Below are 57,532 nucleotides of genomic sequence, written 5' to 3' on the forward strand. Positions count from 1 at the left end.
TGACCCGCAAGTTCCATGCGGAAACCGGCCTCAGCCCCCTGCAATGGCTGCTCCATCAGCGCGTCATCCGGGCTCAGGAGCTGCTGGAAACGACCGACTTGCCGATGGACCAGGTCGCTCGCCTCAGCGGACTCGCGACGACGGACTCGCTGCGCCAACATCTTTCGCGACGGACCGGACTGACGCCGAGTGCGTATCGCGCCGCGTTCACCCAGCGCCCGGACCGGACCTCCAGCGACAGCACTACGGGGTAGCGGTGGCGGGAATCCACCTGCCACGCCTCCGCCAACGACTCCCGCAAATGACCTTTCAGCTCACGCACCTCGATGCTGTCGCTGCCGCGCGGGCACAGCGCCTCGTCCACCATTAGCAGGAACCGTCGACGCGTCACGCCGAAGGTCACCAGCAACTCCCCCGCGGTCGCGCCACCGAACGGAGCCCACCGGATAGCGAAACCGATCAAAGACTTCGCCGCCGCGTCCAGACAACCCGAACCCGCGAGCCGATCACACCGATCCAACGCCTCCCGCATCCACGACCCGTCGTAGCGGTGGCCGGTATCCCGAGAACGAATCGAGATCACGTCGTTCGACGCACTGTGCGACGGCAGGTCATCGCTCGCCGAATTGTGCGCGTCAGGACAGACGATGAACACCGGGAACCGATCCACCCGGGACGCGGCTGGAACCGGACCCGGACCGGCTCATCCGTCGGCAGCGGAACATCGCCCTCGATCGTCGTGAACACCCACGGACCCTCGTCGAGCTCGACGACAGCGGTAGTCAACGGCTCCACCTCGGTGTGCGGACCGCTCGCGCTGCGGTGCACCAGCCGCCAGGACACGATGGACCCGAAGCCGGCCGAGGGCACCCACTCGAGCTCCGAGGACTGACACGTCGCACACGCGGCGGTCAGCGGGGCGAACAACTTGTCGCACCCTCCGCAACGCCGGATCATCAAGGTCCCGGCCCGTCCTGTGGAAGTGCCATTCGATTCGTGTGTGTGCTGATACATGGAAGACCTCGGCGTGATGGCTGTATCCCGTCCTTACCGAGCGTCGTCCTCCGAGGGAGCTTCCGCGACCGTAGAAATACGGGGAACATACCTATCTGCCCCACTTACCCCGCGATCGCACCGGGACCAACAGGGACGCGATACATATATCGAGCAACCGGGAACAAAACCGTTCACCTGAACACATATAGTCGTCATACTGAGGAAATACGACGAGTGGAGTGTCAGTGACGGAGCCGGGTTCTGCGCTGCTGGTGCGGGCGTTGGAGGCGAATGCGTCGCATACATCCGAGTCGGTGCGGGCGGTGACCGCCCAGCTGATCCGCGAGGGCGCACTCGCCGCGGGTGCGCGCTTGCCGACGGTCAGGGAGCTCGCGCAGCATTGCGGGCTGAGCACCCGCACGGTCGTCGCCGCCTGGGGTGAGTTGCGCAAGGAAGGTTTGATCGCCACCAACCGCCGTGGTGGCACCGTGGTGGCCGCACTCGACGAGATACCCACGGGCCGCGCGCTCGCGGACCGGGATCTGCTGACGGGCAGCCCCGACTACGATCTGCAACCGGATCTAGCGCCTGCGATGCTGGCCGGGTTGCATACCGATCGGCTCAACCGTCCCGGGCGCGACTACATCACCGATCGGCTGCGCGATGCGGTGGTCGACGGCTGGCCTTTCGCGGCCGAGGCGTTCGTCGCGGCGGGTGGCGGTTCCGAGGGGCTGTTTCTCGCCGTGGACGCCGCCGCGCCCGCGGGCTCGCTCGTCGCGGTGGAAGAGCCGGTGATGCCGGGCTTTCTCGACACCCTGGCGGATGTCGGATACGAGGTGGTCGGTATCGAATCCGACGAGCAAGGGGCGCTCGCGGATTCGCTGGCCTCGGCGCTGCGGCGGGAACCATCGGTGGTGGTCCTTCAACCGGAGGGCGGATACGCCGCATGCGGGGCGCTGTCGGCGGACCGGGCGGCGGAACTGGCCGAGGTGTTGTCGTCGGCGAAGTCGATGCCGTGGATCGTCGAGGACGACGCGGTGGGTCCGCTGGCCCACACCCAGGCGCCGTCGCTGGGGAGTTACTTTCCCGCGCGCAGCGTCCGTGTGCGCAGCTACTGCAAGGCCTACGGGATGGATATCCGGACCTGCGTCATCGGTGGGAGCGCGTCGCTGGTCGAGCGTGCCATTCGCGCCCGGGTGCACGGTATCGCCGCGAACAGCCGAATCCTGCAGAACGCGCTGGCGCACTTGATCGACGATCGCGAGACCGCCGCGTTGATCGACACCGCGCGCGGGCGTTACGCGGCCAGGCGGACGGGCTTGCTGTCGGCCCTGCGCGAGCAGGGAGTCACCGCACGGTCCGGGATCAACAGCCTGGTGGTCTGGGTGGAGGTCGCCGACGAGCAGGGTGCGCTGCTCAGGTTGGCGCGGCATGGGATCGTCGTCGGGTCGGGCGCGAAATCGCATGTCAGCTCGCCCCGTCCGGGAGCGGTGCGGGTGGCGGTGCCGCAGCTACCCGACGACACCGCCTCGATCGCCGAGCTCGCCCGCCTGCTCGCCGAAGCCGCCGGCGCCGCGCACCGGGAGTTCCTGGACTGACGGGGCGATCACCGGGTCGGCAGTGGGGTCAGGTGCGGGGCGATCTCGGCGCTGACGCGGTGCAGGCACTCGAGGTAGCGGGGATGGCCGACCGCGAGCGGGATGTAGAACAACACATCGGTGGCGGCGGCACGGTCCGGGTCGGCGCGCAGACGATCGACGATCTGCCCGGCTGTGCCGAAGTGAATCCGGTTGTCCGCCAGGAACTTCCGCCGCTCGGATGCGCCGGGTAGTTCCGGGTAGTAGGCGGGACTCGAGCGAATGTCGGTGTCGAGCAGGTCAAGCGCATCGCGTTCGCTGCGCGCGGGCAACACCGCCACACTCGACCCGATCCGCGGGGTCGTTCGGCATTCCGCCAAGTAGGCATCGACGAGTTCGCCGACGCTGCCACCGGCGCGTGCCTGCGAATTCCCGTGTGGCAGCAGGCCGTCGCCCGCGGCGCCCGCGCGGCGAGCGGTATCGATGTTCCCGGTGGACTGCCAGATCCGGGAGCGCAGCGTTCCCGGTGGGGGGTACAGGGCGATGTCATCGGTGACGCGGCCGTCGGCGAGTATGTGTTGCAGGGCGGCTACCCGGTCGGCGTAGAGCGATTCCCGGTCGGTGTCGGGAACGCCGAATCCGGCGTAACTGGCGGCGGAATGCCCGAACCCGAGCCCCTTGCCGACGCCGAGTTCGAGCCGCCCGCCGCTGAGCGCGTCGGCGACCGCGGCATCCTCGGCCAAGCGCACCGGATGCTCGAACGGCAGCGCCACCACGCCGGTGCCGAGCCGAATCCTGGTGGTGTGCTGTGCGGCCGCGGCCACGAACGGGAACACCGAGGGCAGGGCCGCGTGATGCGCCTCGAAGTGGCGGGTCGCGAACCAGATCGTGTGGTAGCCGAGTTGTTCGGCACGCACGCTGATCTCGATGGTGCGCCGGTAGACCTCGGCGGCCGGTGGGCCGCTGCGCAGCTGCACGAACAACGAGGGTGTGGTCACAGCCCGTAATGTCCTCTCAGCGTGGCGGTCTCGTACTCGCTGCGGACGATGCCGCGCCGCCGTAGCAGCGGGACGACGTGATCGACGAAATCGGCCAGCCCGCCGGGCAATTCATCGATCATCAGATTGAATCCGTCGCAGGCGCCGGACGCGAACCAGTCCGCGATGAACCCGGCCACCTGATCGGGGCCGCCGACGACCTTCGCGTGCACGCTGCCGGAGGCGAGCAGCCGTGCGGCACCGCGGGTGTCGGCGCCGCTGGATCGGACGTATTCGAGCAACACCGCGCGCTGCCCGCGCGAGCCCGCGTCGGCGTTCTCGTCGGGGATCTTGTCCCACGGGAACGGTGCGTCGAGTTCGAGGGCGTCGGGTTCGACGCCGAGCCGGTCGGCGAGATTGACCAGCTGGACATCGTCGGGAATGAGGTCGATGAGTTCACGTTCGCGGCGCCGGGCCGCGGCTTCGGTATCGGCGAGCACGATGATCAGCCCGGGAAGCAGTTTCACACTGTCGGGGTGACGGCCGGCGGCCTCGGCTCGAGACCGGAGATCAGCTCGGCGCCGGGCCGCCGCCGCGGGATCGACGTGCGCGGAGTACACCGCGTCGGCGGTCCTGGCTCCCAGTTCCACACCGTGTGTGGACGCGCCTGCTTGGATCAGCACCGGCCTGCCGTGGGTCAGCGGCGGCGCTTTCAACGGCCCGGCTACTCGGAAGAACTTGCCGTCGTGATCGATCGGCCGCACGACCGCCGGATCGAGGTAGCGGCCGGTCGCCTTGTCACCGGCGATGGCGTCGGCGGGCGCCGAATCCCACAGCGCGGTGACCACATCGATGAACTCGGCGGCGCGGGCATACCGCTCGGATTTCGGAAGGGCCGCGTCCATCGAGTAGTTGCGCGCCGCGGCATCGCCGCCGGTGACGACGTAGTTCCAGCCCACCCGTCCGCCCGATACCGCGGACAGTGCCGCGAACGAGCGGGCCAGATTGTAGGGGTCGTTGTAGGACGTGGTCGCGGTGACGATCAGGCCGATATGGCTGGTGTTCGCGGCGACGACGGCCTGGGCGATGAACGGGTCGAGCAGCCTGCTCGGCGCATTCCAATCCTTGGCCTGGAGATCCGGCGAATCGGCGAGGAAAACGGCGTCGAGCAGGCCGCGCTCCGCGGTGCGTGCCACGTCGAGATAGTGCTCGATGCCGACGAAATGTGCCGCGGGCTCCGCCGCTCGCCGCCAAGGGCTGCCGATCGTGCCGCCGGGTATCAGGTTGGCGTTGAGGATGACATGTCGTGGATGGTCGGCCATAGAGGTCTCCTGGTGATCAGGGTGGCGGGATGGGTCGCGGCGCGGCGGATTCGCCACGGACGAGTGGGCGGGCCGGGTCGCAGGCCCATTGCGACAAACCACCGGGATACAACGCGATCTCGATGCCGAGGGTGGCGAGGACGAATACCTGCAGGGCCGCGGCCATGGCGCTGCCGCAGTACGTCGCGGCGGTCGCTCCCGCGGTGAGGCCGAGGTCCCGGTAGCGGGTACGCAGGCTGTGTTCGTCGCGCAGCAGGCCGCGCTCGTCGAAGTCGTCGAACACCGGTGCGCTGATGGCATCGGGGATGTGACCGGCGAATTCGCCGTCTCCTCGAAAGTGTTCGCGCGGGCGGGCATCCAGGAGCACGCCGCGTTCGGGCAGGGCCGCGACGGCCGCGGTATCGATGACGGGAAGTCCGGCCGGTTGTGCCGTCGTGGTCCCCGGTGCGGCCGGTTCGGCGCCGGAAACGAGCGCGCCTCCGGCTTCGCGCCACGCCCGCAACCCGCCGTCCAGAATGCGGACATCGGGCAGTCCCGCCCACCTCAGCACCCACCAAGCTCGGGCGGCGGGCACCGCACGGGAGTCGTCGTAGACCACGACCGTGCTGTCGTAGTGGATGCCCCAGCGGCGTATTGCGGCGGTGAGGGTTTCGGTGTCCGGGAGTGGGCGGGAGCCGGAGCGCTCGGTGGCGGTGCCCGCCAGATCCGCGTCGACGTCGACGAACCGCGCACCGGGCAGATGCGCGCGCCGGAAACTCGTCCGATCCGGTCCGCCCGCGCCGACCCGGACGTCGAGCAGCACCAGCCGCTTCGGCGGATCGTCACGCAGCCGACCTGCGGATATGAGATGGGCGGCACGTTCGCCGGACATCAGGCCCCTTTCGGCGGTTCGGGTGAAGCGCGCTGCCGAGGATATGTATTCCGCGGTGCTGAACACATAATTCGATTCTCGGTGACTTTTTGTGTTCACGGCAGCGTGTTGGCGCTCTTATGTTTTCCCCGCCGGGTCATCGGACACGGCACATTCGAGCGGGAGGGCTGCTGTGGGAGTCGTGACGAGCCGCATCGTCGACGCCGGATGGTTACGGTCCCGTCTTTCGGATCCGGGCGTCGTCGTGGTCGAGGTGACCAACACACCGGGGTTCGAACCGGACCAGAGCACCATCGCGGGTGCGCGCACCGTGTACTGGAAGGATCTGCTCTGGCATCGCTCGCGTCGCGAGTTCGCGTCGGCGCGGGTACTCGCCGACCGGCTGCACGCGTTGGGCGCGGACACGACGTCGACGGTGGTCTTCGCGGGCGAGCCGACCCAGTTCGCCGCTTACGCGATCTGGGTGGCCGCGGCCGTCGGTGTCGGCGGCGACCTGCGGTACCTGGACGGCGGACTGCCGGCGTGGCGCGGCAGCGATCCGGAGCCCGACGCTGCTCCACCGGCGGCCGACGCCGGGTCGCATGTGCCCGTCGCCGCACCGCTGCCCCAGATTCCGCCCCGCCATGACGAGCTCGTCGTCGGCCGCGACGAGGTGCGCGCCGCGATCGAGTCGCCCATCGCGATCGTGGATCTTCGCTCGCCGGAGGAGTATTCGGGCCTGCGGGTCGCGCCGCTCACCGAGCCGATCGATCACGGTGCCGAACGGGCCGGGCACATTCCGGGCGCGCGGAGTCTTCCGGTGCAGGATCTGCTCGACGAGCACGGCCTGCTGCGGCCGGTAGCCGAGATTCGCGAGCGTGTCGCGGCACTCGGCATCGAGCGGGCCGAGGAGGTCATCGCCTACTGCAGGCTGTCGCATCGCGCCGCGCTCGGCTGGCTGGTGTTCACCGACCTGCTCGACGATCACCGGGTCCGCGTCTACGACGGTTCCTGGACCGAATGGGGCAGCCTGGTCGGCGCGCCCATCGAGGACTGAGCCGTGAATACCCACCGGCACATCGTGTTCCGTCGCATCGCGGGTGTGCTCCTGTCCGCGGTGGCGATGATGTGGGCCGCGATCACGCTGGCATTCCTCGCGGTGCATATCGCACCGGGAGATCCGGTCACCGCGATCATGGGCGAATCCAGCGACCCGAGCTTGCGTGCGCGAATCGAACAGGACTGGGGACTGGATCGCCCGCTGGTCGTGCAGTACGGACACCATCTCGCGCGGCTGCTGCACGGCGACCTGGGCTACTCGTATGTGCGCGGGGACCCGGTGACCGACATCTTGTTCGGCGAGCAATTGCGCACCAGTGCCCAGCTCGCCGGATTCGCTTTGCTCGTCTCGGTCGTGCTCGCACCGCTGCTGGCCGTCCTCACCGCGGGCCGACGCGATGTGTTGAGCCGGTCTGTCACCACCGCGGAGATCGTGGTGGCCTCGGCGCCGCCCTTCTGGACCGGTCTGATCTTGATCTGGGTCTTCGCCTTCACACTGAAGGTGCTGCCGGTGACCGCGGGAAACGAGTTCCAGCGCCTGATACTTCCCGCCGTCACCCTGGCCCTGCCGATCGCCGCGGTACTGGCGCAGGTCATGCGGGAGGGTATCGAGCGCGCGCTCGAGCAGCCGTTCGCGCTCACCGCCCGATCGCGGGGAATCGGCGCCACTCGCCTGCGCCTACGGCACGGACTGCGGCATTCGCTGATACCGGCCGCGACCCTGGCCGGGTGGGCCGTGAGCGGGCTGCTCACCGGCACCGTGGTGATCGAAGAGGTCTTCGGCCGGGCGGGGGTCGGGCGGGTGACCGTCGAGGCCGTCACCTATTCCGACGTCCCGGTGGTCCTGGGTGTCGCGCTGCTGACCGCCGCGGTCTACCTGACGGTCACGGTGATCGTCGATATCGCCTATCTCTGGATCGATCCGCGCCTGCAGGAGGCCGCCGCATGACGACGACAGCCGCGCCGCGGCAACGGTTTACGACGCCCCTGGCGACACGGCCCGCCGGCGTATGGGTCGCGGCAGCGGTGCTCGCCCTGGCCGTACTCGCCGCGGTCGGGCCCGCGCTGATCGCCTCCGGTGATCCTTTGCAGACCGATCTGGTCGCCGCACATCGGCCGCCGTCGGTGCAGCACCCGTTCGGTACCGATCAACTCGGCCGCGACGTGTTCACCCGCGTCGTGCACGGCGCTCGGCTGTCGCTGTTCATCGGGGTATCGGCGACGGCGCTCGCGGTGGTGATCGGTGTGACGCTCGGCCTGGTGGCCGGTGTCGGCGCCGGCGTCGTCGACGCGATCGCCTCGCGCACTTTCGATCTACTCGGCGCCTTCCCGGAGATTCTGCTCGCCTTGGTGCTCATCGCCTTCACCGGCACCGGCACGCCCAATCTCGTCCTCGCGATCGGAATCGCCGCCGCGCCCCGATTCGCGCGGGTGATGCGTGCGGAAACCCGAGCCGTGCGCGGCAGCGAGTACGTCGCGCAGGCGGGACTGCTCACCAGGTCGCGGCCGCGGATCGTGGTCCGCCACATCCTGCCGAATGCGCTGCGGTCGCTGCCGGTCGTGGTCACCCTGGGCCTCGGCACCAGCATTCTCGGTGCCGCGGCATTGAGTTTCCTGGGCTTCGGACCGAAACCACCGGAACCGGAGTGGGGATCGATGCTCGCCGAGGCGCACGGCGATCTGCGCATCGCGTGGTGGACGGTCGTATTCCCCGGCGCCGCCATCACCGTCGTCGTGCTGGCGACCACGGTGCTCGGCCGATATGCCGGCCACCGCTTCGAACGAAGGGCACAGCCATGACGGCCACGGCCGCGCCCGCGAAGGGCACCGACACCGTGCTGCGGGTGCGCAACCTGCGCGTCGGCTTCCCGGGGAGGGCGGGTGACATCGTCGACGGGGTCGGCTTCGATCTTCGGCGCGGCGAGATCCTGGCGATCGTCGGCGAATCGGGTTCGGGCAAATCGGTGACCACTCGTAGCCTCGTCGGTCTCGCCGGCGACGGCGCCCGGGTGCGCGCCGACCGATTCGAATTGTTCGGTACCTCGGCGCTGGCACTGACCGAACGGCAGTGGCGTGAGATCCGCGGCGCCCGAATCGGTCTGGTGCTCCAGGACGCGCTCGTCGCGCTCGACCCGCTGCGCACCATCGCCGACGAGATCGGTGAATCGCTGCGCGCGCTGCCGCGCGGTCGACGCGAGGCTCGGATCGACCGGTTGCTGACCTCGGTGGGTATCGCCGATCCCGAAGTGCGCAGGGGTCAGCGGGCGTTTCAGCTGTCCGGCGGTCAGCGTCAGCGAGCGCTGATCGCCTCCGCGCTGGCCGGTGACCCGGACATTCTCATCGCCGACGAGCCGACCACGGCACTCGACGTGACCGTTCAGGCGCAGGTGCTCGATCTGCTGGTTCGGCAGGTCGAGGGCGGTCGGTCGATGATTCTGGTCAGTCACGATCTGGCGGTGGTCGCCTCGGTGGCCGATCGCGTTCTGGTGATGCGATCGGGTCGCGTCGTCGAGGCGGGACCGGCCAGGCAGGTGATCGAGAATCCCGAGCACGAGTACACCAGGCAACTGATCGCCGCGGTTCCGCACGGCCGGGCCGGCGCGCCGCCCGCGCCGTCCGGTGACCCGGTTTTCGCCGCCACCGCGCTGGCCAAGTCGTATCGGGTGCGCGGCCGTACGGTCCCGGCGGTCACCGGTATCGGGTTCGACGTCCAGGCCGGTGAAGTGCTCGGCGTGGTCGGTGAATCCGGTTCAGGGAAGTCGACGGTGGCGAAGATGATCACCGGGCTGATCGCGCCCGACGGCGGCGAAATGCGTTTCGGCGGAGCGCCGTTGACGCGCGCGACGCGACGGCCCGGCCAGATCGGCTTGGTGGCGCAGGATTCGGTCGGCTCGTTCGACCCCCGCTACCGCGTCGGCGAGATCATCGGCGAGAGCGTCGCACTGCGAGTCGGCAGGCACGATCGCCGCGACGAGGTGCGGCGCTTGCTGGCGGCGGTGCACCTGCCCGCCGACAGCATCGACCGTCACCCTCGCGAACTGTCCGGTGGACAACGCCAACGCGTCAACATCGCCAGGGCGCTCGGTAGCGGGCCGCGGCTGGTGGTGTGCGACGAACCGGTCTCGGCGCTCGACATCTCGGTGCAGGCCCAGATTCTCGCGCTGATCGCCGAACTCGCGCAGACCCGCCGGGTCGGCATCGTCTTCATCTCGCACGACCTCACCGTCATCCGGCAGATCTGTCACCGCGTGCTCGTCCTGCACGACGGCGTGATCGTCGAATCCGGGCCGTCCGACCAGGTTTTCACCGCCCCGGCGTCGCCGTACACCCGTGCCCTGCTCGATTCCGTTCCGCGCCTGACGGCGCAGGCCCCCACAGAAAGCTATTCGCGTGCGTAACCGCATCATTCGACTGTTCACCGTGCTGGTCGCCGGCATGGCGCTGGCCGCGGGCTCCTGCGCGTCGGACCCGGAGCCCGGCAGCGGCAACGGCGGACCGACATCTCCCCCGCAACCCGGCGGGACCTTCACCATCGCCTTGCCGAGCTATCCGCAGCGCGGCCTCAATCCGCATTACGGAGCGGCCTTCGACGCCTCCCAGGTGTTGCGCAACAGCTACGACAGCCTGATCGCCGAGGACCGGAACGAGCGGTTCCACCCGTGGCTCGCCACAGAATGGACCGTCTCCCCGGACGGCACGGTGTACGAATTCACCCTGCGCGAGGACGTCACCTTCCACAACGGGGAGAAGTTCGACGCGCACGCCGTCAAGGCGAACATCGATCTCCTCCGCAATCCGGACTCCCCGTCCTGGACCGTGCTTGGCCTGCTGCAGTACTCGAGCGTCAGCTCGGTCGATGTGCTCGACCCCTACAAGGTGCGGATCACGCTGAGCACACCTCGCGCGGACTTCCTGTCCACGCTCGCCGGACTCAGCGGCGCGATCGCGGCTCCCAGCACCCTGACCGCGGACAAGCAGACCCTCACCAGCGGGACGGGGCTGGTCGGTACGGGCCCGTTCATCCTGGACAAGGCGGTCCAAGGCCAGGAGCTCGAATTCCGTAAGAACCCCGACTACCGGTGGGGCCCGGCCACCGCACGGCACCAAGGCGCCGCTTACGTCGACAAGGTCGTCGTCAAGTACATCCCCGAGGCATCCACCCGGGCCGGCCTGTTGCGCAGCGGAGAGGTCGACGCGATCGGAACCGTCAAGGCCACCGATATCCCGCTGTTCGACGGGATCGACGGTTTCCAGTACGAGCAGATCGGCTCGGCGGCCGCGCCGACGGTGATCATGCTCAACCTCACCAACGGCCCCACCACGGATGTGCGGGTGCGACGGGCCATCGCCAAGGGCGTCGACATCGCCGCGGTGGTGGACAGCCTGACCAAGGGTTCCCAGCGACGCGCCTGGAGCCTGATCTCGCCCGACAGCGCCTACTACGACCCGAAATACGAGAACAAGGGCACCGCCGATATCGCCGCGGCCAGAACTCTGCTCGACGAAGCGGGCTGGACCGGCAGGGACGCCGACGGGTACCGCACCGACAGCGCGGGCCGCCGGTTGACCATCCGCTTGCTCGCCACCGTGCCCACCTATCCCGAGGACGATTTCCTCGAGGCCTGGCAGGCCGAGCTCCGCCAGAACCTCGGTATCCAGGTCGAACTGCAGTTCGTCGAGAACGCTCAGGTCTACGACCTGCTCGCGCGCAATCAATACGAGGCGTTCCCCCGCCAGGTCGGCGGTCTGGATCTGTCGCTGCAATTCAACCGCGCCTACGGCTCGACCTCGCCGGACCTGAAGTACGGACAGATCGACGGGATCACCATCGGGTCCATCGTCGCCGGATCCAAGCTGGCCGATCCGGAGGTGGATCGATGGCTCGTCGAATCGACGAAGGCGACCGACCGGGACCAACGCAAGCAGTTGTTCGACAAGATCACCGGCTACCTGCTCGACAAGGCCGTCGCGATACCGCTGTACACCGACCGCAACAGTGTCGCGGCCAGTTCCGCGATCCACCACGTGACCTCGCTGTTCGACCCGCCTCGCAACAGCGTCAACGCCTGGGCATACGACATCGCCGTCCGCTGACCAGTCTGCCGCCATATCACCGCTCCAGGAAGGCTCGATCATGACTGCCGCAACCCAAACTCTGACCTTCGATCGCAATATTCCCCGCGGCATAGTGCACCGGGAATCGATCGCCGAGGTGTTCCTCACCGACGCGCACCCGAGACCGGACGGCGCTGTGTTCGCCGCTCAATTGCCTCGCAATCACTCGTATTTCAGTGATCACCGTGGCACCGCGACCACCTACGATCCGCTCCTGCTCATCGAAGTCTTCCGTCAGGTCGCGATCTATTACGCGCACACCTTCCTCGGTGTCGCCCGCTCGGAGAAGTTCATCTTCGGCTCGGCGGATTTCGCGATCATCGATCCCGACACGCTGCGGATCGGCAGCTGCCCGGGACACTGCGTCGTCGAGGCGCGGGTGGTCGGCGAGAAGCGGCGTGACGATCAGATCGTCGGACTCTCCCTCGAGATGGTCGCCGAGATCGAGGGGCACGTAGCGGCCAGGGAGGTGATGGTCTACCAGTGGATGCCCGCTCCGGTGTGGAACCGGATCCGGGTACGCGGGCGCGAATCGCTGGGTCTGCCCGCGCAGCACGCGATTCCGGAGCAGTTGCCGGTCGCGCGGATGCGGCCGGGATCGATCGGCAGGCACAATCCGCGCAACGCCATTCTCGCCAACCCGGTGCTGTCGGGGGACGAATTGACGGCGTTGACCATCATCGACACGAACCATCCCTCACTGTTCGATCACGCCCTCGACCATGTTCCGGGGATGTTGCAGTTCGAGGCGGCCCGGCAGGTCGCGATGGCAGCCGCGAACGCGATTCTCGGCTTGGACACCAGCCGCATGGTGATGCATCGGCTCGGCATCGAGTTCAGCAAATTCGGTGAGTTCGAGCGGGATACGATCGCCAGGGCCACCGTTGCCGCCGTTCCCGGCAATCTCGGCGGCGCACGGGCACAGATAAGTCTCGCGCAGGGCGAGGACGTGATCGCCGCGGGCGAGGTGGAGTTGCGGTTCCGCCCGGCCGACGTCTGGACGATGGTCCAGTGAGCGCGGCGGACACGACGGTTCCGTTCGTCTGGTTCGACTTCGGCGGGGTGCTCTCACCGCCGCTCGACGAGCTGTTCCTCCGATACGAGCAGGTCGCGGGCATTCCGGTGGATCTGTTCAAATACGCGATCGCCGAGGTGGGAGCCCAGTACGGGCTCGCGCCGCTGGCCCCGATCGAACTGGCGTTGCTCGATGAACGTGCCTGGGTTGGCAAGCTGCATGCCGTCCTGCGCGCCAAGGCGCCCGAGCTCGATCTGTCCCGCAGTGAGCCGGATTTCGGCAGGCAGTGGTTCGCCGGCCATCGGGTCAACAGTGCGGTGCGCGAGTTCGCGATCGAGCTCGCCGAGAGCGGTACTCGCGTCGGGGTGCTGAGCAACAATGTCGTCGAATGGGAGCCGTACTGGCGCGCCATGATCGATCTGGACGATGTGCTTAGCGCGTTGATCGATTCGTGCAAAGTCGGGTTCCGCAAGCCCGATCCGGAGATCTTCGCCATCGCGGCCGAGAGCGCGGGCGTCGAACCCCACCAGTGCATTCTGGTCGACGACCTCGCCGAAAACTGTGCGGCGGCAAGGGAATCTGGATGGACCGCGGTGCGATTCCGCGATGCCGGACAGGCGATCGGCGAGGTGCGTGAGGCGCTGGAGCGATGGCCGGGCTGAGCACCGGCTCACAGGGTGGCGGCAAGGTAACTGTCCGGCCGGACCAGCGCGGAGGTCCACGCCTGGTCCGGGGTCACCTTGCCGGTCACCACGACGGCGTCGGCCGGACCGTCCGGTACCGGCGTGTGGTCGTCGGGCCGGATCGCCACGAACCGGCCCTCGCGCAACAGTTCGGCGAGGGTGTGCTCCCGGCCGCCGGCCTCGGTCACCACCAGATCGTGCTGGAAGCCGAGTTGGAACTGGCCGCTGATGAGCTGGGCGAGGGCATCGTGGACCACAGGGACCGCGAGCATGGCCACCACCGCATCGCGCAACTCCGGCGTCCGCGGGTTCATCATCCGCGACTGCAGCACGGTATTGCCGACCACCGCCGACGCCACGGCGACGCGTTCGCGCGAATAGTCGTCCAGGATCTCGGACCGGTCGCGTCCGGTGATCACGCGGGCGAGCCGCCAGCCGAGTCCGAACGCGTCCTGCATACCGGTATTGAGGCCTTGGCCGCCGAGCGGATAGTGACTGTGGGCGGCATCGCCCGCCAACAACAGTCGTCCGTCCCGCAGGCTGGTGCGGAAACGGCCGTGATCGCTGAAGCGGGTGAGGTGGCTGACGCCGCTCAGCGCGGGGGTTGCGCCGAGCACGTATTCCAGGCGCTGCCGGTACTCGGCCGCCGAGGGTTCCGGCCGGTGGTCGAGGGGGCCGCTGAAATCCATCGCGACGATCCGCGCCGGGCCGTACGGGTTCGGATTGTGCATGGTCCATCCGGTGGGCGTCGGATTCCAGCCCGGCGGAATCTGCCCGGGCGTCTCCGAAAAGGCGAGCCCGGCAAGGGCATTCATGGTCGCGGGATAGACGTGCGCCGGGAAGTCACCGGTGCGGGCGACGAGGCTGCGGGCGCCGTCGGCGCCGACGACGTATTCGGCGTGGACGCGAAGCGAACGCTTCGCGGCGAGGTCGTCGACGTCGGCGACCACGGCGTTGTCACGCACGTCGAGCGCGAAAACGGTGTGGCCGCGCAGAATCCGCGCACCGAGGGCTCGTGCGCGTTCCTCGAATGCCGCCTCCAGCCGAGCCTGCGGAATGCCCGCGATCGGACCGGGCTCGACGCTCGGCGCGCTGATCGTCAGCACCGGCTGCGCGGCGAACTGGAACGGGGTCCGGCGTACCCCGTGCGGATCGCGTCGAATCGTCTCGGGGTCCGTCGACGGGAGGTATCCGCGGCGCGCCAGCAGAGACAGCGAGCGAGCGTGCACGGTGCCCGCGCGCGGGCGAATGTCGAGCTCGGTGCGGGTTTCGACCACGACGACCCGGATCTGCTGCAACGCCAGTTCGGCGGCCACCAGCATGCCGACCGGGCCGCCGCCGACCACCAGAACATCGGTGTCGAGAACGGAATCGGTGGTGCTCGAGTGGGGCCTGGACGCCGTGGTCATCACATTCTCCTGGGGCGAGGTGGTCGGAGGCCGGTCCGCGACAGCGGTTGTACGAGGTCGATCGTAGCTACTAACATCATAGTAGCTAGCAGTCGGGTAGTACCTGCCGCACCTTCCACAAGTCCTCTCACCCACCGTCACAGGGGTATTCATGTCGACCGTCACCGCCGAAACCGAAACTCAGAGCGCACCACCTAGTAGCGCGACGCTTCCCGTGGTTCTCGCCGCTCAGTTCGTCACACCCATGGCCATCGCGGGCACCGCGATCGCACTACCGCTGATCTCACGGGATCTCGGCTCGAATCCCACTGCACTGCAATGGGTTGTCAACGGCTTCAATATCGCCTTCGCGCTCACCACGCTGCTGTGGGGCGCGGCCAGTGACCGCATCGGGCACCGGCGCACCTTCGGGATCGGCGCCGCGCTCGTCGTCGCGGGCAGCGTCGGCAGTGTCGTGGCTCCGAACCTGCTCGTACTCGACTCGGCCAGGGTGATCGCCGGTGTGGGCGCGGCGGCGATCCTGACCGGCGCCACCGCGCTGTTGTCGACCGCGTACGAAGGGCCGCGACGCATCCGGGCATTCGCCGTCTTCGGCACGGTGAACGGTTTGGGTCTGGCGCTCGGCCCGACCATCTCCGGCGTCTTGATCTCACTGCTGGACTGGCGGGGTGTGTTCGTGGTGCACGCGGTGATCCTCGCGGCCGCGGGCATCGGTACGCGCCTGCTGCCCGCGGCGAAACCCGCTGTCACCGAACACGGCCCGATCCTCGACCTCGGCCTGCTGCGCAATCGGGAATTCCTGGCGATGTGCCTGGTTCCGGTCGCCGGCTCGATCGGCTTCGTCACCCTGCTGACCTATTTGCCCTCGGCGCTCAGCGGCATCACCGACCTGTCGGCGGGCACCTCCGGGTTGCTCATGCTCGCCATGACGATCCCCGTCTTCGTCGCACCGGTCGCCATCGGGCAGCTGGTCACCCGCTTCCCCTCGCTGACGATCGGCAAGGTCGTCTTTCTCAGCCTGGTCGCCTTGATCCTCGGCAACGCGGGCGTTCTCGCGCTCTCCCAAGACCGTTCGGTGGCCTGGATCATCCTGCCGATGGTGCTGCTCGGCCTCGGCTTCGGCCTGCCCATCGGGCTGGTCGACGGTCACGCGCTGTCGGTCGTGCCCGCCGACCGCGGCGGAACCGCGGCGGGGGTGCTGAACTTCTTCCGCATCGGCAGCGAAGCGATCTTCGTCGCCGGATACGCCGTCGTGCTGTCCGCGGTCGTCGGCACCCAGCTCAGCGGATCGGCCGCCGACGACACCGCCGCCGGCCAATACGGGCACCCCGACGTCTACCGCTCCGCCTTCACCACCACAGTCGGCGTGCTCATCGCCCTGCTCGTCGTGCTCACCATCCTCATCGTCGTGGTGCGCGGCACCGCACGAGTCACCGAGAACCGGGAAATCGGTTCCAGCCCAGAAGGAGTCAGCTCATGACCCACGCACTCGACGCCGTCCGGGTCGATGTCGACGGCATCGCGAATATCGCACCGCCCACCATGATCGAACCGCTGCCGCAGCGCTCCACCGGCGGTTTGCCGCAGGTGAAATTGCCCAGCGGACATACGGCCGTGCACGTGACCTCGTACCGGGACGTGCACGCGGTACTGACCGACCTCAGTTTCGCGCGCGCGGAAACCAACGTCGACGACGGACCCAGCTTCCTGCCGACGATCATGCCGACGGAGATGCTGCTCAATCTCGACCATCCAGGGCACGGGCGGCTCAAAGGCTTCGTGGCGTCCGCATACAGCGCCGCCACGATGACCCGCCGGGTCCCCGCGGTCCACCGGGTCCTCGACGACGCGCTCGCCGAGTTGCGTGCGCAGCGGGCGCGTGGGTCGGCGGATCTCGTTGGCGCGCTGCTGGATCCGGTGACCATCGGAGTCAATGTGGACTACCTCGGCATACCGACCGCGGATATCGCCTATTTCCGGCATCTTTCGCGGGAGATGCAGCTGGCCCACGACACCGACATCGACCAGCTGCTCGCCGACTTCTGGACGCTCTATCACTACCTCGAGGATCTGATCGCCCGGCGGCGCGAGCTGCGACCCGGCCTGATCATCGACCTGCTCGAGGCGCGTGATTCGGTCTCGCCGCCGGTTTCCGACGCGGAGTACGCGGCCATTCTGCTCGGCTCCTTGGTCGGCGGTGATCAGAACATCCTGTCGGTGATCACCAAGATCGCCTACGTCGCGCTCGCGAGACCGGAGCTGTGGCAGTACCTGGTGCACAACCCCGACGCCATCCCTACCGCGGTGGAGGAGTTCCTGCGGTTGCTGCCGCTCGGCCGGATCTCGACCTTCCCCCGGGTCACCACCCGCGAGGTCACGCTGTCACACGGCGTGCTGCACCCCGGCGACATCGTGTACGCCGACGCGCATTCGGCGAATCGGGATCCCGAGGTGTACCCGGATCCGGCGGTCATCGATCCCGCGCGCGACGGGAAGCGGCACCTGCAGTTCGGGTACGGCATGCATCACTGCATGGGTGCGGCCATGGCGCGGATGGAGATCACCGAAGTACTGCGCAGGTTGGTCACCGAGCTACCGACGCTCGAACTCGCGGTTCCGGAGCATGAAATCCCCTGGGAGACCGGCGTTCTCGTACACCGGCCGACCTCGCTCCCGGTCACCTGGTAGCCGGCCGGGCCGGATGACGACCGCGGTCGGCGTCGAGGATCGCCCCCAGCAGCCCGGGGAACGCCCTCTCCATATCCTCGCGCCGCAGCTTCGTCATCCGGCCGTTGCCGACATCCCGCTGCCAGATCAACCCCGCCTTGCGTAAGACCCGAAAATGATGCGTCCGGGTCGACGGCGCCCACGGCATCCCGAACACACTGCAGAATTGCTCGGTGCCGTCCGGCTCGGCGTACAACTGCGCGATCACATTGCGCCGATTGTCATCCGCGAGAGCGGCCAGCACCGCGGAAAGATCGAACTCCTGGAGATCGGGATGTCCATCGGCATCGGCCACGATCCCATTCCTTTCCGCCGCGGCAGTCTTTTTGACGACTGTCATACCTATGACAGTCATAGTACCTACCGGGTCGACCTACCAACCGGGTTGCGCGGACGAGACTTGCGCGCATCCAGTTCGCCGCTGCGGGAATTGTCTTGGAATGGGTTGAGCGGCCCCGCGGCGCCCCGTTGGAGCGGGTACCGTCACGAGTGTCCGGCCGTTCCCGTGTCGCTGTCGCGGGCTTCGACGGCCTTGACGGTCTTACTGAAGGCCTGCGTCAAAACGGGTCTGCCGACGGTCCCGACCAGGGCTCCGAGGTGGATTGTGGACATTGTCTGCTCCTTCGCTCGAGAGATGACCGGGAGGATTCAGGGGGCGCTGAACCGCCCCTACACCTACGGCCACGGCATCGGCGCCGTTCCAGCTTGCTGCGCCAGGGCAGCGACGAGCCCGGAATCCACCCCACCGGAGACGACAGCGGTCACCGGCCTAGACCGGACCGCCGCCGTCATCTCCCGGCGTAGTGCCTCGATCTGCCGCGTCCCGGCGGCGACCGCGGACTCCCCCTGCACCGGGTCCGGCGTCCAGCGCAGGATGACTGTTTCGGTCGCCGATATGCGCCTGTCGCCCGTACGAGTGTCGAAGACGGTGCGCGTACCGCTCCCGATCGTGCGAGTCATCGGTCGGATTTCACGAATTCGTGCCGGTATATCCGCGCGATCGTCCGCGGTTGCGATGATGCGCGCCGTCAATTCGGCCAGATCGGTTCCTATGAGACAGCGGGCGGCGTCGGGGGCGATCCAGTAGTACAGGATCGTCGAATTCAGCCGACTGGTTCGCACCGTGACGTGCTCGGTGTTCCATTCTATGGACGTGATTTCCGAGTCATAGTTCGCCGTAGACGTTTGCCGCTCGAACTCGTCGACTACAAGGTGACCATAATCTGCCTGCTCAGCAGTCGCGCCCAGTCGGACGCTCAGACCTCCGAGGGCGCGGCGTATTTCCAAAAGAACGGAAGGATAGTTTTCCATGAGTCGTATCCGGAGAACTCATGCCACCGACAGGCGAACAATTTTGCGTGTCTGGTTCGGGAATGCCGCTCGCCCGTGTAGTACCCGCCGATTGTCCAGCACCATCACCTCACCTGCGCGCCACTTGTGGGTGTACAGGACAGCTGGCTTATGGAGTTCCGCCTCGATGCGTCGGAGCAGTTCAGCGCTCTCATCCGCGCTGTATCCGACCACCACCGCCGCGTCGTGCGTCCGTGTCGGATCGTCGGGATCGGTGAACCCGATGACCAGTCGACGCCGACCCGTGTCTGGGTCGATCTGAATAGGCTTCACTCGCGGATGCTCCGCTCTCCCTGGATGGTCCTTGTAGTAGTCAGCAATTCGGTTGCGGTACTCGACCAGGATTTCGTGCATGGTGTCCAGCAGGTCGTCTGGCGCCTGCTGGAAGAACGCGTCGCACATCGCTATCAACGATTCGCCGCCTTCATCCGGGGCCGCGACACAGTACATCCCGATGTATTTGACGGGCGGCCCGGCGTTGAACGGTGAGTCGGCATGCAGGCGCATCCCACGTTCGGTGAATTGCACGTTGTCGCTATCCTGCCGAGGCTCCAGGGACAGCTTCGTCCCGAAGTTGTACTCGACCGGATTGCCCAATTCCAACATTATCTCGTCCAACACGAGTGGACGCCCATCGCTCGGCTCGATGACGGCGAAGCCGAATTATTCGAGCCTACTTCGGATTTCTCCGGGGTTCGGGTACGCACATCTCACACGCCTCGCAACAGCACGCGCGTCTATTTCATCAATCATCATCATCCCCGCTCAGACATATTTCCACAGCGCGCCATTGCACTGCCATTGCAGAGGCGTTCGACCGGTATATCGGACGACACAAATAGCCGATAAACCCGCAAATCGCAGAATTGAAACCGGCGACAATCAGAATTACAACGATTCAGCCAGACCTAGATGGTCCGCGCTTGCTCGCAGCAAATAGATGGTGTCATCACTTACCCCCGATCAGAACACGTACTCCCAACCTGCCTTCGCAGACTAGAACAGGTTTCATTCGTCAGTCAACCGCTACCGCACACTCCACATGGTTGTTGGATCAAGCCAACGACACTCGAGAGGCACTGCGCCGCAACCCCTTTCACCGGACCGACGTCGGCCGATGCGGTACGTCACCGACCGAGACGGACAGCCCCGCCTGCAGTTGTGATATACATCACCCGCGGCGCCAGTAGAACTGGTTCTAGTGTGGATCGGTGGACTTAACCTATAAAGAGACACATCGGCAGATCGAGACCGACCAGGGCATTCTCCACTACCACGAAGCAGGCACCGGAGAGCCTTTGCTGTTACTCCACGGCTCCGGCATCGGGGTGAGTGGCTGGCGAAACTATCGCCGCAACCTCAGCGCTTTTGCCCAGCATTTCCGGTGCTACATCCTGGAATTTCCCGGTTTCGGGATCAGCGATCCGGTGGATGGACATCCGGTGCTGACCGCCGGATCGGCGGCACTCAGGTTCATGGATGCCCTCGAGATCGAGACCGCGGCTGTCATCGGAAACTCGATGGGAGGGGTGGTGGGCATCAACCTCGCCATCCGCAGTCCGCAGCGGATCAGCAGGCTGATCACCATCGGCGGCGTCGGTCCGAACATCTTCAGTCCGAACCCCAGCGAGGGAACCCGGCTGCTGCAGGAATTCGCCGACAGTCCCAGCAAGGACAAGCTCGTACGCTGGTTGATGTGCATGGTGCACGATCCCTCGATCGTCACCGAGGAATTGATCGAGGAACGGTGGGAAGCGGCCACAGGCCCGGCTTCGCAGGTAGCGCTCGCGGCGATGTACGGTTCCAAGGCTTTCGAGCTGCAACGGCAGATGCTGGCCAACTCTGACCGGCCACCGTACTGGTCGATGATGCATAAGGTCACATGCCCGACACTTCTCACCTGGGGAATCAACGACCGGCAGAGCCCCGTCGACATGCTCCTCGCACCGATGCGCCTCATTCCGAACGCCGAAGTGCACACCTTCCCCAATTGTGGCCACTGGGTGATGATCGAAGCCAAACAGGCATTCGAACGCCTGAGCCTCGAGTTCCTGCAGCGGTAGAGCAACCTGACGTGACCGCGTCGAGTCCCCTCCGACGCTCGCCCGGGGCTGCGGATGAACGTAGAGATCCGCGACGCGTTGCTGCAACTACGCCCCTATATGCACGACCTCACCGATACGACGCCTCTCCCCGGTGACAGTGGTCGGGATACAGGTCCGAGCGCGCACGCGCTACGCGTCGCCAGCGCGTTCTACGCCAAAACCACAGGCGCCCAACTTGAACTGACATCGAGGCAAGTGCGTATCGCGTCTGGGGCTCCGGGAGGTGACCCGGACGCCGAATTGCGAAGCCTGCTCGAGCTGGCCCGTGACTGGCCCGCAGCCAAATCGCGCGTGCACCAGGGGCACACAGTAGTGTCGCTGCCGGACCGACCGAACAAGGAGCAAGCCCGTTGACCCACGTGTCGAACCGCCCGGTCCAGCAGTTTCCGCACCCACGGTTCCGGCTACCGCTCCTCGGAGACGTCCTCACGATCAACCCTGCCAAACCAACCCAGGCGTCGATGGCCGACGCTCGCCGGTACGGGCCGATCTTCGAACGCCTCATCGTCAAGTACCCCATCGTCGTCGTCAGCAGCCCGGAACTGATCAGCGAGATCAATGACGAAAAGCACTGGACCAAAAACGTCGGCGTCCTGTTCAAGCTGATGCGCCCCATCGCCCGTGACGGCCTGTTCACCGCCTACAACCATGAGCCGAACTGGTCGAAGGCACACAACATTCTGAGCTCCGCATTCACCCAGGAGGCGATGCGGCGCTACCACCAGGCCATGACCGACACCGTCTTCGACCTCCTCGACTACTGGTCGGCGCGGCAAGACCAATGGGTCGACATCGCCGACTCCACCAACAGATTCACCCTCGAAGTGATCGGCCGCGCCGGATTCAGCTACTCGTTCGACTCGTTCACCCGCCGCGAGGAGCACCCCTTCGTCGCCGCGATGACCAGAGGTCTGCGCCACATCAACCGCAACGCCAACCTCCCCCCGGCACTGCACAACTTCCCCCGCCGCCGCGCCGAACAACACCGACGTGACATCGCCTACGCACACCAACTCGTCGACGACGTCATCGCCGCCCGCCGCCGCGAAGACCCCGACAGCACACGCGACCTACTCGGGCTGATGCTCAATCACGCCGACCCCGCCACCGGCGAGAAACTCGACGAGATCAACATCCGCCACCAAATCCTCACCTTCCTCGTCGCCGGCCACGAAACCTCCGCAGGCGCACTGGCGTTCGCGCTCTACTTCCTCGCCAACCACCCTGACGTCGCGGCCAAAGCCCGTGCGGAAGTCGATGAACGCTGGCCCGGCCCCGGGCGAGCCGACATCGAATACCCCGACGTGAGCAAACTGCGCTACCTGCGCCGCGTACTCGACGAGACACTGCGACTATGGCCGATCGCCCCCGGATACTTCCGAGAGGCCCGACACGACACCACCATCGGCGACGGTCGATACACCTTCGAAAAGGGTGACTGGGTTTTCGTGCTGACCCTCCAAGCACACCGCGACCCGGTCTGGGGACCCGACCACGACGAATTCGACCCCGATCGGTTCCTCCCCGAAAACCTGCGGAAGCTCGACGCTTATGTGTACAAACCGTTCGGCACCGGTGAACGAGCTTGCATCGGAAGACAATTCGCCTACCACGAAATCCTTCTCTCCCTTGCCCACATCATCCACACCTTCACCCTCGAACCCGAACCGGGCTACCGCCTCGACGTCCGCGAACAGATCACCCTCAAGCCCAACGGATTCCGCCTCAAACTGCATCAGAGGATCTAAGCGGTCCTACCCCGGCCAAACAGCGTCTATACGACGCGTCGACAAATCTCCGACTCGGCGGTACGCACCATGCCGACCCTGGACAATTCGCCAGCGAGGTAATCGACCCTTTTACCGTGGCAGGTGTTCTATGCCCTAGACGAGCGTCTCTGAAAGCTGTTGCGGGGCTGTCCAGTTCGGCAGCGCCGACGCCTGAGGGTCGTCTATCTCGTCCTCGCGGCGCGCGTGGAGCCGTTGCCATCCTGGACGTCGATGCGGTTGCGATCGATGACGTCGTCACGCACCGCCTGGTCGAGCACGCGACCCAGTGCGGCAAGGGTGTTCTCGATCGTCGACTGCCCGCATCCGTCGGCGATCCACCTGGCGACGGCCCGGTCCGCGACGAGCGCCTCTGAAAGCTGTTGCAGGGCTGTTCAGTTCGGCGATCCCCGCTCGGCATCGACAACCAGCCGTCGCCGAGTTCGCGGTCCGAGGCGCTTCCTCACGAAACCGAGCGGGTGGTCGTTCCTGGTCGCGCTATGCGCTGTATCCGGAGGTACCAGCACGGGACATGACGATGTTCGACACGACCGCGCGTGAGGACAGGCGAAGTAGGGAATCCACCATCTCAACGACGTCGCTCACGGCGAGCATCTGTTCCGGTGCGATCCGGTCGTGGATCCATGCACTCATGTCGGTGTCCACGTAGCCGGGAGCGATTGTGGTGGCGGTGATCCCGTTGCCGGATTCTTCGGCGTTGAGTGTCGCGAACAGCGATATCAGGGCCGCCTTGGCCGCACCGTAGGCCGCGAGACCGGCCTCGGCGTAGACGCCGGTGATCGAGGACAACGCGATCACCTTCGCGCCGCGTTCAGGCGCGAGAGCCGCTCCGGCGCGCAGCAGCGGGAGTGCTTGCTGGATCAGCTGGACGGGGGCACGGAGATTGACCGCGAAGGTCTTGTCGAACCGGTGTAGCGAGGCGTCTGCCAACGGTCCCGCGGTGCCGACTCCCGCGTTGAGGATCAGCGCCGAGAGAGCGCCGAACCGCTGAGCGTGTGCGTCGAGCAGAGTTTGCACCCCGTCGGCGTCGGCCATGTCCGCGGCCACGGTGAGGACGTCGGCGGCGCCCGCTGCGGAGAGTTCGTGGGCGACGACTGCGAGCCGGTCGGGATCGCGGGCGGAGATGGTCAGCCCGTACCCCTTTCGGGCGAGACTCGACGCGATTCCGAGTCCGATTCCCCGGGACGCGCCGGTGATCAGTGCGGTTGGTGTGGTGTCGGTCAATTCCGTACTCCGTTCAGTGCGCGCAGGCCCGCCGCCATGAATTCCGGTGTCGCCTCGGCCGCACGCGCGGCAGCTCGGCCGGAATCGGAGCCGTGCAGGGCTCGGTGCGTGATGCCCTCGGCGATGACGCCCAGTTTGAAGTTGGCCAGCGCCAAGTAGAACGACCAGTTGGCCAGGTCACGCCCGGAGAGCTCGGCATAGGAATGCGCCAGGTCCTCGGCGTCGGGTAGGCGGTCGCTGGTCCATGCGGCCTGGGAACCCAACACCAGGTCGAACGCCGGAGACCGGTAGACGCACATCAGCGCGACGTCGGTGAGGGGATCGCCCAGGGTCGACAACTCCCAGTCGACGACAGCCCGCACCCGCCCGGGATCGGCCGGGTCGACGATCGTGTTGTCGATGCGGAAGTCGCCGTGGACGATCGTGGCCGCCGATTCCGGCGGTATGGATCGGGTCAGCGCTGCGCGCAGCGCATCGACATCGGCGAGCTCTCGCGTTTTGACTCGGTCCCACTGTGCCGCCCAGAGCTTCACCTGGCGCGTGACGAAACCGTTGGGGCGACCGAATTCGGTCAGACCGATCGACCTGTGGTCCACCGCATGCAGGTCGGCCAAGACGCGCACCAGCTTCCCCACTGCGGAAGCCAGCTGATCGTCGGTGAACGCCGCGAGGTCGGCTTGGTCGCGAATCACGGCACCGTCGACGAATTCGACCACGGTCATCGGGACGCCAAGGGTGACGCCGTGTTCGTCGAAGGCGATCGTCTCGGCGACCGGGACCGGGGAATTCCGCAAGGCCCGCGTAACGGTGAACTCGCGCGCCATGTCGTGGGCGGAGGGTGTCAGGCCCGCTACCGGGGGCCTGCGGACAACCCATTTCGACTCATCGTCGAAGGCTAGATAGGTCAGGTTCGAGCGCCCTCCGCCGATCGGCTCGACGTTGAGCTCGCCGCGTACCTCGACGCCGTGTTCTTTCAGAAACTGCTGTAGGGCAGGGATGTTCATGTCGGTCCTGGTCATTCGCCACTCCGCTGCGCGCGTTTGGCGGCGCTGACGACCCGTTTGGCGATCGCCCATCGGTGGACTTCGGAGGGGCCGTCGTAGATGCGGAACGGGCGCACTTCGCGTGAGAGCCGAGCCAAAGGCAGGTCTTCCGACACTCCGAGGCCGCCGCACATCTGCACGCTGCGGTCGACGATCCGGAAGATCGCCTCGGCCGCGAAGGCTTTCGCGATCGAGGTCGAGTTCGCCGCGGCCGCACCGGAATCGAGTTCCCAGCACGCCTGCAGCATCAGTGCCCTGGTGGCGGCGATGTCGATCTCGTTGTCGGCGATCATCTTCTGGGTCATGCCCAGGTCACCCAGGCGGGAGCCGAAACCGTGCCGTTCGGCCACATGAGCCACGGCGACGTCGTGGCCGCGGCGCGCGGCCCCCAGCCAGCGCATCACATGCGTCATCCGCGCAGGCCCCAGCCGTACCTGAGCGTGTTCGAACCCGTGGTCCACCGTTCCCAGGACCGCCGAGTCGGGGACGAACACATCGTCGAAGACGAGTTCGCAATGTCCACCGATCATCGACTTGTCCAATGTGTCGATGTGGCGCACGAGCCGAATACCTGGGGTGTCGCCTGATGCCAGGAACATCGTCGCGCCACCACGCTGTCCCGGCTCGCCGGCAGTGCGGGCCATGATGATGAACAGGTCCGCACCGTCCGCGCCGGTGATGAACCACTTCCGTCCGCTGATGCGCCAACCGCCATCGCATCGGACCGCGCGCGTCGTCAGGGCCGAGGGATCCGAGCCGGCGCCCGGCGACGGCTCGGTCATGGCGAAGGCCGAGCGAATCTCACCGCGGGCGAGCGGTTCGAGGAACTCGGATTTCTGCTGCGGGTTGGCGACCTCGGCGAGCAGGTGCACATTGCCCTCGTCGGGTGCGGCGATGTTCAGCGCGAGGGGGCCGAACAGCGAATAGCCCGCGGCCTCGAAGATCGGCGCACGCTCGGCCATGCCGAGACCGTGCCCCCCGTACTCGACCGGCGCATGCGGCGCGAAGACTCCGGCATCGCGGGCCGCCTGCTGCAATTTCACCCGCAGCTGATCGCCTCCCGCCGCCGTGATGTCGCCACGGTGGGCGTCCTCGATGGGCAGCACCTCGGATGCGATGAAGTCACGGGTGAGCTCGGTCAGCGCACGGACCTCAGCCCGCTGGGACAAATCGATCGCCACAGACACTCCTCGTCGTTCTTGCCGAACGTTCACTCGGCCTAGACCGGAGGTACCGTGACATAAACGTCAACTAGCTGTCAATATTGGAAAGACAGCAGCGCCAGTTGTTCAGATATTCTGAACACGAGAACCCAGCAGACCGAGCGCGAAGCGCGCATAGTCCGTGGCGATGCGTTCTGGACTCGAGTGCCCGTTGTCGCGATACCACTGCGACAACGACGTGCACATCGTCGAGATCGCCCGTCCTGCATGACGGCTGTCCGTGGCGAAGAGACCTCGGTCGACCCCCTCGGCGATCTCGGCATCCAGCAGATGCTGCAGGTCGTTTCGAAGCGCACTGATCCTGCGCCGGTTCGCCGGTTCGAAACTGCGCATTTCGCTGGCGCCGATCAGAGCCAGCTTTCGCCGGTGCATATGGAACAACGCCAGCGCCTCGACCATCAGCGCGACCCGTTCCACCGGATCCGCACCTTCGTCGCGAGCCGCGGGCACCCTGACGAACAGCTCGTCCATCGTCATATCCAGACAGGCCACCAGCAGGTGCTGCTTGCTGCGGTAATGGTGGTACACACCCGGCACGCTCATGCGCGCCCGCGTCGCGATCGACCGCATCGTCGAGCCGTGGTAGCCCTTGTCGACGAAGTCGTCGATCGCGGCCCGCAGCACCGGGTCGAGCTTCACAGGACCGAACACTCGCCAGGACTGGTCGGCCCGCGCGGCAGACGGGCGCGACACGACGACCTGCGGCTCGACACTCCTCTCGAGGTCAGGATCACCGAGTCGGTCAAGCAACTCTCGAGCGTCGACATCGAGAGCTGCGGCTATCGCATGGAGCCGACCGATGTCGACACGGGTCTTGCCGTTCTCGATCGCACTGACGGTGGCTGGACTGACTTCGATCCGGGATGCGAGCTCGCGCAGGGACACCCCTTGGCCAGACCTCGCAGACCGGATGGCCCGACCGACCTCACGCGCCGACGGAAGATTCCACTCGCTGTCCATTCGTTCAGATTATCTGAACATGAAAGGCTGTAAGAAATCCTCGACCGCTCGCGGTGACCTGCATATCGCGCTGATGCCACTTGCGTTCCAAGGCGCGACGTTGTCCGATCGTCCGATCGGTAATCTCCCTACGCCGCTTTCGCCGCCGACCCGATCACCGGACCGCACTCTCCTGGGCTCAGGAGAGCGCGGTCCCCACGATATCCGGCGCGATATCCAGCACCAGAAGTGCTGCGGCGACATGTGTTGGGTTGTCTTCCACCTTGACCACCGAGAGTTCGTTGGCACGGGAGACCCGGCGCTCGATGGTGTTCCGGTGGGCGTAGAGCTTGGCCGCCGCCCGAGTGGTGTTGAAGCCGCACTGCACGTAGGTCAGGAGAGCGTTCCGCAATACTTCGTCCGCTTCGGACAGTGGTCCGAGAGTCTTGGTGACGAACCGTTGGGCGCAGGCGCGGTCCTTCGTGAGGCCGTCGATGAGCTCGACGTCCGCGTACGCCGTGAAGCGTCGAGTCGACCCGAGTCGAATGACCATGGCCTGGGCGGCGAGGGCGTCCTGGTGGCTGGACCTGAACCCGTCGAGTCCGTGTCCCGGCCGTCCGACGGCCGCTCGCACGTCCTCGGCCTTCGCCACGATCTTCTCGACCTGGCGCAGGTCCGGTGTCGCGGAATCGGAGAGCCAGACCCACCGCGAAGTAGCGCTGGCACGAGCTACCAGGGCGCTGCGCCCCGCCGAAGCCGAACGCACGGCCGCGACCACCTCGTCCACTGCTCCGGCCTGCTGCGGATCGTCGGTCCACAAGACGAGACCCACGTGTGCGCGCGACATCCGGTACCTCAGGCGCCCCTCCGCGAGGTCCTCGGTGATCGGAGCCCCACAGGCGATCAGTTGGATCAGGGCAATCGCCTCGGCGTCCGCATTACCCATCGCGGCCGCAAGGCTTGCCTCGCGCAACGCCGAGACCGAGTCGACGGCGTACTGCACCATCGACTTCGCCGACACGTCGAGGACCTCGACAAGGAGGTCGGAGTTCTCACACCGCGCCGCGCATTCTTCGAGCCATCGGCGCCAGCCGATACCGAGGGCCACCCGCCACCCGCCGACGAAATCAGGCGCGATGCCGCGGGAGACGAGGTCGTGAATGTACGCCGTTGTCCTCGGGCCGATGTAGGGCTCCACCCTTCGACCCGGTTGCTGGACGTTCGAGGTGAGCCACTGGACAAGCTCGGAGCGGTTGAGGTGGCGGTCCTCCTCGACCAGCGAGGCATCCGAGAGCAGGGCAGGATCGTTCTGCGCCGTGAGGGAGGGTCCTGCGATCGCCTCGGTCAAGACGTCGGTGTCGGTCAACAACAGCTGGCACAGCGACCGGATCGCGTCGGCGACCTCGGGCGTAGGCCGGGGCCACAGTTCCTCCATGTTCTCAGTCTGCCCTGCCGCTTAGCTTCACCGAACCCGACCGCGACGGGTGCACGGTGCACCCCCGCGGACAAAAGGAGGTGCGCGCTGTCGTTGTGTCCCGAAACCGCGGTTCGAGACAGTTGACACACCAACGACGGGCCCAACGAAGGAGTTGGCGGTGAAGGACCTTTTCGACGGACACGGCTTGGCCATGGCGCCGTACATCGGGTCGCTGATCGGCAGTCGGCGCCGCGCCCGTCGCGCAGTGCCACTCAGGTGCACTGAGAAAGGCGCGGTGCGGTGAACGAGCGAGCGACTTCGACACCGCGCGAGGAGCTTGCGGCAGCGGCTGTGGCGCAAGTGAAGTACTACAAGCAGCGATGCGGGATCACCGCGTTCCTTCGTTCCGGCAGTGGTCCGATCTTCGTCCCGGCGGGGCTCGTCGGCGCGATCGTGGTACCGGCCGCGCTGGCCGCCGGCCTGGTGCGGCGGCTGCCATTCGTGGTACCGGTGATCATCAACCGGCAAGTTGGCCGGCGAACGACCTGGACGCTGCTCACCGCGCCCGTTCCCAGCCACCTGCGCCGCAGTGCGCGCACCGCAGAGTTACTGCACCGGTGGGGAGCCGGCATCGTCGGCGACGGTCAGGAGATCCTGTTGCCCTCCCCCGGCGATCCGGCACACCGCTGGCACGGGTCCGCCCCCACCGACCGCTACCGCCCCTCACCGGTGTCGATCATCGCGGCCCTGCGCAAGCGGTGAGCCGGCATGCCCGCGAAGCCCCGGACAGAGACTATTCCTGGATACCGCTGCACATCGCCGGGATTCCGGCACAAATGACGTCGACATAGGCTTGGACGCGCGCCGGATCTCGGTGTGAGGCCCATTGCACGACGAGCGCATCAGTCGCGCCGATCAGCACCGATGCGAGCGCCTCGACGGCTTCCGGGCGTGCGGACAGGCCTGCTGCGCGCTGAAGAACGTCGGCTACCGCTCGCAGGTAGACGTTGTACGCCTCGGCCGCCAGGGTCGGCCGATTGCGGACCATCCACAGGTAGAGGTCGAGCTGAGCCAACGCGTAGTCGGGATGCTCCACGACCCAGTGCCCCGAATGTCGAACGAGGTCTGTGGCGGTCGCCTCCAGATCGCCCAACTCGATCAGAGCGAACGGTTTGGTGGCCTCGGCGGCGAGATTCTCGAAGACCGCCCGGAAGAGACCGTCCTTGTCGCGGAAGCAGTAATGCAGCGATGCGAGTGGCGCGTCGGCCGCTTCGGTGATCCGGCGGGTCGTCGCGTTCGCGACTCCGTGCTCGGCGATGACACGAACCGCCGCTTCGAGGATCTGCACAGAACGATCCGCTGTCGGCACGTGGGCCAACTGGTCCACCCCTCTCGCTCATCGGCACTTGGCACCTTGCCAATTTTGACTAAATCAAGTGTACAGGCCCTATTTCGTCGTCGATCACACGCGACCTCAGGAGGTCCGCCGCCCCGCCGCGACAGGCGAACGCGCCCGGCGACTCCGCCGATCGAATCAGGCAATCGAATCAATCGATTTAGTCGAAATACTTGATCAAGCGCTTAGCGACCCCTATCGTTCACATGTGCCTCAGGTCACATTCCTGACAGCCCGATGTGCCATCCGACGAAGACGATGAACGCCGTCCAGGGCTGGGTCTGGGGTCTGCTCGAATCCAATGAACGAACGGAAGTGCCAATGACCATCGATGACCCCAACGCCCCACCGGTTCAGCAGGATTCGGAGGGAGCCCAGCGTCTGCGGGGCAACCTCGGGATCGTCCAGCTCGTCTTCACTGTCTTGGCATTCAACGGCCCGCTCGGGGTCGTGGCCGCGTTCGCGCCGGTGGTCATCGGCTATGGAAACGGCATCGGAGCGCCCGTCGCCTACATCGCCGCGGCGGCTGTTGTTGGCTTGTTCGCCGTCGGTTTCATCAAGATGTCGCGCCACATCACCAATCCGGGCGGCTTCTACTCGTTCGTGACGGCCGGACTCGGCAGGGAGATCGGCCTCGGCGCGTCCTTCCTCGCTGTCACCTGCTACTACATCCTCCTCTTGGCCGTATACGCCGTAGCGGGCCTCTACCTCGAGATCGTCATCGGCGGCTTCCCGTGGTGGGTTTGGGCGCTGGTCCTGCAGGCAGTCGTCGGCGCATTCGGTTATTTCAACCTGGACTTCTCCGCCAAGGCGCTCAGCGTCTGCTTGTGTCTGGAGGTCCTGTTCGTCGCGGTATACGACGTATTCGTCGTGGCGAAGGGCGGCGCGATGGGCATCGGTGCCGATTCGTTCCTGCCGGATAACGTCTTCTCGGGCAACGTGGGCATCGCCCTGCTGTTCGGGATGCTGTGCATGGCCGGCTTCGAGGTGACCGTCGTCTTTCGCGACGAGGTCCGCGACCCCGATCGGACCATCCCGCGCGCGACCTACGCGTTCATCGCGCTGATCGGCGTCGTGTACGCCGTGTCGACCTGGGCCATCATCCTGGCGATCGGCCCGGCGGATGCCGCGGCCCAGACGGCCGCCGATCCGACTGGATCGTTCCTCAACACCCTGAACGCGTACGTGGGCGCCTTCGCTTCCGATCTCGTTGTGCCACTTCTCACTACGGCCGGATTCGCCGCGCTTCTCGCCACACACAACATCCTTGCCCGGTACGCGTTCAACCTCGGGGTGGATGAAGTGCTGCCGCGGCGAATCGGATTCGCCCACCCACGCCACGGGTCTCCGCACCGGGCCTCGGCCATCATCTCGGCCCTCGCTCTGGTCGGTTTCCTGGCGTTCGTCGTGTTGGGCGCCGAGCCGAAGCTGCTCTACGCGCAGCTTTCCGGCGCGTTCGGCTACGGCCTGATCACCCTGATGCTGATCACATCCGCCTCGGTCATGGCGTTCATGGCTCGCCACCGGCCCGACGACACGACTGCCTGGCACCGGCAGGTCGCGCCGGCCCTTGCGCTCGTCTGCCTCGCGATCGTCCTCTGGCTCGCGACAACCAACATCTCCGTGCTGATCACGGCGGGGACCGGAGTGGTAGTCGGCATGCTGGCGCTGCTCTATGGATCTGTTCTTCTCGGCGCCGCCTACGCCCGGAAGCTGCGTAGTACTCGCCCGGAGACCTACGCCAAGATCGGGCGGCAGTAGCCGCGCCCACCGCGGGCACCTGCGCTCAGCAGGTGCCCGCCACCTCCTTCGGAAGACGAAAAGATATATAGGAGAAGGAATCTTGGAACAGCAACCGAAGTTCGACGTCGCGCTCCTTGGCTGCGGAAACATGGGAGCGGCCCTCGGGCGCGCGCTGCTCGCGGCGGGGTACAGCGTTACTGCCTGGAACAGGTCCCCCGAGAAGTCACGAGCCCTCGAGCCGTTCGGGGCCCGGTCAGCACACACCGCGGATCAGGCGGTGGGGTCGGCGCGAGCAACCATCACCTGCCTGCGCACCTACGACGACGTCGAGAAGGTCCTCGGAACGGTCGACATGCCGGACGGGCACACGCTGATCAACGTGACCACCGGTGCCCCTAGCGACGCCGACCGGCTGCAACGGTGGGCCGAGACCCAGCGAGTGCAGTATCTCGACGGGGCCATTCTGGCCTTTCCCGAGCAGATCGGAACCCGGACCTGTCAGCTTCTCGTGGCAGGTTCGCCGGAGGTCTGGGAGGCCAACCGGGAACTCATCCGCGCCATGGGCGGCGCATCGCGACACGTCTCCGGCGACGCCAAGGGAGCGAACGTCCTCGACCTCGCCGGGGTCGGCGCGTTCTACGGCGTGAGCATCCTCGGCTTCATCGAAGCCGCCCGGTACGTGACGGCCTGTGGCGTTCCCGTCGACGAGCTGCTCCTGGTGGCTCGACAGCTGGACGGAATTCTGCACACCGCCCAACAGCAGTGCGTCGAAAGCCTGACCACCGGCGACTTCTCGACCGACCAGGCCACCATCGACGTCTACCACTCGGGCTCCGTGACCTTCCGGGAAACGCTGAACGACCGCCTCGGCTCGGCACCCATGGTCGAGGCAGCGGCGGAACTGCTGGCCCGCGGAGTCGACGCAGGCTTGAGCGAACAGTCCCTCTACGCGTTGTTCAAGCTGTATGACACCCGCGATGTGAACAAGGATGTCGCACAAGCTGGATGACAATGTCGTCGGCCCCGAAGCTCTCGGTCGTGAGCTTCGGGGCCGATGAGATCACGGCGTGGACGGTGGAGATCCGAGGCCATGCTCTTCCGCCGCTCGGGCTCGCAGCAGATACTTCTGGGTCTTGCCCGTCGACGTCTTGGGAAGCGGACCGAACAGAACCCTGCGGGGAGCCTTGTAGCGCGCCAATCGCTGCTTGACGTGTTCTACGAGCTCGTCCTCCGTCGCGTCGGCGCCGGGAACCAGATGTACGAAGGCGACAGGGATCTCGCCCCAGCGAGGATCCGCGGTTCCGACGACGGCCGCCTCGAGCACGAAAGGGTGCTCCGCGAGCACATGCTCGACCTCCACGCTGGCGATGTTCTCTCCCCCGCTGATGATGATGTCCTTGCTCCGATCGCGAAGCTCGATGTATCCGTCGTGATGGCGCACCGCGAGATCACCGGTGCGGAACCAACCGTCCGGAATCGCTTCGCCGGTGGCGATTTCGTCGTCGAGGTATCCGAGCATGACATTGTTGCCACGGAGCGCTATCTCACCGACCGTCGTGCCGTCGGCGGGCACATCGTGTCCGGCACCGTCGACCACCCGCGGCGGCAGAGACACGACGTTGCCGACGCCTTGGCGCGCCTTGAGCCGGATCACGGTCTCGTCGTCGTGATCCCGCCACTCGGGCACCGCCTCACAGATGAGTGCGGGCCCGAAACTTTCGGTCAGTCCGTACAGGTGCGTGACATCGAACCCGAGACGCTCCATCCTGCGCAGCACCGCGGGTGCGGGGGGCGCACCCCCGGTGCCAACCGAAACGGCGCGGGACAACGTCGTGGCAGCGTCGAAGTAGGCGATCGTGTCGAGCACGGCGGGGGCGCCGTTGAGGCTGGTGATCCCCTCCAGCTGGAGCAATCTCCAGATCTCCGCGGGATCGACCTTGGGCAGGCAGACGTGCGTGCCGCCGGCCGCGGTGACAGCCCAGGTGAAACACCAGCCGTTGCAATGGAACATGGGCAATGTCCACAGATGGACGGAGTCGGGCCCCAGCCCGAAGTGACTCGCCATGGCCAGCGACTGCAGATAGGCGCCGCGATGGTGGTACATGACCCCCTTCGGCGCTCCCGTGGTGCCGGAGGTGTAATTGATTGCCAGCAGCGATCGTTCGTCGGTGATCTCTGTCCAGAACGGTGCGGAACTCGCGATCAGATCCTCGTAGCCGGAGTCGGCATGTCCTGAACCGATGACCACCGGAGGCTTCTCCATGCCCGCGCACACCTCGTCGACGAGGGACGCGTACCGGGCGTCGCAGATGATCACGCCGCTGCCGGAATGCTCCAGGATGTAGGACAGCTCCCGGATGCCGAGTCGGGTATTGAGAGCAACCAGGGGAACCCCCGCCAAGGGCACACCGTAGTGGGCTTCGAGCAGTTCATGGGTGTTGGGCGCCATGATGGCCACGGGCCTGCCCGCGGCGATCTCTCGTAGTCCGCCCGCGAGCCGACCGCACCGCTCGCGGAATTCGGTGTAAGTCCAGCGCGATTCGCCGTCGACGACAGCGATTCGTGATCCGTGCGCGGCGGCGGCTCGGTCGAGAAACGCCGTGGGTGTCATCGCCGCCCAGGCGTGCGTCGCCTCAGACATAGCGGAGCACGCCGTCGTCGACCGACTCCAGCAGTCGGACGGTCTCGTCATAGTTCTGCGGGTTGAGCCACGGCTCGCGATCCCCCTGCGCGGGCATCCGGCGGGCAGCTCTCTGCATGTACCCCGAGGTCACACCCGCGCTGTAGGGAAGCCGCGGCATGTCGTCGTCGCCAGGCGCCAGCGTTGGCGTGACTCGTGCCGCGCCGATCTCGTCCATGTGCCGGAGCACCCGGCACAGGAAGTCGTCGACCACTTCGATCCGCAACGTCCACGACGAGTTCACGAACCCGAAGGCGTAGGTCATGTTCGGCACGCCGGAGAATGCCAAACCCTTGTAGGTCCAGCAGCGCCCGAAGTCGACGATCTCCCCGTCGACGTCGAAGGTCGCCTCGCCGCCCAGGACGAGGTTCAGCCCCGTCGCCTTCACGACGATGTCGGCGTCGACATGAGTCCCGTCCTGCATCGCTATGCCTGCCGGGGTGAGACGCTCGATGTGGCCGGTCACCACGTCCGCCGATCCGTCCCGGATGGCCTCGAAGAGATCGCCGCCGGGCACCACGCAGACGCGCTGATCCCAGGGCTCGTAGCTCGGCGTGAAGTGGGCTTCGCGGACCTCGACACCGACGACCTCGTCGATGGCATCGAAGATCGTCTTCTTGAATTCCTCCGGGTACTGCCGCGCCTGGCGGTAGGTCTCCTGCTGGGCATACAGATTGCGCAGGCGGATCTGACGAAACGCGTCTTCGGGGCCGACCTCCTCGCGCAACCGCTCGGCTTCGGGATCGACCACTGGCGCGATGTAGACGTAGGTGGGCGACCGCTGGACCATGGTCACCTTCGCCGTCTCGCCCGCCAGGCTGGGAATCAGCGTCACGGCGGTGGCTCCCGACCCGATCACCGCGACGTTCTTGTTCCGGTAGTCGAGGTCGTCCGGCCATTCCTGCGGGTGGACCACGCGCCCCTCGAACGACTCCTCGCCGGGAAGCTCGGGGTTGAAGCCCCCGCGGTAGCTGTAGTAGCCGGTGGCGAGGTGGAGGAACCGGCAGCGCAGCCGCGTCTCGCCGTCCTTGTCGTGCAGTGTGAGTGTCCAGATGTTGTCGGCGCTGCTCCACGAGGCGGCGATCAGGCGCGTGCCGAACCGGATCTTCTCGGTGATCCCGAATTCTGCCGCGGTCTCCCGCAGGTAGTTCTTGATCGCCTCGCCGGACGCGATCGCCTCCGGTGCGGTCCAGGGCTTGAAGCCGTAGCCCAACGTGAACATGTCGCTGTCGGAGCGAATGCCCGGGTATCTGAACAGATCCCAGGTGCCGCCCACGGATTCGCGCATCTCCAGCACCACGAAGCTTTTGTCGGGGCAGTTCCGCTGTAGATCCGCGGCTGCGGCGATGCCGGAAATACCAGCGCCGACGATGACGACGTCGACCTCGGCCAAGCCGTTCAATTCCATCTCCTAATCCGTTGAGCTCGCCGACGACTCGGCGCTGCTGAGTGACCGCTACCGCGCCGCGACGGTGTCGTTTGCCGCGGTGACCCGCGCTTGCTCGACAAGCCAGGGGAAGCACGGCTCGAGCTCGACGCTGGCCTCGGGGTGCCACTGGAGGCCGAGCACCGGCTGATCGGGCAGCTCGATGGCCTCGACCACGCCGTCGGGCGCCCGGCCCGAAACCACAAGCCCTTCGCCGGGGCGATCGACCGCTTGGTGGTGCCAGGAATTCACTCGGCACCGTGATCCATACAGCTCCGCGGCGAGAGTGCCCGCGTCCAGGTCGACCTGGTGCTCGCGATCCGGACGCCGGTCCGGGACTCCGGCGAGGGAATAGTGCCGGATTCCCCGGTCGCTCAGATGCGGTATCAGCGTGCCATCGAGCGCGACGTTGAGAACCTGGTGGCCACGGCAGATGCCGAGCACCGGAATCCCCCGCGCGACCGCGTGATGCACCAGGGTGATCTCGTAGTCGTCGCGGCGCCGGTCGATGGTCAGCATCTGTCCACCGGTCGGGCTGGGTTCGGGAGGCGGCCCACCCCAGAGTTCGGGGTCGACGTCCTGGCCGCCGGTCACCACGAGCGCGTCGACGCGTGCGATGATCTCCGGTCCGGCAGCCTCGTAGGGAAGCTCGACGGGGATACCCCCGGCCTCGGCGACCTTCATACTGACCTCGGCCCAGAACATGTCGGCTTGGCATGCCGCCCAACGGCTGTCGACGTCTCTGAGGGATTCGGCGGAGATCCGCCTGCCGGTGATGGCGATGACAGGTTTCACGATTCACTCCTGATGCTCGCGACCACCCGGGTGCCGCCGCCGCTCTTCATGAGCTCGAATCCTTCGTTGATTCGGTCCAAGCTCACGGTCGTGGACAGCATGTCGTCGAGGTTCAGGCGGCCCTGCTCGTAGTACCGGACGTATCCGGGGATGTCGGTCGGGAACTGGTTGGAGCCCATCAGCGCTCCCTGGAGCCGCTTCTCGAGCAGGAACAGCTCCGAGGCGCGGATCGATATCGGCTGGCTGTCCGGCACCAGGCCGACCACGGTGGCGGTACCGCCCGGACCCAGCATCGCGAATGCCTGCTCCACGGTCGCGGCGAGCCCGACGGCCTCGAACGAGTAGTCGACGCCGCCCTCGGTCAGCTCACGTACCGCCGCCACGGTGTCGACCTGCCCGGCATGCACGGTCGCCGTCGCTCCGAACTTCACCGCGTCGGTCAGCCTGGCCTCGACCGCGTCGATGGCGATGATCTCGCGGGCGCCGGCGAGGCGAGCGCCCTGGATCGCCGCGATGCCGATTCCGCCGCAGCCGAGCACGGCGACCGTCGAGCCGGGCCGCACCCGGGCACTGCGGAACACCGAGCTCAACCCCGTCACGACCGCGCATCCGAGGACAGAGGCGGCGGCGAGAGGCATGCTGTCCGGGATGCGCACCGCTGAGTGTTCGTGCACCACCATCGCCTCGGCGAACGCGCCGAGCCGCGCTGTCGGGTGGACGGACTGTCCTCGTGCGTTGACCAGGACGGGCTGGGTCCGGCTCCCCAGTGAGCCACGGCGGGGACACAGGGTCATCCGGCCGGACAGACAGAAACGGCATTCCCCGCAATAGATACTCAAGCAGGTCACGACGTGATCGCCGGGTCGGAGCGTACGGACCTGATCCCCCACGCGTCGAACCACGCCGGAGGCCTCATGGCCGAGCAGGGTCGGGCACGTGGCGGGCCACGCGCCCTCGATTTCGTGGAGGTCCGAACGGCACAATCCCGAGTAGTGCACGTCGATGAGCACCTCGTCCGGGCCTGGATCGTCCAGGACGAGCTCCTCCAACTCGAGCTTTCCTGGCGCCGTGTTGAGCACGGCGGCGGTGATGGTCAGTGGCAATGTAGCTCTTTCGGTCTGGCCTCGGCCGGGTATGGCTAGAGGGCGATCCAGGTCGTCTTCAACTGGCTGTACTTGTCGAGGGCGTAGGTGCCCTTGTCGGCGCCGTTGCCGGACAGTTTTCGGCCTGCGAAGGGAGTCGACGGCACACCGCCCTCGTACGAGTTGACCCACACGTTCCCGGCATCGAGTCCACGAGCCATCCGGTGAATCCGCGACACGTCGCGGGTCCACACCGACGCGGCCAGGCCGTACTCGGTGTCGTTGGCGAGCCGGAGTGCTTCGTCCTCGTCCCGGAACGGCTGGATGCAGACGACCGGGCCGAAGATCTCCGCGCGGACGATCTGCATCGCCGGTGTCGTATCGACGAAGACAGCGGGCGCGACCAGGGAACGGTCCTCGTCGAGTGGGTGCTCAGCGCCCGTCAGCAGCGTGGCGCCTTCGGCCACACCGGATTTGATGAATTCGAGCACGGTGTCGCACTGGCTGCGGCTGCTCAGCGGTCCGAGGACTGTCTCCGGGTCGAGCGGATCGCCGATCGTCAGCGCCGAGACCTGATCGCACACTCCCCGGACCACCTCGTCGTACACCGACTGCTCGATGAACAGCCGCGAACCCGCGGTGCACATCTGTCCGGTGTTGTAGGTGAACGCCCAGGCGGCAGTGCGAATGGCCTGGTCGAGATCGGGTGCGTCGGCGAAGATGATGTTCGGCGACTTCCCGCCGAGTTCGAGGGACACCGTCTTCCCGTTCGACACCGCGGAGTCGCCGAGCAGTTGCAGGCCGACCTCGGTCGAGCCGGTGAAGGTCACACAGGCCACGGAGTTGTGCCTGCCGAGCGCCGTACCGACGACCGAGCCGCGTCCGGTCACCACCTGGAGCACCCCGTCGGGCAGGCCGGCGATACTGCTCAACTCCGCCAAGCGCAGTGAGGATGCCGACGTCTGCAAGGCAGGCTTGAGGATCACGCTGTTTCCGGCCATCAGGGCAGGCGCGAGCTTGAGCATGGCAAGGCTGATCGGGAAGTTCCACGGCGTGATCGCCGCGACCACGCCAAGCGGCTCCCGCGTGACCAGAGCGACGGTGTCCTGCAAGCCACGTGGGGAGTCGTCCATCAGTTTGTCCGAGAGCTCGCCATACCAGCGGAGGTTCCGCACGGCGGAGGCGACCTCCAGCTCGCGGGCCTCCCGCGCCGGCTTGCCCATCTCACGGGAGACCATGACGGCCAGTCGGTCGGCGTCACGCTCGATCAGGTCTGCCCACGCGATCAGGATGCGGCCGCGTTCCCGCGGCGCCATCCGGGACCACGCACCACCCTCGAAGACCGCGCGGGCAGTCTTGACCATGCGATCTACATCGGTGGCCGAGGCGGCCGGAACCGTGGTGAACTGCTCGCCCGACCATGGATCGCGCAGCGGGAGCGTCTCGGAGCTCGCCGCATCGGTCCACTCGCCGCCCTCCCACATCCGGAAGGAGGTCGGCACGGTGGCGGCCAGCGCACGCAATTGTTCGCTGCCGGACATCGTGTTCGTCATGCTCTGCACTGCCTTCCGTGAATGGTGATCATGCGAGTTCGAAGTAGCGCACGGACTCCCAGACCGAGATCTGGTCGTCGGTGCGTTCGGCGCCGGTGTGGTAGGAGAACCACTCCCATCGACGAAGGCCGACCCAGTAGTCGACGAATTCGTCCCCGAGATACCGGCGCAGCTGGTCGTCGGCGTCCAGCGCCGAGATGGCGTCGTAGAGGTTCTTCGGGACCACCGGAACGGTGCCCGGTGCCAGCGCCCACGCCATGCGCTCGAAGCGCGGCGGCGGTGTCGACTTCTCGTCGAGCCCGAGCAGGCCACCGGCGAGGAACGCGGCAAGCGTGGAGTACATGTTGGAGTCGGAGCCAGGCAGCCGGTACTCCAGGCGCGTGGCGGACGGGCCTGCCAGCACCGCGCGAACAGCGCACGATTTGTTCGCGATGCCCCACGTCTGCGTGGTCGGAGGACCTTCGAGTTCCATCAGCCGCCGGTAGGAGGTGATGGTCGGCAACGCGAAGCTGGTCGATGCCTCCAGCGTGGCCATCACGCCGCCGAGGAAGTGCAGCATGCGCTCGCTCGGCTCGTTCGGCTCGTTCGCGTCGAAGAAGATGTTGCCGTTCGCGTCGCTGACCGAGACGTTCAGATGAGCGCCCTGTCCGTACTCCGCGGACCACTTCGACATGAAGGTCACCGACCGCCCGAGGGAATAGGCGACCTCGCGCATGACCTGGCGGGCGCGCGCCCACCGGTCCGCGGCCGTGACCGGATCGGCGGGGGCGATGTTGAATTCGATCTGACCGGTCGCGGCCTCGTCCGACCACGCCTCCCAGGGAAGCCCGATCTCGTCGAAGCGCGCGACAACCGCCTCCATGTACTCCACGTAATCCGGCGACTTCGCGTGCACCAGCGCGGCTCCGCTACTGCCGCCGAGCGGCGTGAGGTTCTGATACTGCTGCGCGCGCGCCTGATCGATGGACTCCTGGAAGACCGTCGCTTCGATCTCCACACACGCGAGCACGCTCAGGCCGCGCTCCGCGTACGCGGCCGCGATCCGCTTGAGCGCCTGACGGGGGTCCGCCGCTACCGGCTCTCCCTGCAGGGTCCAGAGGTCACCGATCACCGAAGCCATGCCCGGCTTCCATTCGATCAACGTGCTCTCGTCCGGCCGGAGCTCGATATCGGTGATCAGACCATTACGCCGCCACGCCGGATGGTCGTAACCGAGCGAGGAATTGTTGTTGAGGTCCAAGCCGAGGACCAGATCCGGCACAGCGACACCCTTGTCCCGACACGATGTGTACTTCGCACGGGACAGTGTCTTGCCGATCAGAACACCGTCGTGATTGGTCGCCTCGAGACGCACGCTCGAAACGGGGGCCATTTCACCGAACACGTCAGACTTCACCGAACACCACCTTCAGATTGGCGCCGAAGAGCGCCGAGAATCCAGATACAGAGCCGTCGACCGCGAGCTCGCCACCAGCGAGTTCCTCGGTGATCAGCGAACGGCCCCCGAACAGGCGCGCGAGCGCCGCCGACGTGCCGAGGAGTCGGTAGCCGTCGTTCGCGGGGTCGCCGAACTCGGCGAAAGTGCCCTCGTCGAAGCAGTAGACGCCGAGGCCACCCGGCACGCCCGGCACCGCATGCACGCGATTCCAGAATTCCTCCGCCGCGGTACGCCAGTCGATGTCGCGGCCTGCCAGCAGTACCTGGACCTCTTTCGCGAAGCCGTCGAGCGCCTCGCCGTCGATCTCGGCCGGCACCGGATCGGGCCAGCGCACATCCCAGGTGAGGTCCGGTTCGGCGCCGCCGCTGTCGGCAGAGACGGTGATCTCGGCGCCGACGAAGGTGAGGAAAGCCTTTTGCGCGTCGCTCGTCGAAGACAGGCAGACGATCTGGGGTTCGTCGGTGGCAGTGAACGTCGCACCGTGGGCAATCGCCTCACGCAGACGCCGCGACACCGACAGGACCATCGGTGTCGCACCGCTTGTCACCGCCACATTTCCGGTTGCTGAGTGGCTTGTTGATTCAGGCATATCCGCCTCTCTCCATCAGATCGTGTGACATAATCATGTGATCTAATCAACTGATCTGTCAAGGCCTGCCGATGGGCTTCCGCAAGAAGCGAGGAGGTAGGCGACCCGAAAGGGGGCTCGATGGGCCTGTCCGTAACCGCCATGCTCGACATGCTCGATGACGACCAGAAATCGTTTGCACAAGCGTTGCTCCGCCAAGCGCCCGCACCCCCGTACTCCCAGTACGGCGTGGAAGGCATGCGGTCGCTGTTCGATACGGTCACCGCCGCCGCGCCGATGCGACCCGTGCACGATGTCGAAGAGCGGACCGTCGACAGTCCCGCCGGTCCGCTCCGCGTGCGCTGTTACCGCCCTTCCGCCGCGCTCGATTTGCCCGTGGTGCTCTACATGCACGGCGGCGGGTTCGTGGTGGGCACGTTGAACGGCGTCGACGATCTCTGCAGATCCCTCTGCGTCGAGGCGGAGTGCGTCGTCATCTCCGTCGAGTACCGGCGCGCGCCCGAGCACGCATTTCCCGCGGCCGCCGACGATTGCCTCTGGATCTACGAGTGGGTCCAGCGCGAGGCGGTGTCACTCGGTGTCGACCCGTCCCGCATCGCACTGGCCGGTGACAGTGCGGGCGGAAACCTCGCACTGTCGATCTGCACCGCTTTGGCCGAAGCGGACCGCCCCATGCCGAGATCGCTCGTGCTCGCCTATCCCTCGACGTCGAACGCTCACGCGGGGCCGTCCTGGGACGCCTTCGAGCACGCGCCAGTCCTCTGCAAGGCCGATGCCCTGTGGTTCTGGTCGAACTACACCGCGAACAACGGAGCGGACCGGGACCCGCGCGCGGTTCCCATCCTGTCCAATACGCTGCACGCTCTGCCGCCGACCTTCCTCGTGGCCGCCGAAGTGGACATCTTGCGTTCGGATTACGAGGAATTCGCCGCCGTGGTGCTGCGCGCCGGCGCCGAGATAGAGGTTCGCCAATACGACGGTGTCCTCCACGGATTTTTTACCGAGGTGGCCACCATCGAAAAGGCGAGGCGCGCCGCGACTGACGCGGCGCAGCATCTTCGGACCCACTTCGGCCACTGATCGGCGGGCCCACGTTCATGGTGTCCGGCGAGGTGCGGCCATCGGGTTTCCGAGCTCGGCGTGGCCACCCGGGCACAGGCAGTCGTCGCGGCGATCGTGCACATCCCGATTGCGGCGCCATATCCCGCGCCCTCGAGCGCATCTCAGTAAGGAGTGATCACTATGAGTCGTACCGGAGTTGCCATCGTCGGACTCAGCGCCGTTGGCCGGGAAGCGGCGCGCACATTGCTCGAGCGTGACCGCCGGAGCGTGACCGCCGCCGTCGATCGTGACCCCGCGTTGGCCGGTCGAGATTTGGGAGATCTGCTGGGCGCGGGCCACCTGGGCGTCCCGATTTCCGGCGACCTCGCCGCCGCGGCCGGCTCTCGTACAGCGCTGGTGGCCACGACCTCAGCGCTCGCCGAACTCGAGCCGATCGTGACAGCGCTGGCGGCGAACGGGGTCCATGTTGTTTCCATCTGCGAGGAGCTCAGCTTCCCCTGGGGCGCTCACCCTGAACTCAGCCGCCGTATCGACCAGGTCGCACGTGAGCACGGCACCGTTGTGCTCGGAACCGGCGCGAATCCGGGCATGCTCATGGAGGTGATTCCCACCGTCCTGTCGTCTCTCGTGCCGACCGTCGAGGGGGTGGTCGTGCAACGCACTGCCGAGATGGCCGACTACGGGGGAATCCTGCACAAGTTCGGATTCGGGCTGACTCCCGACGAATTCGTTTCCGCGGTGGCCGCGGGAAACCTGCCCGGGCATTTCGGCTTCGCCGAAACGATCGGCTCGCTGTCCTACGCGCTCGGGCTCGAACTCGACTCGATAGACGTCGGACTCCCGGAGATCGCTGTGGTCGCCGAGCGGGAGCGTATCGGCGCGCACGCGCGCATCGAGGCAGGCACGGTCGCCGGGATCACGCACAGCGCTCGCGGTTCGCATCGCGACAACGTCGTCATCGAGCTGAGCATCCACTTCGGTTTTCGTCCCGATCTGGATGCCGTCGAGCTCGGCGACAGGTGGACTCTGCGGACGCCGGACGGTGACATCTCCGCCAGCGCGCCTGCCGGCTTCGCCAGTGCCCCCGCGACGGTCGCCGTCGCCTGCAACGTCGTCGACGAGGCCGCGACCCTCGCGCCCGGTTTGCGCACGATGCTCGATCTCCCTGTTCGATCTCTCGCCGCCAAGGGCCGCGGCCGGACCCGCGCGGCCGTCCGGTGACCACTGGCGATTCCCGGTCGGCTCTTGACACAACGTGGCTTCCGTCACACAATCAAATCAATCGATCAGATCAATTGATTCAAACAATTGGTCAGAAAATGGAGAAGCAATGAACACCGAAGTCAAGGCCACTCTGCGCTCGGTGACGGAGACGACCCCGCTCGCCGAGATCCTCGCCATCGTGGCGGAGGACGGAGGCGTGATCATCGAGAACTTCTTGTCGCCGGACCAGATCGCGCGGTTCAATGCCGAAATCGAGCAGCCGATGAAGGCGCTGGCGCCCGGCTCGACTCACGAAAACGAGGCCATCGCCGACTTCCATGGCAGCAACACCAAGCGATTGACGAACCTCGTGACCCACAGCAAGACCTTCCGCGAGGAGATCTTGGACAAGGACTTGCTCCACTCCCTCTGCGACGCCACGTTTCTCGAAGAGTCCGGCACCTACTGGATGACCACGGCCCAGGTCATCGAGATCGGCCCCGGAAACAAGGCGCAGGTCCTGCATCGTGACCTGGAGAACTGGTTCCCGTTCGTCGGCATGGGCCCGGCGGGCCCTGAGGTCGCCGTGAACTTCATGATCGCGTTCACCGACTTCACCGAGGAGAACGGCGCGACGCGGGTCATCCCGGGGAGCAACCGCTGGGAGAACTTCGAGGATCGCGGCACCCCCGAGGCCACCATTCCCGCGACCATGAAGGCGGGGGACGCGCTCTTCTTCAGTGGCAAGACCGTGCACGGCGGCGGCGCGAACGTCTCCGCCGACCAGTACCGCCGTGGGGTGGCCTTCGCGCTGAACCCGGGCTTCCTCACCGGCGAGGAGGCGTACCCCTTCCTCGTCGACATCGAGATCGCAAGGCAGCTCTCGCCGCGTGTGCAGCGCCTTCTCGGCTTCCGTTCCCAGTACCCCACTGGTTCGCCCGGCCTCTGGCAGGTGGACTACAACGAGCTCGGCGACTACCTCCAGCTCTGACACACCGGCCAGCACACTCTGTCGCCCCCCGCCGTGCTCGCGATGAGTTCCGCTTCGGCACGTCGGCTCGCAGCAATCAAGGAAATGTATGGGAATCGACTCCTCCAGAACCGCTTTCGAGCGCACCCGCCTGAGCCTCGGCGGCGGCGTCAGCTCGGGCCTTCGCGCCGCGATGCGGCCGGTTCCGCTCTTCGTCGAGAAGGGCCGCGGAGCTCACGTGTGGGACCTCGACGGCGACCGCTACTTGGACTACGTGATGGCCTGGGGGCCACTGGTCCATGGCCACAGCCACCCTCATGTCATCGACTCGGTCATGCGAGTCATGACATCGATGCAGGTTGTGGGGATGGGCCATCGCCTCGAATACGAGGCCGCGGAGGCAGTACTCGGATCGGTGCCCGGCGCTCAGCGCCTCGTGTGGACGAACACCGGGACCGAGGCCGTGCAGGTCGCCTTGAGGTTCGCCCGAGCAGCCACCGGCCGCCACCGCATCGTGAAGTTCACGAAGGCCTACCACGGCTGGCACGACAGCGTGTACGCGAGCATGACGGCGGACGACACGGGTGAGACCGCCGTCCCAGCCAGCCGCGGGCAGAGTCCCCATGCCCATGCCGACCTGATCATCAGCCAGTTCAACGACACCGCCGCCATCGAGAAACTGCTCGCCAGTGCCGAGGAACGGCAGATCGCCGCCGTGCTCGTCGATCCGATCATGAGCAACGCGGGCGTGACGAATCCGGCGCCCGGCTTCCTCGAGACGATCCGCGGCCTGTGCGACAAGCACGGCGTCGTGTTGATCTTCGACGAGGTCATCACCGGATTCCGCATCGCACGCGGTGGCGCCGCCGAGAAGTTCGGCGTACGCCCGGATCTCTCGGTGTTCGGCAAGGCGATCGCGGGCGGTTTCACCCAGAGTGCGGTCGTCGGACGCGCCGACATCATCGATCTGGTGGAGGACGGCCTCACCCACGCGGGAACCTTCAACGGCAATCCGGTGGCGCTCGCCGCGGTGAAGGCCGCGATGGAGCTGTCCGCCGAGCCCGGCGTGTTCGAGAGGTTGGACGATCTGGGCGCCGCCTTCGAGACGGCGATCGCCGACGTGCTGAACTCGGCCGAGGCGTCGGCCGGTCTCCGGCGCGTCGGGTCGCTGTTGCAGTTCGTGCCGCACGGTCAGGAGACAAGCCTGCACGGCACGGACGGGCTCTGGAGCGAGATCACCGTCGGCATGGTCGAATCGGGCGTCGTCTTCATGCCGTCCGGAAAGATCTTCCTCAGTACCGCACATTCGCTCGACGACATCCAGGAAACGGCCGCGCTCCTCGAGCGAGTCCTTCAGCGGGTCCCTGCGCGTCCGTAGCGCGCGAACGGCTTGTAGACAACGTCCTTCGCTCTCGTTCCGAATCCGCGGCTGTCCATTCGCCGCGATTCGGATCGAGCGTCCCCGCATTCGTCTTTCACACCATCCCATTTCGCCGGGAATGGCTCAGCCTTGCATTCCGAATTCGAGCGAGCCGATTCGCGTCCCGGAATCAAAGGAGATTCTGATCATCATGATTTCTCGCCCGACCGCCGTGCTGGGCATTTCCGGTATCGCCGCGGTGTCCTACGCCATCGCGACCGCGGTGCCTGCCGGCGCCGACGTTTTCGTCCCCCTTCCGGACGGGTCCAAGTCGGGGCCTGGTGTCACGCTCACCCGCACCGGCGAACGCGCCCTGGTGTCGCCATCGATGGCGGCCAACGGTGCGGGCCGGGTGGTGTGGGTCTCCGGGCGGGCCAGTGCCGACGTCGCCGTCACACCCGAAGGCGAGGTCGGCCCGACCAATGGCCCGGCCGGCCTGCCCGGCAGCAACAATTCCTCCACCCACGGCGCCTCGCAGCTCAACACCGGCTACCTCGTCGGCTGCCAGGTGAGCATCGCCGACGACGCGATCGGCGCGGGGGTCTCCGGCGGGATCTCGACCGGTGGGGTGAGCGCGGGCGGATCGATCGGGGTCAACCTCGGGCCCGGCGAGGTGAAGTTCGTCCAGATCGACTACAAGGACATTCTCGAGCCGGGGGTCTACTCGGTGGAATACCGCGACGCCGAGATCGAGATCCAGGGCTGTGCCGGCTACGCCCAGGCCCGTGCCTACACCGTGGTCGAGATCATCGGCGACCACTACTCGAAGACCTCGCTCTACGGCGCTCCGTTCAGCATCGGCTGAACCGGCCCATCCCCTCGCGTCCATCGCTTCGCATCGCGAAACCTCAAACCACCAAGGTGAATTCGATGTTCAACCGTCAGTATCTCGCCCGCCTGGGTGCCGGCGCGGTCGCTGCCCTCGCGCTCGGCCTGGCCGCGACACCCACCGCGACCGCCGACACCTTCGTCCCGCTGCCCGGCGGCGAGCTCGTCGAAACCCTGTCCGACGGCACCGTCGTGACCGTCCGGCTCACCGGGGAGTCGGCGAATATCAGCCCCTCGCTCGGCTCGACTCCGGTGCACCGCAACGCGTGGGTATCGGGTTCGGCCCACGTCGAACTCGCCGGCACCGGCGCCGAGGCCGGGGGCCTCGTCATGCCCGGCTACGTCGTCGGCTGCCAGGTGAACATCGCAGGCGGTGGTGTCGGCGGGGGTGTGGAAGGGGCCTCGGATTGGGAGGGCAACGCCAGTGCCGGTGCCAACACCGGTGGTGAGCTGTCCCTCGGTCCCGGTCAGGCGCAGTCGTTCTACCTCCTCGACCGGGAGAAGGCCGACGACTTCGGCAACGAGGACCACAAGGTCTACAACGTGTTCTCCGGTGGCAGCGGATCGGTCACCTGGTCCGACCAGACCATCGGTCTGTCCGGCTGCGGCGGGTACGCGCAGGCCCGCGCCTTCGTCAGCGTCGAGATCGTCACCGAGCGCGTCACCAGCTGGGTGACGCTGTGGGGCCAGCCGTTCAGCCTCGGCTGACACCAGGTCCGCCGCGACGGCGAATCCGCCGCTCGGCTTTCGCATACAAGTCAACCAACCTTCCCGAATGGAGTCGAACCCATGACCGCAGTACAGCCAACCAAAGCCCTGGAATCCGTGCCTGCCGATACGCCGGTGGCCGACATCCTCGCGATCATCCGACGCGACGGCGGCGTGATCATCAAGGGTTTCCTGACCAAGGACCAGATCGACCGGTTCAACGCCGACGTCGAGGCCCCGCTGCAGGCCCTGCGGCCCGGATCGACTCATGACAACGAAATCGTCGCCGCGTTCCACGGCAGCAACACCAAGCGGCTCACCAACCTCGTCACCCACAGCCCGACCTTCCGTAACGAGATCATCGGGAAAGACCTCGTCCACGAGCTGTGCGACGCGGTGTACCTCGAGGAGTCGGGCACCTACTGGATGACCACCGCCCAGGTCATCGAGATCGGTCCGGGCAATGCCGCGCAGATATTGCACCGTGACCTCGGGAACTGGTACCCGTTCATCGGCATGGGTCCGCAGGGCCCCGAGGTGACCATCAACTTCCTGATCGCGTTCACCGACTTCACCGAGGAGAACGGTGCGACCCGGGTGATCCCGGGGAGCAACCACTGGGAGAACTTCGAGGACAACGGCACCCCGGAGGCTACGATCCCGGCGGTGATGAACGCGGGTGACGCGCTCGTCATCAGCGGCAAGGTGGTGCATGGTGGCGGCGCCAACAAGACGACCGACGAATATCGGCGCGGCGTTGCCTTCGCCTTCAACCCGGGCTTCCTCACCCCGGAGGAGGCGTACCCGTTCCTGGTCGACCGAGAGGTCGCCGAGACGCTCCCGCCGCGCGTACAGCGGGTGCTCGGCTTCCGCTCTCAGTACCCGACCGGCTCCCCCGGCCTGTGGCAGGTCGACTACGCGGACCTCGCCGACCACCTCGGTCTCGATTCCTGACCTCGCCGCGCCAGCTCGGATCGCTGTCGTGTCGGCGATCCACCGCCGGACGGCCGCCGACACGACAGCGACGGTCCCCACCATCGCGAGCGTTCCGCCCGCGACCCCCGAACGACGATCCCCAGTCCCGAAGGACACCCGATGAGTGATTTCGCTCTGTTACTGGCCGTGCTGGCCGATCTCTTCATGTTGACCGCCGGCTTCTACTACGGAATCAAGTTCCTGCGCGGCAAGCCCAATTTCCTGCTCGCACTGGAGTGGCTGGTGATCGGGGTGTCCGGTGCGAACGTCGTGGTGCTGGCCGCCACCGGCGTCTCGCATTCGAGCCTCAGCTACCACCTGATGGTGTTCTTCGACGCGTTCTCGCGGTCGTTCGGCATGACGCTGCTCATCGTGATCGGGATGCTGGCGGTGACCCATCGGTACCGTCCATCGTGGCTGGTCGAGGCCGCTGCCATCGCGGCGGGCGTCGCCGTGGGACTCAACCGCGCGCTGGATCCGCGGCCCGTCGAGTCGGGATGGGCGATCTTCTATCTCGTGGTCAATCTCGCTGTGGCCCTGTTCATGTTCTCGGTGGCCGCGCGCCTGTGGCGGATCGGCGACCGGCGAAACGCGGCCTGGGTGTCCGTGGCGACTGCCCTCGGCGCGTTCGTCGCGGTGATCTACGACTACTTCCCCATTCCCGGTGACGATGCCGATCACACACTGTTCTACATCCTGGCGATGTCGGTCTGGGGGCTCATGCTCGTGACCTACTACCACGGCTACCGCGCGCTCGAGGCATCCCAACGCAGCGCGGCCGCTGCGGAGTTCGGCACCCTCAGCCCACAGTAATCAGGGGCGGTTGGGGCCACGTAGGACACCAACCCGGCCGGGTTTGGTCACCCGGCCCCCGTTCCGCTAGGACATGAGAGATTCCGATTCGTCGGCGGGTGATGGGCCGACCGAGTTCGTCAATAGGTCCGCGATGGTGACCGCCTCGGGCAGGGTCCAGGTCGCCGCATCGTCAGCGAGCAGCTGTTCCCACGACGGTGCTCCGGCTTCTGCGCGGGCCGCGGCATCGGAGCGGACTTTCAGCGCGAGCATGCCGATCCGCACGAGAACAGGAAGGTTGAGGTGCCGAGCGGCGACTACGGTTTCACCGGCGATTGTTGCTGCGGCGGTCTTCGATAGGCTGATCGCTCCGGCTGCGGCGTGCGCGGCGAGCAGCATCTCTGTGTGCTTTGCCGCTGAGGAGGTCGTCAGGCGTGAAGTGCCCGTGGAACGGTAGGCCCCGAGGTGTGTGTGGGTTCGGATGACGACCTCGGTCGCGAGCATCCCTAGACCAGGTGTCAGCATTCCGGAGCGGAGATTCAGCCCGTCACCGGAGTTCGTTCCGGCGTAAGCCTCATGGGCGAATTTCCGCAAGTCGGGGTTCGGCATTTCGTAGAGAAGTGTCCATCCCGGCAGCGGAAGGTTCATCGGGGTCACGAAGTCGGCGGCCCAGTGCTTCAACAGAAGCGCGACTGCGAGATGCGGCTGGGGCGCTTGCGCGAACGGCAAACCGGAGCGAGTTGTTGTAACTTGTGCGACCATCCGCTGTCCGTCATCCCACCATGTGCCTTCGAAGGTTCCGGTACGGATCTGATTGAGGGCGGCGAAGAACCGGCCGATGTCGTGGCCGGCGGACCGGACGCGATGTGCCGGACCGCCGAATTCGGGGCCGGTGTAATCGATGGGGAGTCGGGCGGTTTGTCTCTCCCACCGGCGGAGCAGATCGGTCTTCTTCAACAAGGACAGGCCACTGAGCACGGCAGCGTCGACGTGGTCGTCGTAGAGGTTTCCGAGTGCGCCGATGAGCCCGGAGATGCCGACGACAACCAGGTCGCCGCGTTCCCAGGGAAGCCGTTGGGCTGCCCGCCATCCATCGAGCTGCTCCAGCGCGAACGGGTCGAGGATATCGGCTATTTCGGCCTCTCCCCATCCCTCGACTTCACGACGCTCTTGGTGGTGGGCTGTGAGTTCGGAATAGGTGAGGTCTGTCGGAGTGCCGGCGAGGCGCTCGGTCACCGCATGGTCGATCGTCTTATCCGAAAGCGCTGATGCGGCGATCATTTCGATGTCGTCGAGATCTCGCGTGAGTGCGTCCAAGTTGCCGACGTAGTCGTCATCGATCGGCGCGATCCGGTCGCTGGAGTTGCCGCCAGCGGTGCTCACGCTGCGTCCTCGAGGTCGTCTGCGAGGACGGAGACCCCCTGGGCAAGGGTCTCGACGGTCTTCTTCTCGCCCTCGAGGACCTCGAGTTCGGTGAGCAAGGCCTGAAGTTCATCATTCTCGGGTCCCGTGACACGCTCCTTGAGCCGGTCGGCGACGACCCGGAAGCGGGCGACGCGATCTTCGGCCGCCAAGCGTTGATCCCGCTCCGCGTTCAACTCTGCCTGCTTGGTCTCGAGCTGCGCACGAAGGCTTTCGATTCGCTCGGCGAGAGTCGCGACGGTCTTGCCAAGGTTGGTGACTCGCTCGCGGAGGCTGACAATGACGGCCTTTGCTGCCTCTTCGTTGCCGTCGACATCGCGAAGCACAAGCTGGGTCACGACGTGGAGTCGGATGGCGTCGGCCGCGATGCGAGCTGCCGTGAGCCCGGCAGCCTTGCCCGCAAGCGTAACCGCCCCGGCTCCCACCGCACCGCTGAAGCCGGTGATGAGGGCGGCACCACCGGCCATACCGAGTCCACCGGCAGCGATGGAACCGCCGCCGATCGCGGCCAGGCCTGCAGAAGTAGCGACCGCGCCCGAATAGCCGAGAACAAGCGCTCCGTACGCTCCCGCAATCGCTGGTGCGGCGAGGCCGCCGGTCAGGACGCCGAGTCCGAGGCCGGCCCCAGCGAGGAGCGCGTACTTGGTCCAGTTGCTCGCCTTCGAGAGCTTCTTGATCGCGTCCTTGTATGCGGTTTCCACAGCATGGAGGTCTTCGGGATGAAGCTGATCCATCGACCCATGAGCGGCGATGAGAACCTCGGCGCGGACGGCCTTCTCCCACTTGCCCGCTACCCACGGCTCGAAGCCGTAGAGGTCGATGAGCAGAAGCAGAGCTCGTGACCGTCTCACCACGACCGAGGAGATCGCTGGCCCAGCGGATTCGAGTACCTCGAGATTCGGAGACTCGCCATCCGCAGCGATCTGGTGAACAACCTCGGCAACAGCGGGAGACCAGTCGTCCTGGTTGCGCAGCAAGATGGCCGCAACCACGTTGTCGCGAAAGGAGTTGCGGATTTCGCGCTTGGACGGAAGGTACTTGCCCTTCGATGCGGCGATGTCGCGCTGCATCATTCGGTACTGCCACGCCGTGAGGACGAAATCCTCGTCGGGAGAAAGCTCGAGCTTCTTCTGCACCTGCACCGCGTCCATGCGCTCGACATTAGCGACAGTCCCCGACAGGAAATGGCGGTTCCGAGCATACGGCCGGACTGAATGGTGTTGCGAACCACCGCGACCCACCTCGAGTGCACCACCCGGGCGGCCCCACGGTCGAGGATCCGACAGTTGCAAGGCTGTGGGCGGGCAGGAGCCTCGCCCGCCATGACGAACGCCGTTCACAAGGAGTCCGAGGAGACCCCGCGACGTCCCCGCGTGGCGCGCATGCGTTTTCGCAATCGCTCGGCGTCGGTCGGCGTTAAGTGCCGCGTCAAGCCGTGTTCACGGCGTGTTTACGATGTCCGAATGCTTATTCACGACGCGCACGGCAGTTCGACCTCACCCCCGGAGTCAGCGGGAGATGAGCGACTCCGGGAGCGTCGATTTCGGCCGACCGTGGTGTGGGGCGGCATTGCCGCCGCGGTGCTTGTACTTGTCGCTGGTCAGCTAATCGCAGTTCACATCCACGCTCTCGGTCCATTGACCAGCCTCTTTCGCGACTACGCCGGTACGCCCAAGTCGGCGACGACACCGTGGGCGGGCTTCCTGCTGGCCCTGATCGGTGTCACCGGCCGGGTGCGGGTGAGCGCCCTCGCCGCCGCGGTCGCCATCGATCTGGTCTTCGTGGCGATTCGGGCATTCGACGGTCGGCCGTTCACCGTCGGCAACGGACCGACCATTGTGCTGACGGCGCTGGCGGTGATCGCCGCCCTACGGTGGAGCGGTGCGCGACGGCAGACGGCACTGCACACGATCGCGCTCGGAGCGCTGCTCATCCTCGCGACGAAGGTCGGCGAAATCTGGTTGGACATCACGGCATGGTCCTGTCCGCAGGTCCTCGACCCGTATGTGGAGCTGGCCGATCGAGCGCTCGGCAGTCCGGCGTGGGTCGTCGGGCACGCGCTCGACCTGGCCGGGCCGGTACCGCTGGGTGTGGTGCGCTGGGTGTACTTCGAGCTTCCGGTGGCGGCGATCGTCGTCGCCATCTGGCAGTTGCGCGGGGTGACCACGGGTTCGTGGCCGCGGCACCACTTGGTGCGCACGTTCCTGGTACTCGGCCTCATCGGCCCGGTTTTCTACGTGATCTTCCCGGTGGTGGGACCTGTGCTCGCGTTCGGACTGCAGGGGCACGGCATGGAACTCGCCGACGTCTGGCCGAATCTCGTTCCGGCGCTTCCCGCCTCGGTCGAATCGATGCCCTTCGACGGCATCACGCCGCGCAACTGTATGCCGTCGCTGCATACGGCGTGGGCACTCGCGCTGTTCATCCACTCACGACGTGGGCCGGTCTGGTTGCGTTGGGGCGGTACTTTCTGGCTGGTGTGCACTCTCATCGCGACGCTCGGCCTCGGGGCACACTACGGCGTCGACCTCGTGGCGGGCGCCGCGCTGTGCCTGACGATCGAGTCCGCCCTGCGCGACCCCGACCGAGGCTGGGATCGTTCGCGCGTGCGGGTGGTGGCGCTGGGGATCGCCACGTTCGTGGGAGTGCTGGTGTGCGTCCGCTACTTCGCGATGCCGATGGCGACCAACCCGATCCCCTTCGGGATCGCGATCCTCGGCATTCTCACCGCACTGTCCATCGTGTTCTACCGAACCTGGTTCGCTCCGCGACGTCCGGAAGTCGTTGCGCGCGAGGCCGATCAGGTCGAACTCGAGCGTCGCTGAAGTGAGACGCGGCTTGCCTGTCGACCCGCGCGACCAGGCTCGAGCCGTGCTCCAACATCCAGCACACGCGGCGAAGACACTGTGATCGGCGGCAATCCGCGATCACAGCACTTCCCGAATTCGCCGGGCTATCTCATGCCGCCGGTGGGCGTCGAGAGGAATGTCCCCGGACCGGCTCGCCTAGGTGTTGGTAGTGATGAGGTACTCGAGGAATGCGGGGACCATCACCGGGGCCGCGAGGTGGAGAACGCCTGATACGGCCCCGCCGGGCACGGCTGTGGCCGCGCCGATCGCGCATCCGAGCAAGGGTCCCGCACCCAGCATCATGGCCAGTGGCGCGGTGACGACGGCTCCGGTGAGGCCGCCGAGCAGGCAGCCGAGAACGCCCGCTCCGATGGCGCCGACTCCGGCGCCGATGCCGAGTCCTCTTGCGATGTTCGATGTGGCGCGCGCGAGGGCGTCCTGTTGGCGTTCGGCGGAGTCGTTCGCCGCCGAGGGCTCGGCGATGGGGCGGTACTGCGCACGCGCCGGGTCGAGGTTCGGCGTCAAACGGGCTGTGGCGCCGTTGATCTCGGCCTCGATGGGGAGGCGCTCGACCGGCGCGGTCCGGACGGCCGCCTCCGACTGCGTCGCAATGCGTTGTATGTCTCGACCTTTCGTGCCGGATGATCGATCGCTGCGTGGATCGGAAGTCGAGTAGTCGGCTACTCGTTCCGATCGCGGTATCCGGCCCATAGGCTGAATCGCCGGCCACCGCAGCGGAGGACGCAGGCCGCACGCAACCGTCGTAAACCGTTGCAGCACAGAAATATTCGAGTACGGCATCGCGCAGCGTCGTAGCCAACAAACGCGGATGGGTTGACCAATGACCACACACAATCCCTACGCAGCCGACCCGCACAAGGGGGCCGCCTTCGAAATGGGCTACGTCTGGGGATTCACCAACCCCGCCGCGGACGACAATCCGCCGCCCTACGCACCGGACCTCCTCGAGGTCTACCTCGAGGGGGTCGACGCGGGTAAGGACGACTGGGGGCGTCCACCCGACGGCCCCGCAGCGACATCCTGGACGCACTGGTCGGAACTCCAGGAACAGGACGACCACGAATGGCTCCACCACCTGTTCGTCGAGGGGGTCGCCGAAGGGCTCGCGCATCTGTTTCGTCGCGCGGCATTCGGACTGGCCGGTGTCGTCATCACCGTGCTCGGAATACCCGGCGACACTCCATTGCGGCCCCTCGACGACGACTTCGAGGAGCTGTATACGGGTCCGGAAGCCGATTCCAATGTCGTCTACGTCGCCACCTGCGCCAGAGAGGATCATCCGATTCCAGCCATCGGCACGACTCCCGAAGGGTATTGGGCGGGGTCGGCGTACAACGACTTCGGCGCCGCGCTGAAAGAGGCTGTCGCACATGAGCACTCCGAAGCGCTGGTAGCTCGCTGCAGTCTGACCGACAACACGTGCGGACTCGTCTGGGCTGCGCGGTAACCGGTGAACAGGAGAATGCAGTGGGACTTCCCGACCAGGTGAAAGTGCCGTATCTCGAAGGGTACGACTTCGGAATCGGCGTGAATCTCGCTTCCGGCGGACCAAAGAATCAGGCGGTGGCGGGGCAGGCGACTCCGGTCGGGCCCGCGCCGGGCGCGACAGTTCGGTTTCACGTCAAGCGCGTCAACACCACCGGCGAGATGGAGGAGTCGCTTGCCATCTCCGCCGAAGCGAATTATGGATGCGCCGCATTCGGGGCGGGTGTCTCGGGGCGGTTCGCATTCGCCCAGAGCGCGAAAGTGCAGTCGTCCTCCCTCACGATGTTGATCACCGCCAGCGTCAAACTCGGTTTCGAGCAGATCGACGCGCCTGCCCTGACACCGACCGCGGCCTCGCACGCCGACAACCCTTCCCTGTTCGGCGAACGCTACGGGAACATGTTCGTTCGCGGTATCAGCCGGGGCGGCCTGTTCGCCGGCTACCTGCGTATCGACACCGGATCATCGGAGCTCAGCCAATCGATTTCAGCGGAACTGTCCGGCTCCTACGGCTTGTTCTCCGCGGAGGCCAAGTCGAAATTCGCTGCGGTTCAGCGAAAGTACCGTAGCGAACTGACCATCGACATGTACCACGAAGGCGGTCCGGTCGATCTGCACATCGCGGAAGTCGAGAATCCGATGGAACTTCTGCGCAACGTCAACGAATTCCTGAAGAGCTTCGCCGAGCGACCGAACGAGGTGGCGGTGCCGTATTCGGTGACCCTCGCGCCACTGTCCATCGCCGACGGCCCGAACCCGCCGAACCAGGTCGACATCGAGCACGCCCAAGACGTCATCATCTTCTGCGCGCAACGCCGAAGCAAGCTGATCGACCAGCTCAACACCTTCCAGTACATCGTCGACAATCCCAGCCGGTTCGACTTCTCCAATGGTGCGGACATCGGGCAGATCCGTGCCGCCGTCGAGAACGTCCAGTCCGACATGGCCCTCATCAGATCATGCGCGAGCCGAGCCATGAACAGCCCAGCATCCGCGTGCTTCCCCGAGGTCTTCGCCGAAGAAACCCAGCAGCAATATCCGAAAACCGTTGTCCCCGACCCACTTCCCACTCCCAAGCCGGTTCGTACCCAGCATTCGACGGATAAGGTCGAGATCTTCACCCACGCCGATTACGCGGCGGACTGGCAGGGTATCCCCGGTCGATCCCAGAAACTCGAGATCGGCTCATACGACGATGCGAAGAGCCAGATCATGATCGGCAACGACCAGATCAGCGCCGTGAAGGTTCCCGAGGGGCTGGTGATGCGCGGATACGAACACGCGTGGTTCCAGGGCGCGTTCATCGATTTCACCTCCGACACTCCCGCGGTCCCGATGGAGTGGAACGACAGGATCTCCTCGCTCATCGTCTACCACGCCGAGGACGGCCCGCCCCGGATCGATTATGTGGTGGCACTCGATTACCAGTGGTCCCGCCCGGTTCTCCAGCTGAAGGTCGGAAAGTATCCCGACCTGTCGACGACCACCCTCGGCGTGTCCGCACTGTCGGTACTGCTCATCCCCGCGGGTCTCGCGGTACGACTCTGGGAATTCCCCGAATACCAAGGGGCCACCATCGACCTCTACGGCGACACCCTCGTGATGCCACCGGGCTGGGACAACCGAGCGTCCTCGCTGGAGGTCTTCGAATACGCCCTCTAGCACCTCCCCTGCAGCGCCATCGCGCACAGGCGGCACTTGTGGGTGGTTCTGGGATCGACCCCAAGTCGTCGGCGGTGCCGGTGAGCTATTGTCGACCCCGAAGGGACATGCCAGCTGCCTCGAAAGGCGGTCTGCCCTGGCGTCCAGTACTGACCTGAATTCGGCATCAGGGAGGAATTGTGGACATTACCGAGCTGATCCTCGACGACCACCGTGAGCAGCGGCGTCTGTTCGCGATTGTGGAGCAGATCGATCGCACGGAGACCGGGGTGCTCTCCGCGATCTGGGGCAGACTGGCGGCCTTTCTCGAACTGCACGCGCAGGCGGAGGAGGAGATCTTCTACCCCGCGCTGCTCCAAGCGGGTATCGCGGCCCGACGCGCGAGCGGGGTGGAGGACGAGACGCTCGACGCCATCCACGATCACAACGAGATCAGGGACGCGATCGCCGAAGTGGCGCGTCATCGAGTCGGCACCGACGACTGGTACGCGGCTGTCGCGGCGGCCAATCTGGCCAACAGCGATCACATGGCCGAGGAAGAACGCGAGGGCCTCACCGACTTCCGTCGCCTGGCCGGGCTGTCGCGCCGCCATCAGCTGGCCGTCGCCTTCGCCG

The 57,532-nt window shown here is 66.3% G+C and carries 54 protein-coding genes (1 of these 54 cut by a window edge); 29 read left to right on the plus strand and 25 right to left on the minus strand.

Going from position 1 to position 57,532, the window contains the following annotated elements; genetic code table 11:
• Positions 1-254, plus strand: a 254-nt coding sequence (locus tag CRP45_RS30740) for a helix-turn-helix domain-containing protein (RefSeq protein WP_143861578.1), incomplete at its 5' end; no start/stop codon positions are given.
• A gap of 325 nt (positions 255-579) precedes the next feature.
• Here the strand turns inward: CRP45_RS30740 and CRP45_RS30750 are convergent.
• On the minus strand, positions 580-1,014 hold the full coding sequence (locus tag CRP45_RS30750; RefSeq protein WP_342747053.1) for a Zn-ribbon domain-containing OB-fold protein: 435 nt from the start codon (positions 1,012-1,014) through the stop codon (positions 580-582).
• A 227-nt stretch (positions 1,015-1,241) separates the two neighbouring features.
• Here CRP45_RS30750 and CRP45_RS30755 point away from each other — a divergent pair, with 227 nt between their 5' ends.
• The gene (locus tag CRP45_RS30755) at positions 1,242-2,594 is read left to right on the plus strand and encodes an aminotransferase class I/II-fold pyridoxal phosphate-dependent enzyme (RefSeq protein ID WP_179831065.1); all 1,353 of its coding nucleotides are present in this window, start codon (positions 1,242-1,244) and stop codon (positions 2,592-2,594) included.
• A gap of 8 nt (positions 2,595-2,602) precedes the next feature.
• Here CRP45_RS30755 and CRP45_RS30760 read toward each other — a convergent pair whose 3' ends face one another.
• Genes CRP45_RS30760 through CRP45_RS30770 form a run of 3 tightly spaced genes read right to left on the minus strand, consistent with a single transcriptional unit; the run spans position 2,603 to position 5,743 of the window.
• Positions 2,603-3,571 (minus strand): LLM class flavin-dependent oxidoreductase, encoded by a 969-nt coding sequence (locus CRP45_RS30760; RefSeq protein WP_179831066.1) that lies wholly within the window; start codon positions 3,569-3,571, stop codon positions 2,603-2,605.
• The gene (locus CRP45_RS30765) at positions 3,568-4,872 is read right to left on the minus strand and encodes an NtaA/DmoA family FMN-dependent monooxygenase (protein WP_097248154.1); all 1,305 of its coding nucleotides are present in this window, start codon (positions 4,870-4,872) and stop codon (positions 3,568-3,570) included. Before CRP45_RS30765 ends, CRP45_RS30760 begins: the two co-directional genes overlap by 4 nt.
• A 16-nt stretch (positions 4,873-4,888) precedes the next feature.
• Complete coding sequence (locus CRP45_RS30770; protein WP_097248327.1) at positions 4,889-5,743, minus strand: sulfurtransferase; 855 nt, start codon at positions 5,741-5,743, stop codon at positions 4,889-4,891.
• 172 nt (positions 5,744-5,915) lie between these two features.
• Between CRP45_RS30770 and CRP45_RS30775 the strand changes: the two genes are divergently transcribed.
• The 7 genes from CRP45_RS30775 to CRP45_RS30805 are packed head-to-tail and all read left to right on the plus strand — an operon-like array spanning position 5,916 to position 13,573.
• Positions 5,916-6,779, plus strand: a complete 864-nt coding sequence (locus CRP45_RS30775) for a sulfurtransferase (RefSeq protein WP_179831067.1) — start codon at positions 5,916-5,918, stop codon at positions 6,777-6,779.
• Positions 6,780-6,782: 3 nt separating this feature from the next.
• Positions 6,783-7,730 (plus strand): ABC transporter permease, encoded by a 948-nt coding sequence (locus CRP45_RS30780; RefSeq protein ID WP_245910616.1) that lies wholly within the window; start codon positions 6,783-6,785, stop codon positions 7,728-7,730.
• Positions 7,727-8,581: an ABC transporter permease gene (locus CRP45_RS30785; protein ID WP_097248156.1), complete on the plus strand. Its 855-nt coding sequence runs from the start codon at positions 7,727-7,729 to the stop codon at positions 8,579-8,581. The genes CRP45_RS30780 and CRP45_RS30785 overlap by 4 nt, the downstream gene beginning before the upstream one ends.
• Positions 8,578-10,179 carry an ATP-binding cassette domain-containing protein gene (locus CRP45_RS30790; protein WP_097248157.1) on the plus strand — a complete coding sequence of 534 codons (1,602 nt, stop codon included), beginning with the start codon at positions 8,578-8,580 and terminating at the stop codon, positions 10,177-10,179. Before CRP45_RS30785 ends, CRP45_RS30790 begins: the two co-directional genes overlap by 4 nt.
• Entirely contained in the window at positions 10,172-11,875 is a 1,704-nt protein-coding gene (locus CRP45_RS30795; RefSeq protein WP_097248158.1) for an ABC transporter substrate-binding protein, read from the plus strand. Before CRP45_RS30790 ends, CRP45_RS30795 begins: the two co-directional genes overlap by 8 nt.
• A gap of 40 nt (positions 11,876-11,915) precedes the next feature.
• Positions 11,916-12,911: an AfsA-related hotdog domain-containing protein gene (locus CRP45_RS30800; RefSeq protein ID WP_097248159.1), complete on the plus strand. Its 996-nt coding sequence runs from the start codon at positions 11,916-11,918 to the stop codon at positions 12,909-12,911.
• Positions 12,908-13,573, plus strand: coding sequence for an HAD family hydrolase (locus CRP45_RS30805; RefSeq protein ID WP_245910618.1), 666 nt, complete (start codon positions 12,908-12,910; stop codon positions 13,571-13,573). The genes CRP45_RS30800 and CRP45_RS30805 overlap by 4 nt, the downstream gene beginning before the upstream one ends.
• An 8-nt stretch (positions 13,574-13,581) precedes the next feature.
• On the opposite strand, the gene CRP45_RS30810 is transcribed toward CRP45_RS30805, so the two are convergent.
• Positions 13,582-15,003, minus strand: a complete 1,422-nt coding sequence (locus tag CRP45_RS30810) for an FAD-dependent monooxygenase (protein WP_179831068.1) — start codon at positions 15,001-15,003, stop codon at positions 13,582-13,584.
• A 151-nt stretch (positions 15,004-15,154) separates the two neighbouring features.
• Here CRP45_RS30810 and CRP45_RS30815 point away from each other — a divergent pair, with 151 nt between their 5' ends.
• Positions 15,155-16,483, plus strand: a complete 1,329-nt coding sequence (locus CRP45_RS30815) for an MFS transporter (RefSeq protein ID WP_097248162.1) — start codon at positions 15,155-15,157, stop codon at positions 16,481-16,483.
• On the plus strand, positions 16,480-17,691 hold the full coding sequence (locus CRP45_RS30820; RefSeq protein WP_097248163.1) for a cytochrome P450: 1,212 nt from the start codon (positions 16,480-16,482) through the stop codon (positions 17,689-17,691). Before CRP45_RS30815 ends, CRP45_RS30820 begins: the two co-directional genes overlap by 4 nt.
• Here CRP45_RS30820 and CRP45_RS30825 read toward each other — a convergent pair.
• The 4 genes from CRP45_RS30825 to CRP45_RS30835 form a co-directional block, all read right to left on the minus strand.
• A complete protein-coding gene (locus CRP45_RS30825) occupies positions 17,681-18,025 on the minus strand; it encodes an ArsR/SmtB family transcription factor (protein ID WP_097248329.1) in 345 nt (114 codons plus the stop codon). The genes CRP45_RS30820 and CRP45_RS30825 overlap by 11 nt on opposite strands.
• A 188-nt stretch (positions 18,026-18,213) precedes the next feature.
• Positions 18,214-18,342, minus strand: a complete 129-nt coding sequence (locus CRP45_RS35025) for a hypothetical protein (RefSeq protein WP_281256228.1) — start codon at positions 18,340-18,342, stop codon at positions 18,214-18,216.
• A 63-nt stretch (positions 18,343-18,405) separates the two neighbouring features.
• Positions 18,406-19,041 carry an asparagine synthase-related protein gene (locus tag CRP45_RS30830; protein WP_097248164.1) on the minus strand — a complete coding sequence of 212 codons (636 nt, stop codon included), beginning with the start codon at positions 19,039-19,041 and terminating at the stop codon, positions 18,406-18,408.
• Between the two features lie 18 nt (positions 19,042-19,059).
• Positions 19,060-19,677 carry a TauD/TfdA dioxygenase family protein gene (locus CRP45_RS30835; RefSeq protein ID WP_179831069.1) on the minus strand — a complete coding sequence of 206 codons (618 nt, stop codon included), beginning with the start codon at positions 19,675-19,677 and terminating at the stop codon, positions 19,060-19,062.
• A gap of 614 nt (positions 19,678-20,291) precedes the next feature.
• On the opposite strand from CRP45_RS30835, the gene CRP45_RS30840 reads away from it, so the two are divergent.
• The 3 genes from CRP45_RS30840 to CRP45_RS30845 are packed head-to-tail and all read left to right on the plus strand — an operon-like array spanning position 20,292 to position 22,933.
• Positions 20,292-21,143 carry an alpha/beta fold hydrolase gene (locus CRP45_RS30840; protein ID WP_097248166.1) on the plus strand — a complete coding sequence of 284 codons (852 nt, stop codon included), beginning with the start codon at positions 20,292-20,294 and terminating at the stop codon, positions 21,141-21,143.
• A 54-nt stretch (positions 21,144-21,197) separates the two neighbouring features.
• Positions 21,198-21,539: a DUF6545 domain-containing protein gene (locus CRP45_RS35365; RefSeq protein WP_425436992.1), complete on the plus strand. Its 342-nt coding sequence runs from the start codon at positions 21,198-21,200 to the stop codon at positions 21,537-21,539.
• A gap of 5 nt (positions 21,540-21,544) precedes the next feature.
• Positions 21,545-22,933 (plus strand): cytochrome P450, encoded by a 1,389-nt coding sequence (locus CRP45_RS30845; RefSeq protein WP_097248167.1) that lies wholly within the window; start codon positions 21,545-21,547, stop codon positions 22,931-22,933.
• A gap of 516 nt (positions 22,934-23,449) precedes the next feature.
• Here the strand turns inward: CRP45_RS30845 and CRP45_RS30850 are convergent.
• From CRP45_RS30850 to CRP45_RS30870, 5 genes are all read right to left on the minus strand, one after another.
• Entirely contained in the window at positions 23,450-24,196 is a 747-nt protein-coding gene (locus tag CRP45_RS30850) for an SDR family NAD(P)-dependent oxidoreductase (RefSeq protein WP_097248168.1), read from the minus strand.
• Positions 24,193-25,215 carry a phosphotransferase family protein gene (locus CRP45_RS30855; RefSeq protein ID WP_245910620.1) on the minus strand — a complete coding sequence of 341 codons (1,023 nt, stop codon included), beginning with the start codon at positions 25,213-25,215 and terminating at the stop codon, positions 24,193-24,195. The genes CRP45_RS30850 and CRP45_RS30855 overlap by 4 nt, the downstream gene beginning before the upstream one ends.
• Entirely contained in the window at positions 25,212-26,420 is a 1,209-nt protein-coding gene (locus tag CRP45_RS30860; protein WP_097248169.1) for an acyl-CoA dehydrogenase family protein, read from the minus strand. Before CRP45_RS30860 ends, CRP45_RS30855 begins: the two co-directional genes overlap by 4 nt.
• Positions 26,421-26,528: 108 nt before the next feature.
• Positions 26,529-27,422, minus strand: a complete 894-nt coding sequence (locus CRP45_RS30865; RefSeq protein WP_097248170.1) for a TetR-type transcription factor C-terminal domain-containing protein — start codon at positions 27,420-27,422, stop codon at positions 26,529-26,531.
• A 178-nt stretch (positions 27,423-27,600) separates the two neighbouring features.
• A complete protein-coding gene (locus CRP45_RS30870) occupies positions 27,601-28,836 on the minus strand; it encodes a PucR family transcriptional regulator (RefSeq protein WP_097248171.1) in 1,236 nt (411 codons plus the stop codon).
• 282 nt (positions 28,837-29,118) lie between these two features.
• On the opposite strand from CRP45_RS30870, the gene CRP45_RS30875 reads away from it, so the two are divergent.
• Positions 29,119-29,580 (plus strand): hypothetical protein, encoded by a 462-nt coding sequence (locus tag CRP45_RS30875; protein ID WP_143861581.1) that lies wholly within the window; start codon positions 29,119-29,121, stop codon positions 29,578-29,580.
• Positions 29,581-29,611: 31 nt separating this feature from the next.
• On the opposite strand, the gene CRP45_RS30880 is transcribed toward CRP45_RS30875, so the two are convergent.
• Positions 29,612-30,166, minus strand: a complete 555-nt coding sequence (locus CRP45_RS30880) for a TetR/AcrR family transcriptional regulator (protein WP_179831071.1) — start codon at positions 30,164-30,166, stop codon at positions 29,612-29,614.
• Between the two features lie 369 nt (positions 30,167-30,535).
• Between CRP45_RS30880 and CRP45_RS30885 the strand changes: the two genes are divergently transcribed.
• Both CRP45_RS30885 and CRP45_RS30890 read left to right on the plus strand, forming a co-directional pair.
• Entirely contained in the window at positions 30,536-31,975 is a 1,440-nt protein-coding gene (locus tag CRP45_RS30885) for an APC family permease (RefSeq protein ID WP_097248331.1), read from the plus strand.
• 82 nt (positions 31,976-32,057) lie between these two features.
• Positions 32,058-32,966 (plus strand): NAD(P)-dependent oxidoreductase, encoded by a 909-nt coding sequence (locus CRP45_RS30890; RefSeq protein WP_179831072.1) that lies wholly within the window; start codon positions 32,058-32,060, stop codon positions 32,964-32,966.
• A gap of 51 nt (positions 32,967-33,017) precedes the next feature.
• Here CRP45_RS30890 and CRP45_RS30895 read toward each other — a convergent pair whose 3' ends face one another.
• Genes CRP45_RS30895 through CRP45_RS30925 form a run of 7 tightly spaced genes read right to left on the minus strand, consistent with a single transcriptional unit; the run spans position 33,018 to position 41,457 of the window.
• Positions 33,018-34,598: an AMP-binding protein gene (locus tag CRP45_RS30895; protein WP_097248175.1), complete on the minus strand. Its 1,581-nt coding sequence runs from the start codon at positions 34,596-34,598 to the stop codon at positions 33,018-33,020.
• Positions 34,591-36,045: a flavin-containing monooxygenase gene (locus CRP45_RS30900; RefSeq protein WP_097248176.1), complete on the minus strand. Its 1,455-nt coding sequence runs from the start codon at positions 36,043-36,045 to the stop codon at positions 34,591-34,593. Before CRP45_RS30900 ends, CRP45_RS30895 begins: the two co-directional genes overlap by 8 nt.
• Positions 36,046-36,093: 48 nt before the next feature.
• Positions 36,094-36,858, minus strand: a complete 765-nt coding sequence (locus tag CRP45_RS30905; RefSeq protein ID WP_218841209.1) for a gamma-glutamyl-gamma-aminobutyrate hydrolase family protein — start codon at positions 36,856-36,858, stop codon at positions 36,094-36,096.
• Entirely contained in the window at positions 36,855-37,961 is a 1,107-nt protein-coding gene (locus CRP45_RS30910; protein ID WP_097248178.1) for a Zn-dependent alcohol dehydrogenase, read from the minus strand. The genes CRP45_RS30905 and CRP45_RS30910 overlap by 4 nt, the downstream gene beginning before the upstream one ends.
• A 35-nt stretch (positions 37,962-37,996) precedes the next feature.
• On the minus strand, positions 37,997-39,493 hold the full coding sequence (locus CRP45_RS30915; RefSeq protein ID WP_245910622.1) for an aldehyde dehydrogenase family protein: 1,497 nt from the start codon (positions 39,491-39,493) through the stop codon (positions 37,997-37,999).
• A gap of 28 nt (positions 39,494-39,521) precedes the next feature.
• Entirely contained in the window at positions 39,522-40,889 is a 1,368-nt protein-coding gene (locus CRP45_RS30920; protein WP_245910623.1) for a glutamine synthetase family protein, read from the minus strand.
• On the minus strand, positions 40,879-41,457 hold the full coding sequence (locus CRP45_RS30925) for a hypothetical protein (protein WP_097248179.1): 579 nt from the start codon (positions 41,455-41,457) through the stop codon (positions 40,879-40,881). Before CRP45_RS30925 ends, CRP45_RS30920 begins: the two co-directional genes overlap by 11 nt.
• Positions 41,458-41,661: 204 nt before the next feature.
• Between CRP45_RS30925 and CRP45_RS30930 the strand changes: the two genes are divergently transcribed.
• The 8 genes from CRP45_RS30930 to CRP45_RS30965 all read left to right on the plus strand — a co-directional run bounded on the left by CRP45_RS30930 (position 41,662) and on the right by CRP45_RS30965 (position 49,499).
• Entirely contained in the window at positions 41,662-42,600 is a 939-nt protein-coding gene (locus CRP45_RS30930; RefSeq protein ID WP_179831073.1) for an alpha/beta hydrolase, read from the plus strand.
• Positions 42,601-42,762: 162 nt separating this feature from the next.
• On the plus strand, positions 42,763-43,803 hold the full coding sequence (locus CRP45_RS30935; protein WP_097248181.1) for a dihydrodipicolinate reductase: 1,041 nt from the start codon (positions 42,763-42,765) through the stop codon (positions 43,801-43,803).
• Between the two features lie 109 nt (positions 43,804-43,912).
• Positions 43,913-44,776: a phytanoyl-CoA dioxygenase family protein gene (locus CRP45_RS30940; RefSeq protein WP_097248182.1), complete on the plus strand. Its 864-nt coding sequence runs from the start codon at positions 43,913-43,915 to the stop codon at positions 44,774-44,776.
• An 88-nt stretch (positions 44,777-44,864) separates the two neighbouring features.
• Complete coding sequence (locus CRP45_RS30945; RefSeq protein WP_097248183.1) at positions 44,865-46,133, plus strand: aspartate aminotransferase family protein; 1,269 nt, start codon at positions 44,865-44,867, stop codon at positions 46,131-46,133.
• Positions 46,134-46,326: 193 nt separating this feature from the next.
• Entirely contained in the window at positions 46,327-46,980 is a 654-nt protein-coding gene (locus CRP45_RS30950) for an MspA family porin (protein ID WP_097248334.1), read from the plus strand.
• 65 nt (positions 46,981-47,045) lie between these two features.
• Positions 47,046-47,711 (plus strand): MspA family porin, encoded by a 666-nt coding sequence (locus CRP45_RS30955; RefSeq protein ID WP_097248335.1) that lies wholly within the window; start codon positions 47,046-47,048, stop codon positions 47,709-47,711.
• An 81-nt stretch (positions 47,712-47,792) separates the two neighbouring features.
• Positions 47,793-48,665: a phytanoyl-CoA dioxygenase family protein gene (locus tag CRP45_RS30960; protein ID WP_097248184.1), complete on the plus strand. Its 873-nt coding sequence runs from the start codon at positions 47,793-47,795 to the stop codon at positions 48,663-48,665.
• Positions 48,666-48,806: 141 nt separating this feature from the next.
• Complete coding sequence (locus tag CRP45_RS30965; protein WP_097248185.1) at positions 48,807-49,499, plus strand: hypothetical protein; 693 nt, start codon at positions 48,807-48,809, stop codon at positions 49,497-49,499.
• 66 nt (positions 49,500-49,565) lie between these two features.
• Here the strand turns inward: CRP45_RS30965 and CRP45_RS30970 are convergent, their stop codons facing one another.
• Positions 49,566-50,861 carry a hypothetical protein gene (locus CRP45_RS30970; RefSeq protein WP_097248186.1) on the minus strand — a complete coding sequence of 432 codons (1,296 nt, stop codon included), beginning with the start codon at positions 50,859-50,861 and terminating at the stop codon, positions 49,566-49,568.
• The gene (locus CRP45_RS30975) at positions 50,858-52,051 is read right to left on the minus strand and encodes a coiled-coil domain-containing protein (RefSeq protein WP_097248187.1); all 1,194 of its coding nucleotides are present in this window, start codon (positions 52,049-52,051) and stop codon (positions 50,858-50,860) included. The genes CRP45_RS30970 and CRP45_RS30975 overlap by 4 nt, the downstream gene beginning before the upstream one ends.
• 312 nt (positions 52,052-52,363) lie before the next feature.
• Between CRP45_RS30975 and CRP45_RS30980 the strand changes: the two genes are divergently transcribed.
• Complete coding sequence (locus CRP45_RS30980) at positions 52,364-53,725, plus strand: phosphatase PAP2 family protein (protein WP_097248188.1); 1,362 nt, start codon at positions 52,364-52,366, stop codon at positions 53,723-53,725.
• Positions 53,726-53,905: 180 nt separating this feature from the next.
• Here CRP45_RS30980 and CRP45_RS30985 read toward each other — a convergent pair whose 3' ends face one another.
• On the minus strand, positions 53,906-54,274 hold the full coding sequence (locus CRP45_RS30985; protein WP_143861582.1) for a hypothetical protein: 369 nt from the start codon (positions 54,272-54,274) through the stop codon (positions 53,906-53,908).
• Positions 54,275-54,590: 316 nt separating this feature from the next.
• On the opposite strand from CRP45_RS30985, the gene CRP45_RS30990 reads away from it, so the two are divergent.
• From CRP45_RS30990 to CRP45_RS31000, 3 genes are all read left to right on the plus strand, one after another.
• Positions 54,591-55,217, plus strand: a complete 627-nt coding sequence (locus tag CRP45_RS30990; RefSeq protein ID WP_097248190.1) for a hypothetical protein — start codon at positions 54,591-54,593, stop codon at positions 55,215-55,217.
• A 20-nt stretch (positions 55,218-55,237) separates the two neighbouring features.
• Positions 55,238-56,917 carry a beta/gamma crystallin family protein gene (locus CRP45_RS30995; protein WP_097248191.1) on the plus strand — a complete coding sequence of 560 codons (1,680 nt, stop codon included), beginning with the start codon at positions 55,238-55,240 and terminating at the stop codon, positions 56,915-56,917.
• A gap of 179 nt (positions 56,918-57,096) precedes the next feature.
• Positions 57,097-57,532: the 5' portion of a hemerythrin domain-containing protein gene (locus tag CRP45_RS31000; RefSeq protein ID WP_067788035.1), read on the plus strand. It continues 134 nt past the right edge of the window; only the first 436 of its 570 coding nucleotides appear in the window; its start codon is at positions 57,097-57,099; its stop codon lies off the right edge, out of view.

This window comes from Nocardia amikacinitolerans, assembly GCF_900215415.1.
Taxonomy (GTDB): domain Bacteria; phylum Actinomycetota; class Actinomycetes; order Mycobacteriales; family Mycobacteriaceae; genus Nocardia; species Nocardia amikacinitolerans.

Excerpts from the sequence above, each read along its gene's own strand:
- CRP45_RS30925 (WP_097248179.1), bottom strand. The coding sequence starts at position 41,457 with ATGGTCCTGTCGGTGTCGCGGCGTCTGCGTGAGGCGATTGCCCACGGT.
- CRP45_RS30915 (WP_245910622.1), bottom strand. The coding sequence starts at position 39,493 with ATGACGAACACGATGTCCGGCAGCGAACAATTGCGTGCGCTGGCCGCC.
- CRP45_RS30815 (WP_097248162.1), top strand. The coding sequence starts at position 15,155 with ATGTCGACCGTCACCGCCGAAACCGAAACTCAGAGCGCACCACCTAGT.
- CRP45_RS30940 (WP_097248182.1), top strand. The coding sequence starts at position 43,913 with ATGAACACCGAAGTCAAGGCCACTCTGCGCTCGGTGACGGAGACGACC.
- CRP45_RS30750 (WP_342747053.1), bottom strand. The coding sequence starts at position 1,014 with ATGTATCAGCACACACACGAATCGAATGGCACTTCCACAGGACGGGCC.
- CRP45_RS30820 (WP_097248163.1), top strand. The coding sequence starts at position 16,480 with ATGACCCACGCACTCGACGCCGTCCGGGTCGATGTCGACGGCATCGCG.
- CRP45_RS30770 (WP_097248327.1), bottom strand. The coding sequence starts at position 5,743 with ATGTCCGGCGAACGTGCCGCCCATCTCATATCCGCAGGTCGGCTGCGT.
- CRP45_RS30785 (WP_097248156.1), top strand. The coding sequence starts at position 7,727 with ATGACGACGACAGCCGCGCCGCGGCAACGGTTTACGACGCCCCTGGCG.
- CRP45_RS35365 (WP_425436992.1), top strand. The coding sequence starts at position 21,198 with ATGAACGTAGAGATCCGCGACGCGTTGCTGCAACTACGCCCCTATATG.
- CRP45_RS30885 (WP_097248331.1), top strand. The coding sequence starts at position 30,536 with ATGACCATCGATGACCCCAACGCCCCACCGGTTCAGCAGGATTCGGAG.
- CRP45_RS35025 (WP_281256228.1), bottom strand. The coding sequence starts at position 18,342 with ATGTCCACAATCCACCTCGGAGCCCTGGTCGGGACCGTCGGCAGACCC.
- CRP45_RS30765 (WP_097248154.1), bottom strand. The coding sequence starts at position 4,872 with ATGGCCGACCATCCACGACATGTCATCCTCAACGCCAACCTGATACCC.
- CRP45_RS30830 (WP_097248164.1), bottom strand. The coding sequence starts at position 19,041 with ATGGAAAACTATCCTTCCGTTCTTTTGGAAATACGCCGCGCCCTCGGA.
- CRP45_RS30945 (WP_097248183.1), top strand. The coding sequence starts at position 44,865 with ATGGGAATCGACTCCTCCAGAACCGCTTTCGAGCGCACCCGCCTGAGC.
- CRP45_RS30960 (WP_097248184.1), top strand. The coding sequence starts at position 47,793 with ATGACCGCAGTACAGCCAACCAAAGCCCTGGAATCCGTGCCTGCCGAT.
- CRP45_RS30900 (WP_097248176.1), bottom strand. The coding sequence starts at position 36,045 with ATGGAATTGAACGGCTTGGCCGAGGTCGACGTCGTCATCGTCGGCGCT.
- CRP45_RS30790 (WP_097248157.1), top strand. The coding sequence starts at position 8,578 with ATGACGGCCACGGCCGCGCCCGCGAAGGGCACCGACACCGTGCTGCGG.
- CRP45_RS30950 (WP_097248334.1), top strand. The coding sequence starts at position 46,327 with ATGATTTCTCGCCCGACCGCCGTGCTGGGCATTTCCGGTATCGCCGCG.
- CRP45_RS30965 (WP_097248185.1), top strand. The coding sequence starts at position 48,807 with ATGAGTGATTTCGCTCTGTTACTGGCCGTGCTGGCCGATCTCTTCATG.
- CRP45_RS30975 (WP_097248187.1), bottom strand. The coding sequence starts at position 52,051 with ATGGACGCGGTGCAGGTGCAGAAGAAGCTCGAGCTTTCTCCCGACGAG.
- CRP45_RS30870 (WP_097248171.1), bottom strand. The coding sequence starts at position 28,836 with ATGGAGGAACTGTGGCCCCGGCCTACGCCCGAGGTCGCCGACGCGATC.
- CRP45_RS30855 (WP_245910620.1), bottom strand. The coding sequence starts at position 25,215 with ATGACCAGGACCGACATGAACATCCCTGCCCTACAGCAGTTTCTGAAA.
- CRP45_RS30930 (WP_179831073.1), top strand. The coding sequence starts at position 41,662 with ATGCTCGACATGCTCGATGACGACCAGAAATCGTTTGCACAAGCGTTG.
- CRP45_RS30800 (WP_097248159.1), top strand. The coding sequence starts at position 11,916 with ATGACTGCCGCAACCCAAACTCTGACCTTCGATCGCAATATTCCCCGC.
- CRP45_RS30865 (WP_097248170.1), bottom strand. The coding sequence starts at position 27,422 with ATGGACAGCGAGTGGAATCTTCCGTCGGCGCGTGAGGTCGGTCGGGCC.
- CRP45_RS30980 (WP_097248188.1), top strand. The coding sequence starts at position 52,364 with ATGCTTATTCACGACGCGCACGGCAGTTCGACCTCACCCCCGGAGTCA.
- CRP45_RS30955 (WP_097248335.1), top strand. The coding sequence starts at position 47,046 with ATGTTCAACCGTCAGTATCTCGCCCGCCTGGGTGCCGGCGCGGTCGCT.
- CRP45_RS30990 (WP_097248190.1), top strand. The coding sequence starts at position 54,591 with ATGACCACACACAATCCCTACGCAGCCGACCCGCACAAGGGGGCCGCC.
- CRP45_RS30935 (WP_097248181.1), top strand. The coding sequence starts at position 42,763 with ATGAGTCGTACCGGAGTTGCCATCGTCGGACTCAGCGCCGTTGGCCGG.
- CRP45_RS30895 (WP_097248175.1), bottom strand. The coding sequence starts at position 34,598 with ATGTCTGAGGCGACGCACGCCTGGGCGGCGATGACACCCACGGCGTTT.
- CRP45_RS30810 (WP_179831068.1), bottom strand. The coding sequence starts at position 15,003 with ATGACCACGGCGTCCAGGCCCCACTCGAGCACCACCGATTCCGTTCTC.